Annotated in this window: 52 protein-coding genes and 2 pseudogenes (1 of these 54 running past the window's edge); 30 read left to right on the forward strand and 24 right to left on the reverse strand. The window is 54.5% G+C overall.

Going from position 1 to position 57671, the window contains the following annotated elements; translation table 11 throughout:
• Positions 1–204 precede the first annotated feature (204 nt).
• From uxuA to ACR0AU_RS00315, 4 genes are read right to left on the reverse strand one after another with little or no spacing between them, the layout of a single operon-like run.
• On the reverse strand, positions 205–1386 hold the full coding sequence (uxuA, locus tag ACR0AU_RS00300; protein WP_170733465.1) for a mannonate dehydratase: 1182 nt from the start codon (positions 1384–1386) through the stop codon (positions 205–207).
• Positions 1383–2435: a Gfo/Idh/MocA family protein gene (locus ACR0AU_RS00305; RefSeq protein ID WP_480795130.1), complete on the reverse strand. Its 1053-nt coding sequence runs from the start codon at positions 2433–2435 to the stop codon at positions 1383–1385. Before ACR0AU_RS00305 ends, uxuA begins: the two co-directional genes overlap by 4 nt.
• Complete coding sequence (locus tag ACR0AU_RS00310) at positions 2432–3433, reverse strand: Gfo/Idh/MocA family protein (RefSeq protein WP_170733463.1); 1002 nt, start codon at positions 3431–3433, stop codon at positions 2432–2434. Before ACR0AU_RS00310 ends, ACR0AU_RS00305 begins: the two co-directional genes overlap by 4 nt.
• Entirely contained in the window at positions 3430–4446 is a 1017-nt protein-coding gene (locus ACR0AU_RS00315; RefSeq protein WP_170733462.1) for a Gfo/Idh/MocA family protein, read from the reverse strand. The genes ACR0AU_RS00310 and ACR0AU_RS00315 overlap by 4 nt, the downstream gene beginning before the upstream one ends.
• 123 nt (positions 4447–4569) lie before the next feature.
• Between ACR0AU_RS00315 and uxaC the strand changes: the two genes are divergently transcribed.
• The gene (gene uxaC / locus ACR0AU_RS00320; protein ID WP_480795390.1) at positions 4570–5913 is read left to right on the forward strand and encodes a glucuronate isomerase; all 1344 of its coding nucleotides are present in this window, start codon (positions 4570–4572) and stop codon (positions 5911–5913) included.
• Positions 5914–7110: a mannitol dehydrogenase family protein gene (locus ACR0AU_RS00325; protein ID WP_170733461.1), complete on the forward strand. Its 1197-nt coding sequence runs from the start codon at positions 5914–5916 to the stop codon at positions 7108–7110.
• Here the strand turns inward: ACR0AU_RS00325 and ACR0AU_RS00330 are convergent.
• From ACR0AU_RS00330 to ACR0AU_RS00375, 10 genes and pseudogenes are all read right to left on the reverse strand, one after another.
• Positions 7097–7960, reverse strand: a complete 864-nt coding sequence (locus ACR0AU_RS00330) for a sugar kinase (protein WP_170733460.1) — start codon at positions 7958–7960, stop codon at positions 7097–7099. The genes ACR0AU_RS00325 and ACR0AU_RS00330 overlap by 14 nt on opposite strands.
• Positions 7957–8838 carry a DMT family transporter gene (locus ACR0AU_RS00335; RefSeq protein ID WP_480795131.1) on the reverse strand — a complete coding sequence of 294 codons (882 nt, stop codon included), beginning with the start codon at positions 8836–8838 and terminating at the stop codon, positions 7957–7959. The genes ACR0AU_RS00330 and ACR0AU_RS00335 overlap by 4 nt, the downstream gene beginning before the upstream one ends.
• Before the next feature lie 3 nt (positions 8839–8841).
• Positions 8842–9762 (reverse strand): annotated as a pseudogene (locus ACR0AU_RS00340) (NAD(P)-dependent oxidoreductase); the annotation flags it as partial.
• A 106-nt stretch (positions 9763–9868) separates the two neighbouring features.
• The gene (locus ACR0AU_RS00345) at positions 9869–10873 is read right to left on the reverse strand and encodes a Gfo/Idh/MocA family protein (RefSeq protein ID WP_480795132.1); all 1005 of its coding nucleotides are present in this window, start codon (positions 10871–10873) and stop codon (positions 9869–9871) included.
• Complete coding sequence (locus ACR0AU_RS00350) at positions 10870–12372, reverse strand: UxaA family hydrolase (RefSeq protein ID WP_480795133.1); 1503 nt, start codon at positions 12370–12372, stop codon at positions 10870–10872. Before ACR0AU_RS00350 ends, ACR0AU_RS00345 begins: the two co-directional genes overlap by 4 nt.
• Before the next feature lie 24 nt (positions 12373–12396).
• On the reverse strand, positions 12397–13347 hold the full coding sequence (locus tag ACR0AU_RS00355; RefSeq protein ID WP_480795134.1) for a phytanoyl-CoA dioxygenase family protein: 951 nt from the start codon (positions 13345–13347) through the stop codon (positions 12397–12399).
• 10 nt (positions 13348–13357) lie between these two features.
• Positions 13358–14980 carry a TRAP transporter large permease gene (locus ACR0AU_RS00360; protein WP_170403499.1) on the reverse strand — a complete coding sequence of 541 codons (1623 nt, stop codon included), beginning with the start codon at positions 14978–14980 and terminating at the stop codon, positions 13358–13360.
• Complete coding sequence (locus ACR0AU_RS00365; RefSeq protein ID WP_255612041.1) at positions 14980–15822, reverse strand: TRAP transporter small permease subunit; 843 nt, start codon at positions 15820–15822, stop codon at positions 14980–14982. The genes ACR0AU_RS00360 and ACR0AU_RS00365 overlap by 1 nt, the downstream gene beginning before the upstream one ends.
• 16 nt (positions 15823–15838) lie before the next feature.
• On the reverse strand, positions 15839–17008 hold the full coding sequence (locus ACR0AU_RS00370) for a mandelate racemase/muconate lactonizing enzyme family protein (protein WP_170396173.1): 1170 nt from the start codon (positions 17006–17008) through the stop codon (positions 15839–15841).
• Between the two features lie 79 nt (positions 17009–17087).
• Positions 17088–18101, reverse strand: a complete 1014-nt coding sequence (locus ACR0AU_RS00375; protein ID WP_170396175.1) for a TRAP transporter substrate-binding protein — start codon at positions 18099–18101, stop codon at positions 17088–17090.
• Between the two features lie 197 nt (positions 18102–18298).
• On the opposite strand from ACR0AU_RS00375, the gene ACR0AU_RS00380 reads away from it, so the two are divergent.
• Positions 18299–18949, forward strand: a complete 651-nt coding sequence (locus ACR0AU_RS00380) for a GntR family transcriptional regulator (protein ID WP_170396177.1) — start codon at positions 18299–18301, stop codon at positions 18947–18949.
• Here ACR0AU_RS00380 and denD read toward each other — a convergent pair.
• Entirely contained in the window at positions 18946–19914 is a 969-nt protein-coding gene (denD, locus tag ACR0AU_RS00385) for a D-erythronate dehydrogenase (protein WP_480795135.1), read from the reverse strand. The two genes, ACR0AU_RS00380 and denD, sit on opposite strands and share 4 nt — an antisense overlap.
• Positions 19911–20795 (reverse strand): NAD(P)-dependent oxidoreductase, encoded by an 885-nt coding sequence (locus ACR0AU_RS00390; RefSeq protein WP_170512736.1) that lies wholly within the window; start codon positions 20793–20795, stop codon positions 19911–19913. The genes denD and ACR0AU_RS00390 overlap by 4 nt, the downstream gene beginning before the upstream one ends.
• Before the next feature lie 190 nt (positions 20796–20985).
• Here ACR0AU_RS00390 and ACR0AU_RS00395 point away from each other — a divergent pair, with 190 nt between their 5' ends.
• Genes ACR0AU_RS00395 through ACR0AU_RS00415 form a run of 5 tightly spaced genes read left to right on the forward strand, consistent with a single transcriptional unit; the run spans position 20986 to position 25920 of the window.
• Positions 20986–21744, forward strand: coding sequence for an SDR family oxidoreductase (locus ACR0AU_RS00395; RefSeq protein ID WP_170512738.1), 759 nt, complete (start codon positions 20986–20988; stop codon positions 21742–21744).
• Complete coding sequence (locus tag ACR0AU_RS00400) at positions 21741–23537, forward strand: IlvD/Edd family dehydratase (protein ID WP_480795136.1); 1797 nt, start codon at positions 21741–21743, stop codon at positions 23535–23537. The genes ACR0AU_RS00395 and ACR0AU_RS00400 overlap by 4 nt, the downstream gene beginning before the upstream one ends.
• A gap of 11 nt (positions 23538–23548) precedes the next feature.
• Positions 23549–24397 (forward strand): fumarylacetoacetate hydrolase family protein, encoded by an 849-nt coding sequence (locus ACR0AU_RS00405; protein ID WP_170733451.1) that lies wholly within the window; start codon positions 23549–23551, stop codon positions 24395–24397.
• The gene (locus ACR0AU_RS00410) at positions 24390–25313 is read left to right on the forward strand and encodes a 2-hydroxyacid dehydrogenase (RefSeq protein WP_170733450.1); all 924 of its coding nucleotides are present in this window, start codon (positions 24390–24392) and stop codon (positions 25311–25313) included. The genes ACR0AU_RS00405 and ACR0AU_RS00410 overlap by 8 nt, the downstream gene beginning before the upstream one ends.
• A 16-nt stretch (positions 25314–25329) precedes the next feature.
• Entirely contained in the window at positions 25330–25920 is a 591-nt protein-coding gene (locus ACR0AU_RS00415; protein ID WP_170403474.1) for a LysE family transporter, read from the forward strand.
• A 47-nt stretch (positions 25921–25967) separates the two neighbouring features.
• Here ACR0AU_RS00415 and ACR0AU_RS00420 read toward each other — a convergent pair whose 3' ends face one another.
• Positions 25968–26735 (reverse strand): SDR family oxidoreductase, encoded by a 768-nt coding sequence (locus ACR0AU_RS00420; protein WP_480570454.1) that lies wholly within the window; start codon positions 26733–26735, stop codon positions 25968–25970.
• 69 nt (positions 26736–26804) lie between these two features.
• Between ACR0AU_RS00420 and ACR0AU_RS00425 the strand changes: the two genes are divergently transcribed.
• The 3 genes from ACR0AU_RS00425 (at position 26805) to ACR0AU_RS00435 (ending at position 29609) form a co-directional block, all read left to right on the forward strand.
• A complete protein-coding gene (locus tag ACR0AU_RS00425; protein WP_480589861.1) occupies positions 26805–27863 on the forward strand; it encodes an L-idonate 5-dehydrogenase in 1059 nt (352 codons plus the stop codon).
• Positions 27856–28674: a phytanoyl-CoA dioxygenase family protein gene (locus tag ACR0AU_RS00430; protein ID WP_480589864.1), complete on the forward strand. Its 819-nt coding sequence runs from the start codon at positions 27856–27858 to the stop codon at positions 28672–28674. The genes ACR0AU_RS00425 and ACR0AU_RS00430 overlap by 8 nt, the downstream gene beginning before the upstream one ends.
• A 248-nt stretch (positions 28675–28922) precedes the next feature.
• Positions 28923–29609, forward strand: coding sequence for an IS6 family transposase (locus ACR0AU_RS00435; protein WP_170733448.1), 687 nt, complete (start codon positions 28923–28925; stop codon positions 29607–29609).
• A gap of 126 nt (positions 29610–29735) precedes the next feature.
• Here the strand turns inward: ACR0AU_RS00435 and ACR0AU_RS00440 are convergent, their stop codons facing one another.
• Entirely contained in the window at positions 29736–30515 is a 780-nt protein-coding gene (locus ACR0AU_RS00440; protein ID WP_480795137.1) for an MOSC domain-containing protein, read from the reverse strand.
• 401 nt (positions 30516–30916) lie between these two features.
• Here ACR0AU_RS00440 and ACR0AU_RS00445 point away from each other — a divergent pair, with 401 nt between their 5' ends.
• The 13 genes from ACR0AU_RS00445 (at position 30917) to ACR0AU_RS00505 (ending at position 45184) form a co-directional block, all read left to right on the forward strand.
• On the forward strand, positions 30917–32236 hold the full coding sequence (locus ACR0AU_RS00445) for an extracellular solute-binding protein (protein ID WP_170424759.1): 1320 nt from the start codon (positions 30917–30919) through the stop codon (positions 32234–32236).
• 79 nt (positions 32237–32315) lie between these two features.
• Positions 32316–33263 carry a carbohydrate ABC transporter permease gene (locus ACR0AU_RS00450; protein WP_480570443.1) on the forward strand — a complete coding sequence of 316 codons (948 nt, stop codon included), beginning with the start codon at positions 32316–32318 and terminating at the stop codon, positions 33261–33263.
• Positions 33260–34198, forward strand: a complete 939-nt coding sequence (locus ACR0AU_RS00455; RefSeq protein WP_010442361.1) for a carbohydrate ABC transporter permease — start codon at positions 33260–33262, stop codon at positions 34196–34198. The genes ACR0AU_RS00450 and ACR0AU_RS00455 overlap by 4 nt, the downstream gene beginning before the upstream one ends.
• Entirely contained in the window at positions 34195–34383 is a 189-nt protein-coding gene (locus tag ACR0AU_RS00460; protein WP_170399676.1) for a hypothetical protein, read from the forward strand. The genes ACR0AU_RS00455 and ACR0AU_RS00460 overlap by 4 nt, the downstream gene beginning before the upstream one ends.
• A gap of 2 nt (positions 34384–34385) precedes the next feature.
• A complete protein-coding gene (locus tag ACR0AU_RS00465) occupies positions 34386–35483 on the forward strand; it encodes an ABC transporter ATP-binding protein (protein ID WP_170511808.1) in 1098 nt (365 codons plus the stop codon).
• Positions 35476–36468, forward strand: a complete 993-nt coding sequence (locus tag ACR0AU_RS00470) for an ABC transporter ATP-binding protein (RefSeq protein WP_480795138.1) — start codon at positions 35476–35478, stop codon at positions 36466–36468. The genes ACR0AU_RS00465 and ACR0AU_RS00470 overlap by 8 nt, the downstream gene beginning before the upstream one ends.
• Before the next feature lie 11 nt (positions 36469–36479).
• Positions 36480–38102, forward strand: coding sequence for a dihydroxyacetone kinase subunit DhaK (locus tag ACR0AU_RS00475; protein ID WP_170511813.1), 1623 nt, complete (start codon positions 36480–36482; stop codon positions 38100–38102).
• 7 nt (positions 38103–38109) lie between these two features.
• Positions 38110–39168 (forward strand): LacI family DNA-binding transcriptional regulator, encoded by a 1059-nt coding sequence (locus ACR0AU_RS00480; RefSeq protein ID WP_480438712.1) that lies wholly within the window; start codon positions 38110–38112, stop codon positions 39166–39168.
• A gap of 28 nt (positions 39169–39196) precedes the next feature.
• Positions 39197–40252: a sugar phosphate isomerase/epimerase family protein gene (locus ACR0AU_RS00485; protein WP_170512759.1), complete on the forward strand. Its 1056-nt coding sequence runs from the start codon at positions 39197–39199 to the stop codon at positions 40250–40252.
• Entirely contained in the window at positions 40252–41406 is a 1155-nt protein-coding gene (locus ACR0AU_RS00490) for a Gfo/Idh/MocA family protein (RefSeq protein ID WP_480795139.1), read from the forward strand. Before ACR0AU_RS00485 ends, ACR0AU_RS00490 begins: the two co-directional genes overlap by 1 nt.
• A 76-nt stretch (positions 41407–41482) precedes the next feature.
• Complete coding sequence (gene xylB / locus ACR0AU_RS00495) at positions 41483–42940, forward strand: xylulokinase (RefSeq protein WP_170733446.1); 1458 nt, start codon at positions 41483–41485, stop codon at positions 42938–42940.
• 8 nt (positions 42941–42948) lie between these two features.
• Complete coding sequence (locus ACR0AU_RS00500; protein ID WP_170733445.1) at positions 42949–43896, forward strand: aldose epimerase family protein; 948 nt, start codon at positions 42949–42951, stop codon at positions 43894–43896.
• Complete coding sequence (locus tag ACR0AU_RS00505; protein WP_170733444.1) at positions 43886–45184, forward strand: cytochrome c peroxidase; 1299 nt, start codon at positions 43886–43888, stop codon at positions 45182–45184. Before ACR0AU_RS00500 ends, ACR0AU_RS00505 begins: the two co-directional genes overlap by 11 nt.
• On the opposite strand, the gene ACR0AU_RS00510 is transcribed toward ACR0AU_RS00505, so the two are convergent.
• Positions 45185–46693, reverse strand: coding sequence for a CRTAC1 family protein (locus ACR0AU_RS00510; RefSeq protein WP_480795140.1), 1509 nt, complete (start codon positions 46691–46693; stop codon positions 45185–45187).
• The gene (locus ACR0AU_RS00515; protein WP_170733442.1) at positions 46683–47900 is read right to left on the reverse strand and encodes an ROK family transcriptional regulator; all 1218 of its coding nucleotides are present in this window, start codon (positions 47898–47900) and stop codon (positions 46683–46685) included. Before ACR0AU_RS00515 ends, ACR0AU_RS00510 begins: the two co-directional genes overlap by 11 nt.
• A gap of 151 nt (positions 47901–48051) precedes the next feature.
• On the opposite strand from ACR0AU_RS00515, the gene xylF reads away from it, so the two are divergent.
• The 5 genes and pseudogenes from xylF to ACR0AU_RS00540 all read left to right on the forward strand — a co-directional run.
• On the forward strand, positions 48052–49071 hold the full coding sequence (gene xylF, locus ACR0AU_RS00520; protein ID WP_170512769.1) for a D-xylose ABC transporter substrate-binding protein: 1020 nt from the start codon (positions 48052–48054) through the stop codon (positions 49069–49071).
• A 63-nt stretch (positions 49072–49134) separates the two neighbouring features.
• The gene (locus tag ACR0AU_RS00525) at positions 49135–50433 is read left to right on the forward strand and encodes a sugar ABC transporter permease (RefSeq protein ID WP_170396208.1); all 1299 of its coding nucleotides are present in this window, start codon (positions 49135–49137) and stop codon (positions 50431–50433) included.
• A complete protein-coding gene (locus tag ACR0AU_RS00530; protein WP_170403439.1) occupies positions 50433–51236 on the forward strand; it encodes an ATP-binding cassette domain-containing protein in 804 nt (267 codons plus the stop codon). Before ACR0AU_RS00525 ends, ACR0AU_RS00530 begins: the two co-directional genes overlap by 1 nt.
• A gap of 9 nt (positions 51237–51245) precedes the next feature.
• Positions 51246–52553 (forward strand): xylose isomerase, encoded by a 1308-nt coding sequence (xylA, locus tag ACR0AU_RS00535; protein WP_170733441.1) that lies wholly within the window; start codon positions 51246–51248, stop codon positions 52551–52553.
• Positions 52554–52644: 91 nt separating this feature from the next.
• A pseudogene (locus ACR0AU_RS00540) lies at positions 52645–52995 on the forward strand (DDE-type integrase/transposase/recombinase); the annotation flags it as partial.
• A 123-nt stretch (positions 52996–53118) separates the two neighbouring features.
• Here ACR0AU_RS00540 and ACR0AU_RS00545 read toward each other — a convergent pair.
• The 4 genes from ACR0AU_RS00545 to ACR0AU_RS00560 form a co-directional block, all read right to left on the reverse strand.
• Entirely contained in the window at positions 53119–54141 is a 1023-nt protein-coding gene (locus ACR0AU_RS00545; RefSeq protein ID WP_170396212.1) for an adenylate/guanylate cyclase domain-containing protein, read from the reverse strand.
• A gap of 3 nt (positions 54142–54144) precedes the next feature.
• On the reverse strand, positions 54145–54504 hold the full coding sequence (locus tag ACR0AU_RS00550) for a group I truncated hemoglobin (protein WP_170396214.1): 360 nt from the start codon (positions 54502–54504) through the stop codon (positions 54145–54147).
• Positions 54505–54621: 117 nt separating this feature from the next.
• Positions 54622–55452: a class I SAM-dependent methyltransferase gene (locus ACR0AU_RS00555; RefSeq protein ID WP_480795141.1), complete on the reverse strand. Its 831-nt coding sequence runs from the start codon at positions 55450–55452 to the stop codon at positions 54622–54624.
• A 64-nt stretch (positions 55453–55516) separates the two neighbouring features.
• Positions 55517–56329 carry an alpha/beta fold hydrolase gene (locus tag ACR0AU_RS00560; RefSeq protein WP_480795142.1) on the reverse strand — a complete coding sequence of 271 codons (813 nt, stop codon included), beginning with the start codon at positions 56327–56329 and terminating at the stop codon, positions 55517–55519.
• A gap of 287 nt (positions 56330–56616) precedes the next feature.
• Here ACR0AU_RS00560 and ACR0AU_RS00565 point away from each other — a divergent pair, with 287 nt between their 5' ends.
• Positions 56617–57671: the 5' end (the start) of an ATP-binding protein gene (locus ACR0AU_RS00565; RefSeq protein WP_480438707.1), read on the forward strand. 1177 nt of this gene lie beyond the right edge of the window; only the first 1055 of its 2232 coding nucleotides appear in the window; it begins with the start codon at positions 56617–56619; its stop codon lies off the right edge, out of view.

Below are 57671 nucleotides of genomic sequence, written 5' to 3' on the forward strand. Positions count from 1 at the left end.
CGCCGTTGCCGTATGGCAGGCGTTTCGAAAAATGATGCCTAATCGCATCGGTTTTCGCGGGAGTTTCACGCGTCTTGAACAGACGTCGGGCGAGTCCGGAAGACACCCCGCTGCCCGTTTACGTAACGTAAGTAAACGAAGAATGCGGCGCTCAGGCAAGCAAAGAAGTGTTGCGGGCGAAAAGAAACCGCCTGATCCGACGCGTTAGGAGAACGCCGCCATGATGCCGCGCAGTTCCGCAAGCCCGCGCATACGCCCGATCAACGGATAGCCGGGAGTACTGTGTCCACCCAGATCGCTCAGCAGTTCTTGTCCGTGGTCGGGCCGCATCGGAATTTGCAAGTCGCCACGCCCTTGGGATTTGCGGCGGCGCTGTTCGTTCATCAGTTCGCGAATGGTGCCGACCATGTCGGTGTCGCCCTCCAGATGCGAGGCCTCAAAGAAGTCCGGCTTCTGGCTGTCTGATCCGGCGATGCGTTTGGTATTCCGCAGATGGACAAAGTGAATTCGGTCGCCATGCCTGCGCACGAAGTCCGGCCCATCAAATTCGGGGGAGACTCCCAGCGATCCGGTACACAACGTTGCGCCGTTCGCCAGCAAATCAACCGCATCCAGAACGACGCCGTAGTCATCGGTGCTGGACATGATCCGCGGCAGACCAAGCAACGAGAACGGCGGATCATCCGGATGACAGCACAAGCGTAGTTCTAGTTCTTGGGCGACTGGGGCGACCTCTGACAGGAAGTCGATCAGGTTTGCGCGAAGCCGGTCACGATCGATATGTGCATAGGTCTGCAACAAAGCGCGCACGTCCTGCACGCTCCACTGATCATTCGCGCCAGGCAGCCCTGCAGTGACATTGTGTTGCAACTGGGCCTTGGATTCATCCGACATGCGCAAGAAGCGATCCTTGGCCGTTTGCTGGACGACGCTGGAATAGTCTTCGGACGCGCCCGGTCGCTTGAGAATATGTATGTCGAAAACAGCAAAATCGGTCAGGTCGAACAGCATGGCTGTTCCGCCGTGCGGCTGCGGGGCGCGAAGGGCGGTGCGCGTCCAATCCAGGATTGGCATGAAGTTGTAGCAAACGACTTTGATGCCACGGGCGGACAGGGACCTGAGGCTGGACTTATACGCCTGCAGATGTTCAGCCATGTCTGCGGACTGTGTTTTGATCGCCTCGGAGACGGGCAGGCTTTCGACAACGTCCCAACTGTACCCGGCAGTAGCCAGAACTGCCTGCCGATCGGCGATGCTTGGTTCGTCCCAGGGCTGTCCCGGCGGGATGTGATGCAGCGCGGTGACGATGCCCTGAACCCCGACTTGATGGAGAGCGGCCAGGGCGATCGGATCATCGGGTCCGAACCAACGCCAGCATTGTTTCATGGCAGCCATCCTTCATACAGCGGGTGATCGGACCTGATGGGAAGAGCAACGCGCTGCCCGGTGCGCGCCGCGTGATAAATCGCGGTCACAAGGCCGATGGACGCGGCGCCATCCTTCAGCGTAACGGCCGAATTTGCCTCGGACCGCAGCGCCCTGCCGACTTCGGTAAAGAACCCTTCGAAACCTGTTGGCTCGTCAGTGGCGGCTGCAAGGGCCTCGTCGATAGCGGCTTGATTCACAGGGTCTCGCGCGACGAATGTCCAGGGCGTTTGACCCGGGGCATAGGGTTCGGTGCCAGAGGTGGCGGTCACCTTTTCAAAGACGAACCGCAGGCGGGTTTCGTCCGTGGCGGCGCCCAAGGTGATATTGCTTGTGCACAAAGCACCGGAAGTCATGCCAAAACAGATCGCGGCGCAGTCTTCGGTCTCGATCGGGTTGACCCGCGTTGTCGCCATTGCAGACACCCAGGCGATATCACCCGCAATATGAGTCAGCAGATCATGGTTGTGGATGGCATGGCCCAGCACTGCGCCGCCGCGTTCACCGGCCCATGTTCCTCGCCACGGCACTGCGTAATAGTCAGCCCTTCGGGACCAATGAGTTTCAAGCGCGGCAGTTTGGACCGCTCCGGTCAGGCCTGCGCGTTGCAAGTGGCGCAATTGGGCAAGTGACGGGCCCCACCGGTATTGAAACACCGGAAACACCTGCTTGCCCGCGTTGCGTGTGGCTGCCGTGATCCGATCCACATCTTGCATCGAGGTCGCAAGAGGCTTTTCGCAGACAACGTGTTTTCCTGCGGCCAGTGCCGCAAGCGTGGTTGGTACATGCAGATGCGGCGGCAGGCAGATGTCGATGACATCAATCGCCGGATCATCCAGAGCGTCCTGAATGTTGGTTAGTGCTCGAAAATCCGAGTTCTGCCGTATCTGTTCGATCCGGTCCGTATTCTGGTCGACCACGGCGGCTACGCGGAAGGTGCGGTCAAGCCGTTCCAGAGCGTCCAGATGTTGCGCACCGATACCTGCGCCAAGGATCGCAACGTTGATCATCTGCGTTCCGCCATTTCCTGCGCGTGCAGTGCCAGCTCCATGACCGTAAAGCAGTGGGTCTGTGTCATCGCGGTTTCGGTCCGGCTGCGGATGTCATCGGCCAGGCGCGCGAAGTAGGGAAGGCCGGCGTCGGCTGCGTCGATCTTTTGGCAGGTTTCACCATTGACGAGGATCAGATGGTCTGTCCCTGAGGCGCCACCCACATCGACGTATTTCCGCAACTCGATATATCCTTCGGTTCCGAGGATCGTCAGACGACCATCCCCCCAGTTTGGCAAGGCATCCGGCGTGAACCAGTCAACCCGGATGTACCCGGTACCATTCTCGCTTCTTAGATTGAGTTCTCCGAAATCCTGCAATCCGGGATCTTTGGGGTTTGCGTAGTTCGCCACATAAGCGTTCGTGATTTCTGCGGTTTTCGAACCTGTGTAATGCAAGAACTGATCGATTTGATGCGAGGCGATGTCGGTCAGAATGCCGCCATAGCGGTCACGCTGAAAAAACCAATCCGGCCGGGTTGCCCGGTTCAATCGGTGCGGGCCAAGCCCAACCGTCTGGATCACGCGCCCGATGGCACCGGACTCGACCAACTCGGTCGCCCGGGTGCTGACGGGCGTTTCAAATCGTTCGGAAAAATTCACCGACCAGATTCGACCGGTGTCGGCGGCCGCTCGCTTGATCTGGTCGAGTTGCTCGAACGTCGTGCAGCCCGGCTTGTCGCTCATGACATCCATGCCGTTTTGCATGGCGCGGATCGTCAACGCGGCCCTATCTGCCGGTATTGCCGAAATCAGCGCCAGATCCGCCCCACTGGTTAGGGCGTCTTCCAGTCGGGCCAGCCGCGGAATATCGGGAAACCTTTTGACGTAGCCCGGTAGCGTTTCCGGATCGCCTTGTGTCCAGTAGCCAACGCAGTCCGCGCCGATTTTACGCATGTTTTCCGTCATGCCATAGATATGGCGGTGGTCCAGGCCAAGGGCGACGCAGGTCAGGCTCATGAGATGACTCGTGTTTTCTGGCCGGTTCGATTGGCGATCTGCATCGCGTCTATGACGGCGTTGGTCAAAAGGGCACTGCGTCCGGTGGCCATGGGCAGCGTGCCATCGGCAACAGCCTTGGCGAAATCCTCGATGACCGCCTGATGCCAAGCATGGGTGAACGCCATGGGATCGGCCCCTCCGCCTGTGGCGGACGTTTCGCCAACCGTGGATTTATGATCATCGAAAGTCGTTAAGGTCAGGACACCTGACTCCAGATGCGCTTTGGCGCGTGTGCCTCGGATGGTAATGGACTCAGCGGCCCCGGGATATTCGGCAGTAGTCGCCATCATAGTGCCCACTGCGCCGTTATCCATTTCAAAGATTGTACCTGCCCAATCCTCAGCTTCGAGATCGTGTAACGGAGTTTTTCTCATCATGGCTTGAATGTCCGAGATCGGCCCCAGCAGCCACATCGCAAGGTCAAGCGTGTGGATTGCCTGCGAGATCATGACACCGCCTCCGTCGCGCGCATAAGTGCCGCGACCCGGCTCGTCATAGTAGCTCTGATCGCGCCACCAGGGGACACGGATCTCCACCGTGGCGATCGCGCCCAGCTCACCCTGTTCAATGGCTGATTTCAGCGCCTGCGAGGCGGCGCGGGCGCGGTGCTGAAAGACTATGCCCAGCGGCACACCGGATACCTCGCACTGCTCGACGATGGCCGTCGCGGCGCCCAGCGTTCTCTCGATGGGCTTTTCCATCAGGATCGGTTTCGAAGCGCTCGAAAGAACCCGAACCAACTCTGAGCGCTGATCGGGCGGTGTTGCGATGATCGCAAAGTCGACGTTTGGGTCGTCTGCGATTTCCTCGATCGAGCCGAATGCGCGGGTGCCGTTTCGCCGCGCGAACTCAGCTGCTTTTTCAGAGTTGCGCCCGAGGACGCCGGCAAGACTGAGGCCTTGATCCGATGCTTGAATGGCAGCGACATGCGTGCCCGAAACCATCCCCAAACCAATCAGCGCAATATTCATTCATTCCCCCGGATCACTCGGTCAGTCTGCGGGTTCGAACGGGAAAGATGCAACCATTAAAAACTGTGTTAACAATTGCGGGCAGCAGTATCGGAGGCAGAATTGACTGGCAATTTGAATGGCATGGCTGAAAACCTGTACTTGGGCATCAAGGACCTGCCAATCGTGTCTCCGCATGGTCACTGCGATCCGGGGTGGTTTGCAACCGATGAGCCGTTTCCCAACCCGGCAGAGCTGCTTGTGGTTCCCGACCATTACGTGTTCCGTATGCTCTATTCGCAGGGCGTTCCTTTGTCCGAACTTGGCGTTGGGGAAGAGGGGCGAAAGAAGGATCCCCGCGCCGTTTTTCGCACCTTTGCCGAACACTGGCATCTGTTTCTGGGAACGCCATCCCGGATCTGGATGAGCTACGTGCTGCACGAAACGCTGGGCGTGTCTGAGGCGTTGTCTTCTCGCACGGCTGACCTGATTTATGATGAGATCTCAGAAAAGCTGACGCGTCCCGAATTTCGCCCGAGGGCTTTGTTCGACAGGTTTGGGATCGAGGTTCTGGCCACCACGGATTCCGCTCTTGACGCACTCGTGGAGCATCGGGAGATCCGTACAAGCGGTTGGGGCGGGCGGGTTGTTCCGACGTTCCGCCCAGACGGGGTTTTGGATGGGGCGGACCCGGAGTTCGTACAGAACCTGAATAAGTTGGCCGAGCTGACAGACTGCGATCTGGACAGCTATGATGGCTACCTCAACGCGCTGCGAATGCGGCGGGCTTATTTCATCCAGCTGGGATGTACTGCCACCGACCACGGTATCGAACGCGTGAAGACCGAGTGGCTGGACGACCCGGAAGCGCTGTACCAGCGGCTGAGACGGCGGGAAGGTACCGAACAGGATGCTCGCCGGTTCTATGGGCATATGCTGATCGAAATGGCGCAGATGTCTGTCGATGATGGCCTGACAATGCAGATACATGCTGGCAGCAAGCGCAACACGAACCACGCGGTACTGCGGGACTTCGGACGGGACAAGGGGGCCGACATTCCAATCGCGATGGATTGGGCCACGGGCCTTGAGGCGCTGTTGAACCGGGTCGGTAACTCGGCGGAACTGCGCATCATTCTGTTCACACTGGACGAAAGCACCTATGCCCGCGAACTGGCCCCGATGGCGGGACATTGGCCGTGCCTTCGGATCGGGCCGCCTTGGTGGTTCCACGACAGCCCAGCCGGGATTGCGCGGTATTTCGATCAGGTCGTTGAAACGGCCGGATATTACAATCTGGCCGGATTCAATGACGACACGCGGGCTTTCCTGTCCATTCCTGCACGTCACGAGCTGTGGCGACAGGGTGTGGCGATTCATCTGGCGGAGCAGGTTGCGCGCGGCTATTTCGATCGGGACAGTGCCGAGCATCTGGCGCGATTGCTGGCGGTCGATCTGGCGAAACAGGTTTACAGGTTGCAAAGCTAGATGGGTACAGTTCTTCATTTCGGCCTTGGAAACTTTGCCCGGGCGCATTTGCTGGATTACACGGATCAAGCGGGCGGATGGGACGTTGTCGGCGTCAGCCTGCGTTCATCCTCGGTTCGGGATGGATTGGCCCGACAGGGTTTTGAGTACGATTTGTGCGTACAGGGGCAGGGAGTCCGGCGCATCAAAGCTCTGCGAGACGTTCTGGTCGCGCCCAAGGATCGCGCAGAGATATTCGATGTGATGGCGGATGCCGAGATCATTTCGGCAACCGTAACCGAGAAAGGTTATCACTTGGACGCCGCGGGCAAGCTGAACCTTCAGGACCCGGCGATTGCCGCCGATCTGGCAGGGCAAGGGCCTGCGACGCTGATCGGGTTTTTAGCTTATGGCCTTGCGGAACGGCGCAAGCCAGTAACGGTACTAAGTTGTGACAATCGCATGGAAAACGGCAAGACGCTCGAAACGGCAGTTGCCGATTTTGCGGAAGCAGCCGGTCTGGACGTGAATTGGGACTCTGTTTGCTTTCCCAACGCGATGGTCGACCGGATCACACCGGCTACCACGGACGCCGTTCGCGCAATCAGCGGCGATCCTATGGCTGTTCCGACCGAGGCGTTCTCGGAGTGGGTGATCGAAGACAGTTTCGCCGGTCCACACCCGGATTGGCCGGGAGTGCAACTGGTCGATGACGTAGCCCCGCACGAGATGCGAAAGCTGCGCATGCTAAACGGTGCCCATTCCCTGTTGGCTTATGCCGGGTTGGAGCGGGGCCTGACCTACGTCCACGAAGCGGTTCGAGACCCGGTTTTGCGCCCGCTGGTTTCTGAGTTGATGAAGGATGCGGGCGCAACGCTGCCCGCTGCACTGCAAGCACAGGTTCCGGATTATGCAGAGGCTTTGTTGCGCCGCTTTGAAAACCCCGAGCTGGCGCACCGTCTGGACCAAATCGCAATGGATGGCAGCCAGAAGCTGCCGTATCGGTTTGTTCCCACACTCCGTGAGACCGGCTCTCAGGCGGTGATTGCAGGGATGCGGGCCTGGATCTCTTTTTGCATGTCCGAGATCGCAAAGGGCAGGGCGCTGAACGATCCTTGCGCATTGGAAATTGCCTCGGCTGTCAAGCAGCCGGACCCGGTAGCGCCGCTTTTGGGTCTCGTTGGCGCTGAGGATCTCGCGCCACTTATCCGGGAATGATCGCGCCGCGGAATTGAACAACGGTGGAAGCCAAATTGTGTCCAGCCATCAGGGCGTCGGCCTGTGATTTCCCCATCAGCAAGGCCGCGAGGTACCCACCGTTGAAACTGTCGCCCGCCGCTGTCGTATCCAGCACGTTTTTGGCAGGTTCATAGGTTTGGTCAGTGTTCTGACCGATGGACAAAGGGCCATTCTCTCCGCGTTTCAACGCACCAACACCGTGATGATCGGCAAAGCGTGCAGCCACCTGGTCCGCGCTTTCCCCGAACAATGCCATCTCGTCGTCAATGGACGGCAGGGCAATGTCTGCACGTTGCCAAAGCCGTTGGTTAATCTGCCGAGCGTGTTGGACGCTGTCCCAAAGACGCGGACGAAAGTTGCTGTCATATACCAACCGAACGGAAGAGCCTTCGAGCCAGTCCAGAAGCGCAAGCCTGACTGCATGCGGAAGAATGGCCACGGAAATCCCTGACAAGTACAGCACGTCGTAACCGTTCAGCGGGCTGAAGTCGTGATCGGCAAAAAGCTGACGGGCGGCCGCCTCGCTGCGCCAATAGGTAAAGCTGCGTTCACCGTCCGCAGATGTCGTGATCGCGTATAGTCCCGGAGAGGCGTTCGGAATGATGCGGATGCCGGATGTTCCGATGTCATGACTGGCGATGAAGTCCACGATACGCCTTGAGAACGGGTCGTCGCCTAGACATGTCACATACTCCACCTGCAGGTCAGGCGCGGCACGGTGCATGTAGATGGCCGTGTTCAGCGTATCCCCCGCGACGCCCACCTTTGCGCCGGTTTCCAGCATGGACAATTCGATCATTGCTTCGCCGATGCAGGCAATTCGCGTCATTTCTTTTCTCTTTTCCAGATGATGAGACCGGCAGCCATGATCAGCGCAGCCCCCGCCAACGTGAATGCGTCCGGTACCGTGTCAAAGAACAGATAACCCCAGATTGCCACGTAGATTAGGAACGAATAGGTGAATGGCATCAACTGGTTCGCCGTTCCAAACCGATGCGCGTTCGTCAGCAGCTGATGCCCGCACCAGCCAAACACACCAAGGCCGATCAGTACAATCAGGCTGCACGTGTTTTCTGGCTGGACCCAAAACCAGATGGCGAACGGCAACAGGACCACCGTACCGGTAAGCCCGAGGTAGAATTGCATAGTGTCAACGGCAACAACCCCGGACAGCCTGCGCGTCATAATCGAGTACAAAGCCAAAGCGGTGGCATTGTATACGATCAGCAGCATGGTCGGATGAAAGGCCGAACCAAACGGCCGTACGACAACCAACACCCCCAGAAAGCCCAGGATGATAGCCGCCCAACGCCATGGGCCCACGCTTTCTTTCAATACAAAGACGGACAGAAAGCACACGATGACCGGGCTTGAGAACATGATTGCCGACACAACGGTCAGTGGCAAAAACCGTAGGGCATAAAAATTGAAAACGGTCGCCGAGATCAGCAGCAAGGCCCGGCTTATCACCTGCCATGGATGGTCAGTCTTGAACCGACCGGCCTCTATCCCGCCCTTGGCGATCACGCCCACTGAGATCACGAAGTGCCCCGCATAGCGCATGAACGCCAACTGAAATGCTGGCACTCCGGCCAAAGCCAACCACTTGGCCCCAAGGTCAACCAACGAAAAGAACAGCCACGCCATCAGCATCAGCACAATGCCAAGGCGCGGCAGGTCAGCGGTGGGGTTGGCGGAGACGGCCATCGATCAGGTGTTGAAACGCTTGACGTAGTAGTCAACCATCTGGCTTACCATGTCATCCGCCTGACCGTGGTCGCGGGCGTCATTCAGCGCCGAAAGCGCGCCCTGCGACATCAAGCTGATAACGCCTGCCTCGCGTGCCATACGGTCATAATACCCAAGGTCTTTTGCCGCGTTCTTGATCGCAAAGGCCAGCTGATTTGGGTCGCTCTCAACGCCATAGGCTTTGACGAAATCCATCATTCCGGAATGCAGCGGCCCTGCGGCCATCACATCATACAGCTGCTTGCGGTCAACACCGGTGATGTCAGCCATGGCAAAGGCTTCGGCCATCGCGTTCGCAACGGTCATTCCGAAGAAGTTGTTGATCAGCTTGATCGTGTGTCCGGACCCAACGGGGCCAAGGTAAAAAACGTTTTCGCCCAAATCTTTCAGTGTCGGCTCGGCCTTGTCAAAAGCAGCCTTGTCGCCAGACGTCATAATGTTGAGCTTGCCTTCCAGCGCGTGTGAAGGTGTCCGGCCAAGCGGTGCATCAAGATAGCTTCCGTCGGCTGCGGCAACCTCCTCGGCCAAGGCGCGTGTACTGCCAGGAAGCGAGGTGCCAAAGTCGATGACAATCGCGCCGGACTTCAATCCCGCAATCACTCCATCTGCACCGTGCATTCGGCTCTCGACCTGTTCGGAGGTGCCCATGCACAGCATCACGATGTCGCTGGCCTGAGCCAGTTCTTGGGCGTTTTGCATCTCGCGGGCGCCTCGGTCAATCGCGGCGTCCAGGTACGTGCGGTCGCGGTTTCCCAATACAGCGACCGAATATCCTTGGTCCAACAGTCGGCTCACCATGGCTCCGCCCATTAGTCCCAAGCCGATAAACCCGATTGATGGTTTGCTCATTGGTTTCCCTTTCCGTGAATGTGTCTGGTTTTTATTCTTGTGTTTGTTGCGGGCGGCTTTGCTTTTTTAATGCTCATATTGCCCGGTGGATAATCATTGGTTTTTGGGTGGTCCGGCATTTGGCCGGGCCGCATGTCCATCAGGCCGGCGCCCGCGCTCGAGTCGTTCGCGCCTTTAGCCCCTGTTCAATCCGTGATGTGACCTCGAGCGTTCGGGCTGCATCCTCGACGTCAATCAGTGGAGGAGCGCCATCGATCACGTCAAGGAAGTGATCCAGCTGCACCTCTAGCGGTGCGCGTTGTTGTTCCGGTCGTGTAAGTTGGTCTTTTTGGGCCGCAGTGCCCCAATCCTGTCCGCGCCACAGGGTCATGGAGGGAAAACTCACAGCGCCACTGGTTCCCGTGATCCAGATCATGTCCTGATGGGTCGTGCCGATGTTCGGGTTTTCGCCGGTTCCGGCCTCAAACCCCCAGGGGCTGGGTGCGGTATCGGCAAAGCTGATAGTGCCCGTCGCGCCGTTTTCGAATGCGATCGCGACAGCCCCGCTTTCGATCCTATCCGACCCGCGGATGGGCGCTCCGGGCAGGGCGACGACATCCGAGATTTCTCCGATCACAAAGCGCAGGACATCGATATCATGCACCAGATTGATCATGACTGGGCTGCCATCGGAAGTCCGCCAGTTCTGTTCAAAATAGCTGTCGGGTTTGCGCATGGCCCACAGCAACGAGACATTGATGACTTGTCCGATCGTACCTTGCGCGATCACCTCCTTCAGGTGTTGCAAGATTGTATGATACCGCCGATGGTGGCCTACAAGACTGCGGACATCGGCCTGGCGAACGGCCGTCTTCAGGCGCAGTGCATCACCGACCGACGCGGCAACCGGCTTTTCGATCAGCATGTGCCAACCGCGAGATGCGGCCAGAATGCCATGTTCGGCATGCAGTCGGGTTGGCGTCGCGATAATGACGCCATCTACCGGGTCCTGCACCTCGTCCATACTAGTAAAACGCGGCGCGTCGATCTGGATCGAGCCATCTGGATCGGCCAACCCGACCAACTGGCAACCGGGATGCTCAATCACGGCGCGGACGTGGCGGATACCGATTAATCCGCCGCCGGCTACAAGGATCCGTTTCACATCACCGCTCCGATTTGCCAGGGAACAAATTCGTAGTCACCCAAGCCCTGCGCCTCGGACTTGGTCCGCGCGCCAGAGGCGACTTGGAGCAGCCGTCGGTATATTTCCTGTCCTTTTTCCTCGACGCTGGCGCCTTTGGTCAGAATGTCGCCCGCATCCACGTCCATGTCTTCGGGCATGCGTGCTGCCAATTCAGAGTTGGTAGCGATTTTCAGCGTGGGTGCCGGTTTGGACCCAAATGCAGAGCCGCGTCCCGTGGTGAAGCACACAAGGTTGCACCCAGCCGCGATCTGCCCGGTCACCGAGGCCGGGTCATATCCGGGGCTGTCCATGAAGGTGAAGCCTTTGGCGGTGATGGGTTCGGCGTATTTGAATACACCGGTCAAAGGGGTGGTGCCGCCCTTCGCCGCTGCCCCCAGCGACTTCTCTAGGATGGTCGTCAGACCCCCTTGCTTGTTGCCGGGGCTTGGGTTGTTGTCCATCGAACCGTGATTGCGAGCGGTATAGTCCTGCCACCAATCGATCAGTCCGATCAGTTTTTCCCCAGTTGTGCGACTAAGGGCGCGGCGGGTCAAAAGGTGTTCGGCTCCGTAGATTTCGGGAGTTTCCGCAAGGACACCTGTGCCGCCTTGCGCAACCAACAGGTCGCAGGCATGTCCGAGCGCCGGGTTCGCAGTCACACCGGACCAAGCGTCCGAACCACCGCATTGCAGCGCAACCATCAGTTCGGACGCCGGGGCTTCGCTGCGCCTTGCCTCATTGGCAATGGGCAGCATCTGATTGATCTTGCTGATGCCCAATTCCACGGTCCGGCGCAATCCGGCGACGTTCTGGATGTTCATCGTTTGGAAGGTGGGACTTTGCTTCAGCCCATACGCGTCCAGCAGCCAGTCGATCTGGTTCATCTCGCAGCCCAGACCGACCATCAGAACGGCAGCGTGGTTGGGGTGTTTTGCAAACCCCCACATGACCCGTTGAAGGGCTTCGAAACCGTCGCCGGAATCGGCCATTCCGCAGCCCGTTCCATGGACAAAGGCCACCACGCCGTCGATGTTCGGAAACTCGGCCAGCTTGTCCGGCGTGAAGTGATTGGCGATCATGCGGGCCGCAGTTGCCGAACAGTTCACTGTGGTCAGAACCGCGATGTAATTGCGCGTGCCGACCCGACCGCTGTCCCGGTGGTAGCCCATGAATGTATCGACCGAGGTGGCAGGTTTGGTGGGCCTGTGATCCGTCGCAAACTCGTAGTCCACACTGGTGTTCCGGAACTCGACATTGTGGGTGTGCACATGGTCACCGGGTTCGATCGGTTGGGTGGCGTAACCGATGATCTGGGCGTATTTTCTGACCGGATCGCCGAGCGCAAGATTCCGCGTGGCGACCTTGTGCCCCGAGGGGATGCGCGCATTGGTCGTGACATCCTCGACCATACTGCCGGCCTCCAGGTGCCGAGTTGCAACCACCACGCTATCCGTTCGATCTAAACGTACAAAAGTCATAATCAGCTTTCTTGGCGGCAGCAGCTAGGCGCAGAACGGTGAGTCCGATGTCCACCGGTGAATATCTATATGCGGCTTACCGGACAGTCTTGCTCGTGCCGCCTCCCAATTGGACTTGCAGACGCGCCAATCTCGCAGCTCGGTTTCGGGGCGCGATCTGGACCTCGCGATGAAGCTGGGGAAATGATCTCGACCGGTCGGCTGGCCTGCCGCGCTAAAGCGGATGTCGAACGACCAGCGGAACCGGTCCGTTTTATTGATCAGCGAAGCGTGTGGCGTCAAAGGGTGAAACAGGATGATCCCGCCGGCCTTGACAGGAAGTGGTACGGCGCGGCCTTCATCAATGAACCCGTCAGCAATGCCTGTCTGCGTCCGGGCACAATGCGGCAGGATGGTTTGGTCCTGTGCCTTCGGCAGCACTTGCAGGCAGCCGTTTTCGACGGTTGCATCGTTGACGGCAATCCACACCGTGACCATGTCGGTCTGATCAGCATCCTCCAGCGCAACCGCTCGGTCCTGATGCCAGTCCGTTGCGGTGATGTGCGCGCGCACCTCGTCCTTGGACAGCTTCAGGGCAGGGGGCTTCAGCCGAACGTGCTGGATTGGATTGCTCACCAACTCTGGCCCGATCAGCTGCTCGACGATGTCAAGCATGGGACGGGCCGTCAGCAAGTCGAACACTGCGGGCCCAATATGGAACGGTGTGTCCGCCATGATCCGATCGCCGGGCAGCGAGATGTCCAGCGGCTGGAAATAGTCGCATCCGGCCTGATAGGCGGACAGAAGTTTGTCCCAGAAGGTCATTCCGGACGGCTCATCCTTGACCAGTCCTTTTTTGTACCAACAGTCATAGAGCCGGTTCAGGACATCCGAGTATTCCGCTTGCACCCGACCCAGGACATCGCGGGGAATTACATCCTCAACCACAAGGTATCCATCGGTCTGGAACTTGCCAATCTGATCCTGTGTCAGCATGGGTGCAACCTCACAACAGCAGCGCGATGATGCCCGGCCAAATCAGAAGAACGGAAAGCGCCAGCAACTGGATCCCGATGAATGGCAGGAAGCCGCGGAAGATATCCGTCAGGCTAATATGTGGCGGGGCCACCGACTTCAGGTAGAACGCGGCCGGGCCGAAAGGGGGCGAGAGGAAGCTGACCTGCATGTTCATACAGAACACGACGCCGAACCAGATGGCGACATGACTCGGCTCCAACTGGCCAAAGACTCCGATTTCCTCGATAGGAAGGCGCAGGACGATCGGGAGAAAGACCGGAATGATCAACAGTACGATGCCGACCCAATCCATGAATGCGCCCATGAACAGCAAGATTAGCATCATTACCAGAATGACCAACATGGTCGGCAGCTCCTGGCCGACGATCAGGTCGGCCACGTATTGGGGCCCGCCAGCAATGGTGTAGGCACCCGCCAGCGCGGCGGCCCCGATCGTAACCCAGATGATGGTGCCTGTGGATTTTAACGTCCGCATCAAGCTGTCCCAAACCAGCTCGAACGATCCTTCGCCCCGCAGGATGGCGATGATCAGAACGGCGAAGGCGCCCATGCCTGCAGCCTCAGTGATCCCTGTGATCCCGCCATAGATCGAACCGAGCACGACGCCGATTACGACCAGCGGCGCGACGAGACCCTTGCCCATTTCCCAACCGATTTTTGCGCGTTGTCTGCCAAAGACGAAGAAAATCAGCAGAAGGGCGACGATCGTGATGCCGGCAAACCAGGGCAGGTAGTCAGCCGTTCCCAGCCTCGCGGGCTCACCCTGGCTGGCAGCGTTCGAGCCTGAGAGCTCGAAAAACGCGGCCCGGATAAACAGAACGGTGGAAAATCCGGCGACAACGATGCTCATGAAGGCACCAAACAGTTTGCGTTTCTCGGCTGGTTCGGGGTCGTTCGGGTCCGGTTCCGGCAGCGGAGCGTGATGAGGATTCAACCGCGTGCGGATGATGATGTACAGGATGATCATCGAGGCCAGCATGAAGCCGGGAATGAAAGACGCGGTGAACAGCGACTTGATCGAGGTTTCGGTGATCAGCCCATAGATGATCAGAACGATCGAGGGAGGGATCATGGTGCCCAGCGACCCAGAGGCGCAGATGACGCCGATCGCGAGATTCTGATCGTAGCCCAGGCGCAGCATCTGGGGCAGGGCGATAAGGCCCAGCAGGACAACCTCACCGCCGATGATGCCGGACATGGCTGCCATGATCACCGCCATGATCGAAGTCACGATCGCGATGCCGCCGCGTGTTCTGGACAGCCAGACATTCAGCGACGAATACATGTCGCGCGCGATCCCGGACCGCTCTAGCAGCGACGCCATGAAGATAAACAATGGCACGGATATGAGCACGTAGTCCGTTAAGAGCCCGTATATCTTCTGCGCCAGGATATAGAGCGGCCCAGTCCCTGGCCGACCGGTGAGAATCCCGTCGCCGAATGAAAACGGGTTTAAAAGCAGTGTCGGTTCGAACTTGAGCACAAGAACCAGAACCGCAAGCGAAGCCGAGGCCAGACCCAAGGGCATCCCGATCGCCAGAAGCACAATCAGGGCGACCATCAGGATGAGTGAGATTGTTCCAATGTCCATCAGTCTTGTCCCACCGCCCGTTTGATCATTTCAATTTCGTCTTCGTCCGGTTCATCTGTGTGGATTTCCGGTTCTTTGTTCCAATCCGCGACCAAGTTTAAAATTGCTTGCATTGCGACGAGCGTAATCACTATCAGCACCATCGGCTGCAACGTCGCCGGGATCGGAGGATTGAAGGCAGAGCCATAAAGCTCCCATTTGTAGAGCTTATTGACGAACACCTGTTTGTAGCTGCCGTAGACAAGAAAGAAGGCAAATAGCACGATCAGTATAGTCGAAACCGTATCAAAAACGCGCTGAAGCCAACGTGGAACTGCGTCGTACATCAGGAATATTCGAATGTGACTGCGTTGCTGCATGGCGTAGTAGCCAGACATTAAAAACACAAAGCTGGCGAACCAGAGTGTCATTTCGTTCGCCCACTCGGTCGGCTTCTCCAGGATATAACGCATGAAGACTTCGTAGAGCATGACGACAGTCATGATTGCGATCATCATCATCGTCACTCGACCTATGAACAGGGCGAAACGGTCCATAACCGTCGAGCCTTCGAACTCCATCGTCGCCGGGCGCACGGTCTTGGTACCAATCACTGCAAGAAACGGTAGAAGGACGAGCGCGGCCATGTCGATGATGTCGACATACCCCCCGAATACGCCAGACAATTCGGGCGTAACGTCGCTGCGCAGATATATTTCAGTTACCTGACTTTTGAGGGATTCAGAGGTGTAAGGCAGCCAGTCCAATAGGAATGCGGGAAGATGCCAAACAAGCCAGCTGGCTGTTGCGACGAAGGCCAACGGTATGAGCCATTCAATTAGTCCGCCTGAGTTCTTGTGCATCGCGTAACCCTCGTCCCTATCCTTCGATCCTGTAGTGATCGATAAAGTCTCGGTCCGGCTCGACACCCAATCCGGGGCCAGTCGGGATCGTGACACGGCCGTTGTTGGCCTTGACCTGATTTTGAATTTCCAGCGGTTCGGTCAGCAGATCGTCCCGAAACTTGTTGTCCGTTGTGTCGAACTCCAGCATCGGCTCCCATGGATGCAAGCCGCCTGGAATTGCGGGCATGGCCGCTAGTAAATGCAGATTAGTTGCGACGGCGATGGCGCTACCCCAGACGTGATTTACGACCGGAGTGAAATGTGCGTGGCATAGAGACAGTACCCTGAGATACTCTGAAACACCGCCCAAAGCACAAACCTCTGGCTGCGCGATATCGATGCCACGGTTTTCAAGAAGATTGCGCCATGCCCAGCGATTGAATACCGCCTCTCCGCCCGAGATGTTTACTTTAAGCGAAGTGCGCAGTTCGCGGTATCCGTCAATGTCTTCTGGCGCGACCGGTTCTTCGAACCAATATGCGTCCAGTTCTTCCAGCGCCCGACCGACAAAGAACGCGTCTGAAGTCGTATAGGCATGGTTTGCATCGACCATAAAAGGAAAGTCGTCACCAACTCCGCGTCTAACTGCTTCGCACAGTTTCACATCAGGCTTCGGGCCAAAGCCCGTTTTCATTTTGGTGGCGGTAAATCCCATTGACTTGATCTTAGCGGCTTCATCCTCAAAACGGCTTGCAAGACTAGAAATCGGTTCATCCCGGAGCATCATGCCGTAGCCGTAGCAAGGAACGCTTGCGCGATGAGCCCCGCCGACAAGCTTATGGAGGGGGAGGCCAGAGATTTTGCCGGTGATGTCCCAAAGTGCGATGTCCACCCCGGACAAAGCCTGTATTGGCATTCCGCTTTGGCCATGGTCTCGCAAAAGATTGTACACCTTGTGCCAGATCACGTCTTTGTCCAAAGGGTCCATGCCAAGGACCATTGGTTGGATTACCTTTTCCACGATGGATTTGTTCGCAATGGCTACGTTTCCGGGACCAAAGCACTCCCCCCAACCGGTTACCCCTTCATCTGTCTGAATCTCGACCAGATGGGTTGTACGCTTGTCATAATACTGTTGCGAGTAGCCCAGAACTTCCGGCATGTCGTACTGCAGTACATGACTTATTATTCTGGTGATTTTCATGAAGTTCTGGATCCCGGCGCCGATCCGGAGAGGCCGCAAGTGCGGCCTTTCCGTGTGTCGTAGTTCGATCGAAGCCTGATTATTGCATTGCGCCCAGGTCACGCAGGAAGTTGATGTGGCTTTCCAAAAGTGCCTGTGCTTCAGGTGTCGTTGCGAACTCAGTCCAACCGACCTGAACGGCCGCGCGATACGCTGCCAGGTCTTCAGGCGACCATTCGTACAACTGAACGCCTTTTGCCTTCAGGTCTTTTGCAGTCTGAGCGTTCTGCACCTCATTGATTGTGGCATTGTGCAATGCCAGGCTATCCATTGCGACTTCCATGATCTTCTTGTGATGCGCGGGCATCGCTTCCCAGACGTCTTTGCGACAAGCTAGGTGATCTGCAGGCATCGAGTGGAAACCGGGATAGTTTGTGTGGCCTGCGATCTCGTACAGACCGAGGCCCACGTTGTTCGTCAGGTTCGCAGCATCCGCACCATCAATGATACCGGTTTCCAAAGCCGTGAAGATTTCGTTGAAGTCCATCACGATCGGAGAAGCACCAAGTTCCGCGAACACCTTGGTTGCAAGGCCTGGAGGCGAGCGGAACTTCCAATCCTTGAAGTCTTCCACTTTTGCAATCGGCTTGGTCGAAGACAGCGACTCTGGCCCGGGAATCCACCATCCGATGAATTCCATGTCGTAGCCGTTGTATAGATCATTTACAGCTTCTCTTCCGCCGCCATGAAGAAGCCAAGCCATTTGCTGATATGGGTTCTGATATCCGCCGAGCAGGTCGCCCGCAAACTGGAAGGCCGGGTTTTTACCGGTCTGATAGCCGCCGCCCGTCATGTCGCAATCCAGAATTCCGGTAGCTGCGGCATCGAAGGTTTCAACTGATTTGACCACCGAAGAGGAATAGAACATTTCAACTTCGATTTCGCCGTTCGACATTTCCTGAATGTCTTCAACGAATTTTGCAGCCATCTGGCCTGACAGAGTTTCGGGCGAAAAATGGGTTTGAATTCTAAGCTTCGTTGTTTCAGCCATCGCGAAACCGGCTGCCATTGTCGTGGCTACGGCCGCCAGGGCCGCTGTCTTGACTATTTTCATATTGTCCTCCCAGACGTTGAGCGTGCGCGGTGTGGAAGATCTTGCCGCCTCCTTTGCTGTCGCGCAGGTAAACGTTAAGCCGACGAATCGAATGCAACAAGAAAAAATTGAAATTTCTAAAAATTTCGAGATTCTTGCGATAATTCGAAAATAAGGTTAGGACGCTACTTGGACAAAACTTGAAGGTGCGTACTGGAATGAACGACGAAATAGATATTTATCAAGATCTTAAGATGCGCCTGATCTCTAATGGATTCGAGCATGGAGCGAAGGTGCGGGCTGAAGAACTTCGTAAAGTGTATGGCTGTTCTGCGAGCGCCGTTCGTGAAGTCCTTTTTCGTTTGGCCGCTGTTGGTTTGGTGGACTTTCAGGAACAAAAAGGTTTCCGCGTGCCAATGCGTTCGCCGCAGAAGCTTATCGAATTGACGCACGTCCGTGTTCTGTTGGAGGCCGAAGGCACCGCGATGTCGATCCGTAATGGCGGGGTGGATTGGGAAGCAAGATTGACGGCCGCACATCACAAACTCAGCCATATCGAAAAACGCATTCACGCCACAGACGACCCGAGCGGCCTTATCGAGATATGGTTTGCCTCGGAAAAGGAGTTTCACCAAACACTTATTTCTGCCTGTGGCTCGGAAACTTTAAAACAAATGCATAGCCGAGTTTACGCGCAATTCAGACAGCAGTTGATGGTGGCAGACCGGAACTTTGAATTCATTTCTCAGAACATAAGACACCATGCCGATATACTTGAAGCAGCATTGTCAGGGGATGAGCAGTTAACACGAGAGAAAATTCACGACCACCTGGAACGCCACCTAACTGGAAAGACGATGGGCGACTAAAGCCGAAAATCGTCTTCCAAATACACCTGAATGATTTCGTCGAAGCTTGATTCCGCCTCGAACCCCAACTCCAGAGCGCGATCTGTTTGAAAGTCTCGCGGCCAATTCTTGACTATTCGTTCGATTGTCTCGTCGGGTTCTTGCCTGATTAGGCCAACCGCTTCTTGGCCGGCCACGTTGCGCAGAGCTTCGATTTGTTCGGCGACGGTGCAACTTACGCCAGGCATGTTCAATGCGCGTCTGTCATTCAAAAGCTGCGTGTCCATTGTTGCTGCGTGGGTCAAAAAAGTCGCAGCGGCGCGGGGGCTGGCGTGCCAGTGACGAACAGTTTCGGCAACTGGCAAGATAGCCTCACCCCCATTCAATGGCTCTCGGATTATACCCGAAAAGAAGGACGAAGCGGCAGCGTTGGCTTTGCCCGGGCGCACACACAAAGTGGGCAAGCGCAAGGAAATACCGTCGATATATCCTTTCCTGCTGAAATCCGTGATCATCAATTCAGCCGCCGCTTTCTGCGCTCCGTAACTTGTCAAAGGTGCCGAGAGGAATTCATCGCTTATCTTTTCGGGGAATGGTGACCCGAAAACTGCTATGGACGAGGCAAAAACAAGGCGAGGTGTGTACTCGCTTTCTGAAGCTTCGTGTTCATCCTTAAGTGCGTTCAGCAGTGCCCACGTTGCCATAAGGTTTACATCCCAACCCAACGCAAAGTCTGTTTCAGCTTGGCCTGAAACGATAGCTGCAAGATGAAAAATGACGTCTGGCCGCTGCGTAGCAAAAGACTTAGCTATGCCTGACGCAGTCAAGTTCCCCACAATTTGATTACCTGCCGCACTGTCGGGCGGGAACGAGAGATCGAACAGTGAGACTTGGGCATCCGCTCCAAAAGTTTCTTGGGTCGACACGCGATGGGCCAGTTTCTGGCCCAGCATTCCTCCGCCGCCTATAATCAGGATCCGCGTCACAGCATTCCGTTCCGTTTTTTGAGTTCTAGATACAAAGCTGAATGATCCAGTTCGGCCCCATCCATTTCGTCTATCAGATATACGAAACGGTCGCGCACAGATCGGGTGCTAGGTAGCTCAACGCCAAGGCTTCCCGCTTCCTCCAGCGTGTTGTCCAAATCCTTTAGTTGAAACTTAGACAAACCCCCGGGTGTAAAATTTCCATCAGACATGCGTTCGCCATGTTGTTGCAAGATAATACTATCCGCAAAGCCCCCCTTTAGTGCGGCCCTTAACGCGGTGGGGTCCGCACCGCCTTGCTGAGCCAGTAGAGTCGCCTCGGCGACTGCCGATATTGTTACAGCGACAATTGTTTGATTGGCCAATTTGCACAATTGACCAGAACCACTTGGGCCAACATGCACAGGCCGGCCCATTGCTGTCAGAACTGGTCGCACGCGCTCCATAACGTCCTGATCGCCACCGACCATGATCGCAAGGGTGCCAGCTTCGGCACCTTTGGTGCCACCGGAAACCGGGGCGTCCAGATGCAGCACCCCCATCGAGGAAAGCTGCGCGGATTGCTCTCTTGCGTGTTCGGGTTTGGCGCTCGACATATCAATCCAGATCATCCCCGGTTTGAGTTGCTCGCGGAAAGCCTCGTCAGCAAGTAGCGCGCCGGTCGCGTATCCATCCGAGAGCATGGTTATTATTACGTCTGCACCCGAAACCGCCAGCGGGGCAGTTTCCACCAATGTCGCGCCTTCTGCTGTCAACGGTTTTGCCTTTTTCAAGCTGCGGTTCCATACAGTGAGCGGAAACTCGGCGCGCAAAATATTCCGCGCCATAGGAGCTCCCATCAGGCCGGTTCCCAACAGAGCCACTTTGAACTGCTTGCTCATCATCTACTGTCCTTCCGAAGGTGCGCCACGCATGGTTATGGCCAAACCAAAATCTCTGTCATACGCTAACGGCTCTGGGCCCACATGCCAGAAGTCGTTGCATATCCGCCAAGGTTTCTTTGCTTCTCGGTTGATCTGTGGGACGACGTAACACTTGTCCAGTCGCCACTTTTGAGGTCGGAATATTTATATGTCAGAAAGACTTAAGGGAAAAAGCGTCCTGGTCACAGCCGCCGCACAGGGGATCGGACTCGCAAGCGCAATTGCAATGGCAAGAGAGGGTGCAAAGGTCTATGCGACGGATATTAACCCTGAACAACTAAATTTGATTCGCGGTCAGAATCTCGAAAATCTCGAAATATTCGAGATGGACGTGACGAATAATGACAGCATTCATCATGGGGTCGCGCGAGCGAAGCCGGACGTTTTGTTCAACTGCGCAGGGTTCGTGCATCACGGAACTATTCTGGATGCAACCGATGAAGAGTGGGATTTCGCCATGGACCTTAATGTGCGCTCAATGGTGCGCACGATAAAGGCTGTATTGCCGGGAATGCTAGAGCGTGGCGGAGGCTCGATAATCAATATGTCTTCCGCACTGGGTTCCATAATCGGTGCACCAAATCGTTTTGTGTATGGAACGACAAAAGCCGCTGTTGTCGGGCTGACGAAATCGGTAGCCGTGGACTTCATAACAAAAGGAATCCGGTGCAATTGCATTTGTCCGGGAACAGTCGACAGTCCCAGTTGGCGTGACCGCGTAGATGCGTTGGGCGAGCAACTGGGCAGCAGAGAAGAGGCCCTTGCACAATTTGTGGCGCGTCAGCCTATGGGGCGTGTAGCGAAAGCAGAAGAGATTGCTGCATTGGTCGTCTATCTGGCGAGCGATGAAAGTGCATTCACCACAGGACACACGCACATAATTGACGGGGGTTGGTCAGGCCAATGACAAAAGTATCAAAAAACGATTTGCGATCTCGCAGGTGGTTCATGAATTCTGAGAACCTTGAGATGACGGCATTGTATCTGGAAAGATACCTGAATTACGGATTGACCCGTGAGGAACTGCAATCAGGCAAACCGATCATTGGCATTGCTCAGACCGGCAGTGATTTGAGCCCCTGTAATCGGCATCATATCGAATTGTCCAAACGTGTTCGCGATGGAATCATCGCCGCCGGGGGAACGTGCATCGAAATACCGGTCCACCCGATACAAGAGACAGGTAAACGGCCAACGGCGTCACTCGACCGCAACCTGGCTTATCTGTCCTTGGTTGAGAGTCTATTCGGGTATCCGATTGATGGCGTTGTTCTGAACATTGGTTGCGACAAGACCACGCCCGCGCTTCTTATGGCCGCTGCGACCGTCAACATCCCAGCGATTGCCCTGTCGGTCGGCCCCATGCTCAACGGTTGGTGGAAAGGTGAACGCGCCGGATCGGGAACGGTTATTTGGAAAGCGCGCGAAGACCTTGCGGCTGACGAAATTGACACCGATGAGTTCATGGAAATCGCAGCCGCCGCAGCACCTTCGGTGGGTTATTGCAATACGATGGGAACAGCAACGACCATGAATTCGCTTGCTGAGGCCTTGGGTATGCAATTGCCCGGATCAGCAGCCATTCCAGCCCCGTATAGAGAGCGCGGTCAAATCAGTTATGAAACGGGTAAACGCATTGTGGACATGGTCTGGGAGGATCTACGCCCGAGCGATGTGATGACACGTCAGGCTTTTGAGAATGCGATTGTTATCAACTCTGCGATTGGCGGATCGACGAACGCGCCGATCCACCTGAATGCAATCGCCCGGCATCTTGGTGTTCCGTTGACCAACGATGACTGGCAGAAACTTGGCCACGACGTTCCACTGTTGGTTAACATGCAGCCAGCGGGTAAGTATCTGGGCGAAGACTACCAACAGGCCGGAGGTGTACCCGCCGTTGTCGGAGAGCTTCTTGATGCTGGATTGCTGCCGCATCCCGATGCGATAACGGTGAACGGCAAGACAATGGGCGACAATTGCTCGGCACGCCGGTCTCAGAATAGCGACGTAATCAAGCCCGTCAGTAACCCGGTTAAGCAACAGGCGGGGTTCATCAATCTCTCGGGCAACCTGTTCGAGAGTGCGATTATGAAGACGTCTGTGATCTCACAGGCATTTCGAGAGACCTACCTGTCGAACCCGGATGATCCGGATGCATTTGAGGGCAGGGCGGTTGTGTTTGATGGGCCTGAGGACTTTCACCATCGGATTGATGATCCTGCAGAAAACATCGACGCAAACTGTATTCTGATTATGCGCGGAGCGGGACCAAAAGGATACCCTGGTGCTGCAGAGGTCGTGAACATGCGGCCGCCCTCATATTTGTTGAAACAGGGCATCGAAGCCCTTCCTTGCATCGGTGATGGACGGCAATCCGGTACATCAGGAAGTCCGTCTATCCTGAATGCCTCACCCGAAGCTGCAGAGGGTGGTGGATTGGCTTTGGTGCGAAATGGTGACCGACTGCGCATCGATCTTGGCAAAGGCACAGCAGATATGCTGGTTTCGCTCGAAGAACTGCATCAACGCGCCCGCGATCTGGAGGCAAAGGGTGGTTATTCAACCCCGCCCAACCAATCCCCGTGGCAGGAATTATTCCGCGAAAAAGTAGATCGGTTGGATCGCGGTATGACGCTCAAGGGTGCAGAAAACTACCGCGATATCGCGCGAGGCTTCATGCCACGCGATAACCACTAAAAGGAACAGAAATGAAACTTGTTCGTTACGGAGCCAAGGGCTCGGAAAAGCCAGCCCTGGTCGACTCTGAGGGTCAATTGCGGGATCTGTCCGCTCATATCAATGATATCACGGGGGATATGTTGGATGACGGAACGCTTGATAACCTGCGGTCATTGGATCCGAACAACCTGCCAATTGTAAAGGGTGACCCTCGTATCGCTCCGTGTGTCGGTGACATCGGCAAATTTCTTTGCATCGGTTTGAACTACTCGGACCATGCTGCAGAAACCGGCGCAGATATTCCCGAGCATCCGATACTTTTTTTCAAGGCGAACTCGGCTGTCATTGGTGCTTATGACGATGTTGTTATGCCGCGGGGGTCTACACATACCGACTGGGAATGCGAACTGGGGGTCGTCATTGGTAAGACAGCCAAATATGTTTCCAAGGCCGACGCACTCGAATATGTTGCGGGCTATTGCATTGTAAACGACGTGTCGGAAAGGCATTTTCAAACGCAACTGACAGGTCAATGGACCAAAGGAAAATCCTGCGACACTTTTGGCCCTACCGGCCCGTGGCTAGTGACCCGGGATGAGGTGCCGGATCCTCAGTGTCTTGGTATGTCTCTGGATGTAAACGGTCAGCGCATGCAAACCGGGAATACCGCCACGATGATCTTTTCCGTTGCCGAGATCATTGAGCATCTAAGCCAACTTTTTACACTGCACCCCGGTGACGTCATTTCAACTGGAACACCGCCTGGTGTTGGAATGGGAATCAAACCGGAACCAGTTTATCTGAAAAATGGCGACGTCATGGAGCTTCGTATCGATGGGCTTGGTGTTCAGCGGCAAAAGGTCGGCCAAGATGACTGACTTGTTGCAAATCGGAGGGATCACTGAACGGATGCGAGGACGCCTGTCTTCAGTGTTCAATATTCATCAATTGGACGATTTCAACGCGGAAAGTATTACGCATATCGTAACGAACGGGCATGATGGCGTTCCGCATGACCTAATGATTTCACTCAGTAATCTGAAGATGATCAGCGTCTATGGAGTCGGCTACGACGCCGTCGACGCTAATGCTGCGGCTGAGCGTGGGATTGTTGTGACGCACACGCCCAATGTGTTGAACAAAGAAGTCGCAACCACCGCCGTTCTGCTGTTGCTGTCATGTTATCGAGAGCTCATACGTGACGATGATTACGTCCGGTCCGGGCGATGGGAAGTTGAAGGTAATGCCCCTTTGACGCGATCAGCGGACAATCAAAAAATAGGCATTCTTGGTCTTGGTCGCATTGGTCAGGCGATTGTTGATAAGTTGGAGCCGTGGGCACCCGAAATCTCATATCACACCCGCAATCAAAAGGATGTCCCGTACCGATATTTCGACAATTTGGTTGAAATGGCAGAGCATGTGAACGTTCTCATATGCATCACGCCTGGCGGCCCGTCGACCAATAGGCTGGTCAACGCTGAGGTGTTGCGCGCGTTGGGGGCAGGCGGCACTCTGATAAACGTTAGTCGAGGTTCGGTTGTCGACGAAACTGCCTTAATTACTGCATTGCAAAATGGTGAGCTCGGGTGGGCAGGGCTTGATGTCTTCGAGGACGAACCGCGCGTTCCAAAAGCATTGCGCGAGTTGTCCAATGTCGTTCTGCTCCCTCACGCTGGTAGCGCGACTTTTGAGACGCGTGCAGCAATGGGTGACCTGACTGTCGACAATCTGCTGCAACACCATAAGGACGGATCGGTGATCACAGCTGTGCCGGAATGCAGAGATCTGTAATAGGCCAATCTGAAAAGTGTTTGAGTTTGCTGTCGCGGTTTTCTTTCTGCTGATTACGCCGGGACCGGGTGTTCTAACAACTGCGGGTATCGGATCAGCATTTGGTTTTCGAGCTGGACTAGCCTTTGTGGCTGGTCTGATGCTGGGCGGGTTCATCAACATGATGTTAGTTGTCTCTGGAGTCGCTGCGGTTGCTTTGGCTGTACCGGTGCTTAGAACTTTGTTGCTATTCGCCTCTGTCGGGTATCTGGTATTTCTCGCCTGGCGTATTGCCAGCGCCGGCTCAAAGGTCGGATTTTCTCCTGCGGTTTCGCCGCTTGGTTTTGCGAACGGTCTGACACTTCAGTTCATCAATCCCAAGGCTTACGTGGTCGGCACAGCATTGTTTTCAGGGTTTGCCTTTTTGCCCGATGCGCCCGTTTGGGAGGTCGTCATAAAAATCGTAGTATTCAATATGATTTGGGTTCCAGTGCACATGATCTGGCTGGGTGCTGGCGCAAAGCTGGGTAGCCTTGATTTAAGCGAGAGATCGCATCAAAGGATCAATATTGCGATGGCCGCTTCATTAATGGTGGTTGTGGTGATTGCCTTGGGGTCGGCGCTATGAACGATATCTAAGTCGGTCTTACTTAGCAGGCGATTGGAAGCTGCAGATCAAAGTGACGCCGTTATTCCACCATCGACATAGAGAGTATGACCATTGACGAAACTGGATGCAGGGGAAGCAAGGAAAATGGCGGCGCCGACAAGTTCTTCTACATTGCCCCAGCGACCGGCCGGGGTACGTTTCTCAAGCCATGAGCTAAACTCTGGGTCGGCAACCAAGGCGGCGTTCAAAGGTGTATCGAAATATCCAGGCGCAATGGCATTGCAGTTTAGACCATACTTAGCCCAATCAGTTGCCATTCCTTTTGTAAGATTGGTCACGGCGCCTTTTGTCGCCGTGTAAGGCGCAATACCCGGTCTTGCTAATGCGGATTGAACCGACGCAATGTTAATGATCTTACCAGACTTTCTTTCAATCATGTGCCGTGCCACAGCCTGACCGACGTGAAAGACGGACGCTACATTTGTCTGTAGCAGGCGCTCGAAGGCATCAGCGGGGAAATCCTGTAACTCCGTCCTGTGTTGCATTCCGGCGTTGTTTATCAGGATGTCTATTGGGCCGACTTTTTCTTCAAAGTCGTCCACAGCAGATCGGACACCTTCATGATCGGTTGCATCGAACGAAAGTTCGCGTACCGAGGCGCCTGTTTCGCTCAGCTCGGATGCTGCTGCCGCTAGTTTAGTGGCATCGCGACCGTTCAAAACGACCTCCGCACCGGCAGCAGCCAAACCACGAGCCAACGCAAATCCAATGCCTTGGCTAGAGCCTGTTACGAGCGCGCGTGTTCCCTCTAGGCTAAACATTTCAAGCGTCATGCAAAAATCCCTTGGTTGTCAGCACCGACTATCCGTATCTTTTGGCAATCTGTATAGGGAGTCCGTGCAATGTCTTCGGCCAGTGTTGCTGTTGTTATCCATGCCGCAAAAGATCTGAGGTTGGAAAACCGGGATGTGCACGACGTGGGGCCAGACGAAGTCTTGATTGCCATGCGCGCGGGAGGGATTTGCGGCTCTGACCTGCATTATTATAACCACGGTGGTTTCGGCGCGATCAAGTTGCGTCAACCGATGGTGCTTGGACACGAAATCGCCGGGGAAATAGTGAGAGTTGGGTCAAGTGTGCAGGGGTTGCATTTAGGTCAACTGGTTGCAGTATCTCCATCCCGACCTTGCCAATCCTGCCTTTATTGTCTGAACGGGCAGCAAAACCACTGTCTTGATATGAAGTTCTATGGCAGTGCGATGCCGTTCCCGCATATCCAAGGCGCTTTTCAAAGCAAACTCGTAGCGAAAGCCAGTCAATGCGTTCCGGCAGATGGGTTAAGTCCTGCGCAGGCCGCTATGGCCGAACCTTTGGCGGTCTGTTTGCACGCGATTAAACAAGCCGGGAGCCTCTTAGGTAAAACGGTACTTATCACGGGATGCGGTCCAATCGGCTGCCTCACGATCTTGGCGGCGCGTCGTTCTGGGGCGGCCAGAATAGTGGCGACGGATATCTCGGACCAGACCCTCGCTCTGGCGCGTGAATGCGGGGCAGACGATGTCATCAACACCTACACCGATCCGCAAAAACTGGAGCAGTTTGAAAACGACAAGGGTCAGGTTGATGTACAACTTGAGTGTTCCGGGGCTCAATCGGCTCTGGCTTCTGGCGTCGCATGCTTGCGACCGGGTGGAAAATTGGTTCAGCTTGGTCTGGGCGGAGATATGACTGTGCCGATGCAGGCGTTGACTGCAAAAGAGATAGTGCTTCGCGGGTCTTTCCGTTTCCATTCCGAGTTCTCAGTCGCGGTCGAGATGATGCGAAGCGGACTAATAAACGTCGACCAGTTGGTGACGCATTCCTTCGAGGTTGGCGAGGCCATCACTGCTTTCGAGGTCGCGTCCGATCGAACCCAATCAATGAAGGTGCAGTTAACTTTTCCGGATAATGACAATGGATAAACGAACGCGTGATATTGCAAAGACTTATGAAAGAGACGGTTTCGTAGCTCCGCTGGATATCCTGACAGCTTCTGAGGTCCAAACGCTGCGCGATGATTTTGAGAAAGCTGAGCGCATTCTCAGAGACGACCCAGATAAACTCAAGCTTCTATATTCTTATCCGGACAGGCTGATACCATCATTCGATGCACTACTTCGCCATCCGAAGCTGATTGAGGCTGCTTCAACGGTGTTAGGGCCGGACCTCATGGTTTGGAGCGGTGCACTTTTCGTAAAAGAAGCGCGATCATCGAAGATAGTCTCGTGGCACCAAGACTTGACCTATTGGGGATTGGATGATGCTGAAGAGGTTACCTGTTGGGTTGCGATTTCAGAAGCGTCTGAGCAAAGCGGGTGTATGAAGTTTGTTCCTGGCAGCCACAAAAGCCGTATCGTGCCTCACGTGGACACCTTCAGCGAAAACAATCTTTTGTCACGCGGGCAGGAAATCGCAGTCGATGTGAACGAAAAAGATGCAGTTGCTGCCGAATTGCGTGCAGGGCAGGCATCCATGCATCACGGGCATCTCTTTCACGCATCAGGGCCCAATAACACAGACGATAGACGCATTGGTGCGGCGTTGCGTTTCATAAAGCCTTCAATGAAACAGCAGAATGGCGTGAAAACTTTGGTTGCGCTTGTCGCAGGGCGAGATGATTTTGGGCATTTTTTACTTGCGTCCTCCCCTCAGGGCTTTTTGCATGAGAACGATTTCGTTTTGTGTCAAAGGGATGCAGACCGCAAGAAACAAATACTCTTCGCCGGAGTGTAATGGTTCCCTTCGCAAGTTCAGAACCATTGTTATTTCGCCCCGATAGCCGACCTGAAGCGCGAAAACTGGTGGACTTACAAGTGTTATCATCGTCGCTCAGCTTTTCTTCCATCGGGCAAAAAACTGAAGAGGTCGTCTACGGCAAGCTCGAAATTAGACTATTCATCGCTAGCTCATAAGGCATTCTGTTTGGTCTTGTCAGAAGAACTTTGCTTAAGCGGGGTAGGGGTGTTGCATAGCTTTTGCCCATGACCAGACCTGCCTCTTTCAAATATTTCAAAACCAGCCCCGAGATCATCCTCCTGACCGTGATGCTGTACATCCGTTTCCCGCTCTTGCTTCGGAATGTCGAAGATTTGTTGCACGAGCGAGGCATCGACGTGAGTCACGAAACTGTCCGATATGGATGGAACAGGTTCGGTCCGATCTTCGCCTCTGAGATCAGACAAAAGCGGGTGCAACAACTGCGTGCATTCTCGAAATGGAAGTGGCAGGTGGACGAGGTTTTCGTGAAGGTGAATGGCAAGAAACATTACCTCTGGCGGGCCGTAGATCATGAGGGCGAAGTGCTGGAAGCAGTTGTCATCAAACGTCGAAACAAAGCTGCAGCATTGAAATTCCTCAAGAAATTGATGAAGCGATGCGGTAAAGCGGAAACCGTCGTCACGGATCGCTTCGCCGGATACAGAGTCGCGGTCAGAGAGCTGGGCACGCTCGAAAAACAACCGACGGGTAGGTGGCTCAACAACCGCGTCGAGAATTCGCACCTGCCGTATCAACGACGCGAGCGCGCGATGCAGGGTTTAAGGCGCATTCGAAGTTTAAAGAAATTCGCTTCTGAGCATTCCTCCGTATACAACCACTTTAATCAGGAAAGATCCCTCACCAGCCGAGCCTCCTTCAAGCTGACGCGAACCGCCGCTCTTGACGAGTAGCGTCAACTTTGTTCCGGATAGGTTCACGGTTTCCGCGGCAAATTGAGACTGGTTAAAATTCGTCTGACAGCACTTGCATCCAAATCAATGGGTCCAGAGTCTAGCTGAGATTGGTTCATATTTGTTCTACTGCGTTATCTTTCCATGTTGGCCCACGTTTAGGGTTCCCTTCTCCTGCACCTCTGCGTACACGCCCATATCCATGTGGCCCAAGTGTTTCCGAATAAGGAACGGGATTTTCAGGTCTCGTTCGGCTGTTTGAGGGTTAACTTCGGTAGCGGCACATCTTTTTGTTCGCGAAATTATCTTTAGTTTCACATCGCCAAAGGCCAAGGTTGAGCCGACAGAGTCCAACTCGGAAAATGGAGGTGGTCCGTCCAATTCAATATTCGCACGAAACCTTGCCGGGTGTATTTCCACATTGAGCTCTCTACTAAGTGCATCAACAGACGTTAGGTTGAGAACGGAAATTGCGTTCATCATTTTTGGCGACACGACCGAAACGTCTGTGAATCGATGCGGATGGGAAGAGACAAACACTGGCGGTTCGGGGTCTCTTAAGTCGAGTGTGTTATTGAGGAAACTCGCCGCGTCCAATTGCCCGTTTGGCTCACTCATATCGAAGTGGAGAGTTTTCCTTCCGTGCTTAATTTCCAGCAATTGAGTTTGAGCGTCGAATTTGGTTTGCAGTCCAGCCAGTCTTGCTTCGTTCAAAAGCACAACAAAGCGGTCTTTTCTCAATGGTTTTGGATCTCGAGGGTCGAAACCGGAGTTGTAGCGGGCAAAGCCGAATAGGCGGTCACCAGGAATGCCGTCACCCGCTCGCAGGTTTATGGTGCTTAGTGGTTCCGGGCTCAAACCTTTGATTGGGTAGCGGTTCATCCGGACAATGGTGAGTTTACTCATAATTGGGGTCCTGGCTTGTCGAGATATCCGTGTGGTGAGGCTGGCTAGCGCCCTCCTAGCGATCCTACATTGGAATCTTGGTTGAACGGCAAGAATTGGGCTTCGGCATAATCATGGATAAGCTCGGGTTGGAAATGCAATACCGTCGGTGCCTTGATTTGAAGAATCAGTGCGTTTGATTTCGAATTCCTTCTTCCTTTGCGCTTGATGAACCTGAGTGATCGAGAAGAAGAAATATATAGTAAAAGCATATTATTACTGGGAGATATCGATGTGTCGGCGGTGATTTTGAGGTACGAACCTCAAAATTTTCTGGACTTGAGGTGCGTACCTCAAATAGCCTTATAGACATGCCGCGATTCGCACATCCTCGAATGACGGCGCAAAAAAGGGAGGAATGGATGACTTACTCAAAACTGGCCTCGGCCAGCGCAATAGTCCTTGCCGCTACTACTCTTTCTACAAGGGCATATGCCGAAGACCTGACACTGTGTTGGGCAGCATGGGACCCGGCCAACGCTCTAGTTGAGCTTTCAAAAGAATTCGAAGCTGAGTCCGGCCATACTATGAACTTCGAGTTTGTGCCGTGGCCAAATTTTGCGGACCGGATGCTGAATGAGCTGAACTCTGGGGGTAAGCTCTGTGACCTGTTGATCGGAGATAGTCAGTGGATCGGCGGGGGCGCTGAAAATGGTCATTATGTAAAACTGAATGATTTCTTCGATGCTGAGAGCATCAGCATGGACGATTTCGCGCCGGCAACGGTTTACGCCTATTCGACATGGCCCAAAGGTACTCCGAACTACTACGCATTGCCCGCAATGGGGGATGCAAACGGCTGGTTCTATCGCAAGGACTGGTTCGAGAATCCGGACATCCAAGCTGCGTACAAGGAAGCAACAGGGCAAGATTTGCGTGAACCTCAGTCTCAGAAAGAATTGCTGCAAATCGCGCAGTTTTTCCAGGGTCGTGAGATCGATGGAAAGACGGTCTACGGTGCGGCGATCTTTACAGAGCGTGGGTCCGAAGGGATCACCATGGGTGTGACCGGAGCGCTCTATCCGTGGGGCTTCAAATATGAAAACACACCAGGATCCTACGATATGGAGGGTGCCGTAAACTCGCCCGAAGCAGTCGAAGCGCTAGAGTTTTACAAAGAATTCTACAAAACAGCGACACCCCCAGGATACACAAACTCCTACATGGGAGAGAGCTTGGACGCCTTTAAGTCCGGTCAGGTCGCCATGGCTATGAACTGGTTCGCGTTCTTCCCGGGTCTCTATGCCGATCCCAATACCGGTGGTGACAAGATCGACTTCTTCGTGAACCCACCACAAAATCAGGCAGGCTCGACACTGGGCGGACAAGGTATCTCTGTTGTCAGCTACTCTGACAAACAGGACGCCGCGCTTGAGTACATTAAGTGGTTCGCGCAGCCAGAAGTTCAGGCCAAATGGTGGGAACTAGGCGGCTACTCAGCACATAATTCGGTGCTGGAAGATCCTGGTTTCGTAGACAGCCAACCGTTCGCCGGTGACTTCCTCGAAGCAATGGCCGGGGTGCAGGATTTCTGGCAAGAGCCTGCCTACGCGGAACTGCTGCTGGCAATGCAGAAGCGCATCCACGACTACGTGGTTGCCGACCAAGGCACAGCTCAAGAAGCGCTTGATCTTCTGATCGAAGATTGGACGGAAGTCTTCGAAGACGAAGGCAAGCTTTAGTCCGGACACAGGCAGGAGCGGGTGCAAACCCGCTCTACCTTCACCCGTGAGTCCTAAACCAACAAGAACTGGCAAAGAGATGTCTGACAGGACCGTAGATCGCGTTGCGCAGGCAACGCCCGAGCGAGTTGCGCGAAAAATTCGGGGGTTATCCGACCGCGCGATCGCCTGGGTATTCATCTCCCCAACGATATTTCTACTGCTGGCGATCAATATCTTCCCTTTGATCTGGACCATCCAACTGAGCTTTACCAACTACAAGGCCAACCGGATCGGCCGTGAAGTCAAAGATGTCGGGCTCAGGAATTACGAGCGTATCCTGACGGACTCGGACACCTGGCTGAACATGCAGGCGACGGCGCATTTCCTGTTCTGGACGATCTTTTTTCAGGTGCTGATCGGATTTACTCTGGCGTGGTTGATCAACAAGAAATTCAAGGGCAACGATCTTTGGACCACGATTATCGTGCTGCCAATGATGCTGTCCCCGGCGGTTGTCGGGAACTTCTGGAAGTTCCTGTATCAACCTCAAATCGGACTGTTTAACTACATCGTGTCCTGGTTTACCGGCAAGGACCCGTCGAGCTTTGAAATGCTGGGATCCGTGACGTTGGCTCCGTGGGCAATCGTGATTGTCGACACCTGGATGTGGACCCCCTTCGTGATGCTTATCTGTCTGGCCGGGCTGCGCAGTATTCCCGATTACATCTACGAGGCAGCTGAGATCGACAGGGCCAGCAAGCTGCGCCAGTTCTTTACGATTACCATCCCGATGGTCCTGCCATTCCTCATGTTGGCGGTGCTGTTTAGAGGGATCGAGAACTTCAAGATGTTCGACCTGGTGGTACAGCTAACCGGCGGTGGGCCGGGGTCTGTTACGGAACTCACTTCGATCAACCTGAAACGCGAAGCCTTTGAGAAATGGCGCACGGGCTATGCCTCGGCCTATGCGATTATCCTTTTCGTCACCGTGTTCGGCCTTGCGTCGATCTACGTCAAAGCTCTGAACAAGGTGAAACAGAGATGAGCAGTTTTTCCGTCACCGAACCTTCGAACCGTTCAAAGTGGATCGCCGGGTTTCTAGTTATCACCTATGCGCTGATCACGATGATCCCGCTGGTTTGGATTTTGCTAACTGGCTTCAAGTCTCCAGCCGACGCGATCAGCTATCCGCCCAAGGTTGTCTTTGACCCAACGCTTGAAGGCTATGTTAATCTCTTCACCACTCGCACACGGCAGACGCAGGAGTTCCTGGAAGCAAACCCGCCACAGAACTGGGCCGATGAGATCGTCCGCCAATACGACATGGTGATTGTCGGGCCATCCAAGTTTGGCGAGCGTTTTATGAATTCGGTGATCATCGGGTTTGGATCGACGTTCCTAAGCATCTTCCTTGGCACCTTGGCTGCTTATGCATTCAGCCGTTTCAAGGTGCCGCTCAAGGATGACCTTCTGTTCTTCATCCTCAGTACGAGAATGATGCCCCCGGTTGCCGTTGCGATCCCAATCTTCCTGATGTTCAGAAACCTCGGTCTAAGCGACACGCATTTGGGGATGATCCTTCTCTATACGGGTGTGAACATCTCGTTGGCTGTTTGGCTGCTGAAAGGGTTCATCGACGAAATCCCGCGAGAGTACGAGGAAGCGGCACTAATAGACGGCTACACCCGGTTTCAGGCGTTTTACAAAGTTGTACTGCCGCAGGCTGCGACGGGTATCGCTTCGACAGCGATCTTCTGCCTTATCTTTGCATGGAACGAGTATGCGTTTGCCGTGTTGCTGACATCCGCGAATGCGCAGACCGCGCCGCCCTTTATTCCCACCATCATCGGGATCGGTGGGCTGGATTGGCCTGCAGTTGCGGCTGGTGCCACGATATTCCTGATTCCGGTCATGATTTTCACCATCCTGATGCGCAAACACCTGCTGCGCGGGATCACATTCGGAGCGGTGCGCAAATGAGCGAGTTTCTATCAGGATTAATGCGTTTTCGCCGAGGCCCATGGGAGATGGTCGCGACCATCCTCATCGCGGTCGGCGTATTTATGCTGATGCAACCGTTCGTCCTTTGGGCGTTCACTTATTCCTTCATCGTTACGCTGATCGGAACTGTCATGTTCATCATCGTCAGCCATTTTCCGGAGTAGAAATGGCCCAGATCGTTGTCAAAAACGTAAAGAAGATGTTCGGCGATTTCACCGCTGTGCGGGAAAGCTCGTTCACGATTGAAGATGGTGAATTCTTCATGCTGCTTGGTCCATCGGGCTGCGGCAAAACAACGACGCTGAGGATGATCGCAGGCTTGGAGCTTCCAACATCGGGTGAGATCTATCTCGACGGCGAAGAAATCAGCCAGCGACCCCCATCAGAGCGAGACATTGCATTCGTGTTCCAGATGTTTGCGCTGTATCCCCACATGAACGTGCGCAAAAATATCAGCTATCCGTTGATATCGCAGGGGATGCCGCGCTCGGCTGTTAAAGCCAAAGTGGAAGAAGTTTCCGAAATTCTGGGGATAACAGACATTCTGGACAACCCTGTCGGCGGGCTTTCTGGTGGGGACAGACAGCGCGTCGCGCTTGGACGCGCGATTGTGCGTGAACCCAAAGCATTCATGATGGACGAGCCTCTAGGCGCATTGGATGCTGAGTTTCGCGAGCATATGGCTGAGGAACTGCGTGCACTTCATGATCGCATGGGTGCGACCACGGTGTATGTCACGCACGATCAGCTGGAAGCCATGCAGATGGGCGACAAGATCGTCGTGATGAACAACGCCGAAATAGAGCAATTTGGCACGCCTCAGGAAATCTACGACAAGCCCTCGACAATGTTCGTCGCAGACTTCATTGGGTCTCCGTCAATGAATTTTTTGCCGTTTCGGGGCAAGGTCGCACCCGGCTCTGAGTTGGTCCGGTTGAACGGGCACGATGAGGCTGTTCCCAAACTGATGGAAGGGGCCGAGGGAGATCTGGTGTTTGGTGTTCGTCCCGAGCACGTGTTTCTGTCCGACACAAGCGACTATAGGGCCAAAGTTCTGGCGGCAGAATACCTTGGGACAACTCAAATCGTAACGCTACAGAGTCCGAATGGAGAGCTGAAAGCCCGTATTGATGCGCGCGAGACGGTAAATCCCGGCGAAACTGTGGGTCTGGAGTTTAGGTCTCCGACCATCACGCTGTTCAAAGAGTCCACGGGCAAAGCTCTCAGGTCGGTTCTGAACGATGAGGTATTGGGTCATGGCTGAAGTCGTTCTGGAAAGCATCTCAAAGTCCTTCGGCAGCCTGAAGGCAGTCGATGATATCTCGGTTACGATCCCCGACGGCGCTTTTGTCGTGCTGCTGGGCCCGACTGGCGCCGGAAAGACGACTACACTAAGGTTGATTTCCGGGCTTGAAAAACTCGATTCCGGCTCAATTCACATAGCTGGTCGGGATGTGGGGTTTGAAACGCCCGCTCAACGTGATGTTGCGATGGTTTTCCAGCAGTACTCACTTTACCCGCATATGACGGTGCGCGAAAACCTGTCTTTTCCGCTACGATCTCCGATCCTTAAGACACCAGAAGACGAAATCACAAAGAAAGTGAATGAAGTCGCAGACATACTGCAAATCCCGCATAAGCTGGACAACAAAGCTACCGAACTGTCCGGCGGCGAAATGCAACGGGTGTCGATTGGGCGAGCGCTGGTGCGCGATCCACAGATTTTTTTGATGGACGAGCCGCTTAGTTCGTTAGATGCAAAGCTGCGTGCGGACTTGCGAGTTGAGTTGAAGAGAATTCAGGCGGATTTGGGGTCCACGCTTCTGTACGTGACCCACGACCAGGTTGAAGCGATGACCATGGCAACGCATATCGGCGTGCTGGAAGAGGGCAGGTTGGTTCAGTACGGCACGCCTCGGGACATCTATGAAAACCCGCGCAGCGTCTATGTCGCCAGCCGTTTGGGATTGCCGCGGATCAATATTCTGCCATCTCACTTGTTTGGCGGGAACCATAAAGGCCCTCAGATTGGCTTACGTCCCGAGCATATCGTGGAAGGCGAGGGCAGTGATGCTCGTGTCATCCGGGCCGAACATCTGGGTGACCAAACGCGATTGCATCTAGATTTGAACGGCCACTCGGTCGTGACCTTGATCGATGTTCATCAGGATTACCCCGCTGGGCAAACGATAAAAATAAGCCCGCACAACCCATTGTATTTTGACGCCTCTGGCGCACGCGTGACTTAAGGAGCAAAAGCATGGCCCAGTTCCTCAACACCAAAGAAACCCTTGTAACAGAGGCGATTGACGGTCTTTTGGCCGCTTCTGGCGGCGCATTGACCCGATTGGACGGCTACCCGCATATCAAGGTGGTTTACCGCTCTGATTGGGACAAATCCAAGGTGGCATTGGTGTCTGGTGGCGGGTCTGGTCACGAACCTGCTCATGCTGGGTTTGTCGGGGCTGGCATGCTGACTGCGGCTGTGTGTGGAGAGGTGTTTGCATCGCCTTCAGTTGAGGCGGTTCTTGCGGGCATTCTGGCCGTGACCGGTGAGGCGGGGTGTTTGCTAATTGTGAAAAATTACACTGGTGATCGGTTGAACTTTGGGCTTGCGGCGGAACGCGCCCGCGCCTTGGGGCGCAAGGTTGAGATGGTGGTAGTCGATGATGACATCGCCTTGCCGGATCTGCCGCAGCCGCGTGGTGTGGCCGGGACCTTGTTCGTACACAAAATTGCAGGCGCGCTTGCGGAAGATGGCGCTGACCTGGACACAGTGACCAAGGCTGCAAAAAGCGTCATCGGTAAAGTGGTCAGTATCGGGATGAGCCTCGATACCTGCACCGTTCCGGGATCTCCGAAAGAGGACAGGATTGCACCGGGCAAAGCCGAGTTGGGCTTGGGAATCCATGGCGAACCGGGTGTTGAGCAGGTGGATTTTGCCAACGCGGTCACGGCTATGTCCACCGTCGTAGGAAAGTTAAAACAACGGATTAGCTCGGGGGAATGTGTTGCGTTGGTTAACAACCTCGGGTCTACAACCCCACTGGAAATGTCCGTGTTGACGCACGCGTTATCCGAAACAGGGATGGCGCGTCACATTATCGGTCCTTCGCCAATGATGACATCTCTGGACATGCACGGATTCTCTGTTTCTGTCTTGCCCGTGAGCGAAGGCGAACTGTCGGCGCTTGAAGCTCCGGTCGCTCTCGTGGCATGGCCAGGCGTCAATTCTATTGATCCAATTCAAGTCGCGCCTTTGCCTGATGGCTTGACACCGATTGATCCTATTCCATCCAACAATCCCGCGACGAAGGAAACGATCACGCGATTGTCCGAATTGATGATAAATGCTGAGAAGGACCTGAATGAGTTAGATGCCAAGTCCGGCGATGGAGATACCGGCAGCACATTGGCAACTGCGGCCAGGGCTCTGCAGGGTAGTCTGGACCGAATGCCACTTGCGGATCTGACGCAACTTTTTCCGGCTTTGGGCAACGAACTCAGCCAAACAATGGGTGGTTCTTCAGGGGTCATTCTTGCCATCTTTTTCAATGCAGCAGGAGACGCCTGCGCCAGTGGCGCATCGATCCCGAAGTCTTTGGCGGAAGGTTTGAACCGCGTCAGCCAGGTTGGGGGCGCGAAGGTCGGCGACAGGACAATGATCGATGCGTTGGCACCTGCTTTGGACGCTCTGCCTTTGGGATTGGTCCAAGCTGCACATGCAGCGCGCGAAGGCGCGGACAGCACTGCAAATATTCACCGTGCCAAGGCCGGTCGGGCCGCTTATGTTCCCGAGGAAAACCTGATGGGAAACAACGACCCTGGCGCTGAAGCCGTCGCCTTGCTGTTCGAGGGGTTGGCGCAGGAGATTAAAGGCTGAACGACACGTGAAAGAGCAAAAACACAAACTAGAATTGGTGAACAAACCAACTGTGAATGACATTGCGCGTGTTGCGGGTGTCAGTCTGGCAACCGTTGATCGTGTCCTGAACAGACGGCCGGGCGTTCGTGCAGTGACTGTACAAAAGGTTCAACAGGCAATTAATGAGCTTGGCTATGTCCGCGACACCGCTGCAGCCAACCTTGCGAGAAAGCGTGTCTATAACTTCTTGTTTGTGCTGCCCGATAGCGACAACGAGTTTGTCGAAGCGCTTAGCAAGCAAATCGTAGAACAGTCGCGCGATCAGTTCATCGAGCGGACGCGTATGAAAATCCAACGTGTCGCTCCATTTGATCCCCAGGAAATTGTCGAAATCCTAGACGCCTTGGACATTCGGGAAGCCGATGGCGTCGCTGTCTTCGGTCCGGAAACACCGTCAGTACGTGATGCAGTGAAACGGGTCCGGGACAAAGGCGTTCCAGTCGTCGCGTTGGTGTCTGACCTGCCCAGCTCGGAGCGCGACCACTTCGTCGGAGTTGACAACGTATCGGCTGGTCGGACTGCGGCACAGTTGATGGGGCGCTTTGTGCATCGCAAGGGAAAGTTGTTGGTCTTGACAGGCTCGCGCTTGGCACGGGATCATTTGGAACGACGGCAGGGTTTCGATCTGGTGATTGCCGAAGATTTTCCGCATCTCGAAGTTGTGGCGTCGGTCGAAGGTCGCGATGACCCTGAGCTGATTTACAAGATGATGCCCGAGATTTTTGAGACCTATCCAGATCTTGTCGGTATCTATTCTTCCGCTGCTGGCAACGCCGGTTTGATCCAGTTTCTGTCCGACAGCAAAATCAGCAAAGATCTGGTGATCATAGCCCATGAACTCACGCCGCTCAGCCGTGACGCACTGAGCCGTGGAACATTTGATGCGTTAATCTCGCAGGATTCAGGTCACTTGGTCCGATCCGCGGTCCGTCTGTTGCGCGCAACATCAGACAAGGTTCCGTTCAACAAGGCACAAGAACGTATTCGCATCGATATCTATCTGAAGGAAAATTTACCGCCATAGAGGCATCGGTTTTTGGGGAGGAGACATTATGGAAACGATTAAAGGCCCGGCGTTGTTTCTGGCACAGTTCGCCGGAGATGAAGCGCCTTTCAACTCGTGGGACACCATTACCAAATGGGCGGCGGATTGTGGGTACAGAGGCGTTCAGGTGCCCAGTTGGGACGGCCGGTTGTTTGATCTTGAAACCGCTGCCTCAAGCACGGATTACTGCGATGAATTCAAGGGCAAGGCCAAAGAGAACGGCGTGGAAGTGACGGAGTTGTCCACGCATCTTCAGGGCCAACTTGTTGCCGTGCATCCCGCATACGACGCAGCATTCGACGGCTTCGCCGCCGAAAGCGTCAGGGGAAACCCAAAAGCCCGGCAGGAGTGGGCCGTTGATCAGGTTAAGAAGGCGCTGTCAGCTTCCAAAAATTTAGGGATATCAGCGCACGCGACATTCTCTGGCGCGCTCGCATGGCCTTATGTTTACCCTTGGCCGCAACGTCCTGCTGGCCTTATCGAAACAGCATTTGATGAGCTTGCCAGCCGTTGGGTCCCGATCCTGGATCACGCAGAAGATTGTGGAGTCGATGTTTGTTATGAAATCCATCCAGGCGAGGATCTGCATGATGGCGTGACCTATGAGATGTTCCTCGAACGGGCGGGCAATCATGCTCGGGCTTGTATGCTATACGACCCGTCGCATTACGTTCTGCAGTGTCTCGACTACCTGGATAATATCGACATCTACAAAGACCGAATCCGGATGTTCCATGTCAAAGACGCCGAGTTCAACCCGACCGGTCGGCAGGGCGTCTATTCTGGTTATCAAAGCTGGGTTAACCGGGCAGGGCGTTTCCGCTCGCTTGGTGATGGTCAGGTCGACTTTGGGGCCGTTTTTTCGAAAATGGCTGCAAACGATTTTGACGGCTGGGCCGTGGTCGAGTGGGAGTGCTGCTTGAAACACCCAGAAGACGGAGCGCGCGAAGGCGCGCAATTCGTTTCTGACCACATTATCCGTGTCACAGAGAAAGCATTCGACGACTTTGCGGATGGCGGCACCGATATGGCGGCCAATCGAAAAATGCTGGGGATAGACTAATGGTAACTGGACGCAGTGAAGTAAAATCAGGCCGCATTCGCTTTGGCATGGTTGGTGGCGGCACTGATGCTTTCATAGGAGGTGTGCATCGAATTGCGGCGCGCTTGGATGACAAGTTCGAGTTGGTCGCAGGTGCCTTGTCTTCAACGCCAGAAAAATCTCGAGAAAGCGGAGAAGCGTTGGGGCTCGAACGGGTCTATGACGACTTTAAGCAGATGGCGATCAGAGAAGCGCGTTTGAAATCGGGGATCGAAGCAGTCTCGATCGTCACGCCTAATCACGTTCATTACGCCGCAGCGCGAGAGTTCTTGAAACGCGGTATTCACGTGATTTGCGACAAGCCCCTCACTTCGACCCTTGCGGATGCCAAGAAGCTCGTGAAGGCGGCGGAGAGTTCAGGCGCGCTGTTCATTCTAACCCATAACTACACCGGTTATCCAATGGTCAGGCAGGCGCGTGAGATGGTCGCCAACGGCGAGATTGGCAATATCCGCGTGGTTCAGGTTGAATATCCGCAGGACTGGTTGACCGAGCAGCAAGACTTTAAGCAAGCCGAATGGCGAACCGATCCTGAGCGTTCCGGAGCAGGGGGATCGACGGGTGACATCGGAACCCACGCCTACAATATCGCCTGCTTTGTGACAGGCTTGAAGGCGGAAAGCCTTGCGGCTGACTTGCAGGCCTTTGTGCCGGGGCGTAGGGTCGACGATAACGCACATGTCCTGCTGCGGTTCGACGGTGGCGCGCGCGGGATGCTGTGGTCGTCCCAAGTTGCCCCCGGCAATGAAAACGCACTGCGATTGCGTGTCTATGGTGAAAAAGGTGGGATCGAGTGGGCGCAGGAAGATCCAAACTATCTTTGGTTTACGCCCTATGGTGAGCCGAAACGACTGATCACCCGAAATGGGGCCGGAGCCGGGGACGCCGCCAACCGTCTGAGCAGGGTGCCTCCGGGCCATCCGGAAGGGTATCTGGAAGGTTTTGCAAATGTCTATAGTGAAGCTGCGGACGCCATAACAGCGTTTCGAAGTGGCAATTCAGCTGATCCATCGGTGATCTATCCCACTGTTCAGGATGGATTGAATGGTGTCAGGTTCGTTGCAGCTTGCGTGCAAAGCTCTGAAAGAAATGCGGCTTGGGTAAAGTTGGAGTAGCGCGACAGTCGTCTTGACACTGCGTCTTCCATAATTAATTTTACTAACTAAAATAAAACTCAAAGGATGGCGCCGAATGTATCTTGGATTGGATTTGGGAACGTCGGGTCTCAGAGGCATTCTGATCGATGAATCCGGTCTCGTCGTCAGCGACGCAGAAGCTGGCATTTCTACATCGACGCCAAAACCCGGCTGGTCCGAGCAGAATCCGTCAGATTGGATTAGCGCGTGCTTAGAAGTTGTCGCGAATCTCCGTGCGGACAACGAACCGGCATTCGCAAAACTTCGCGGCATTGGTCTGAGCGGACACATGCATGGTGCCACTTTGTTGGATGCCAGTGGAAGGGTTCTTAGGCCCTGCATTCTATGGAATGATACACGCTCGGCGGACGAGGCAAGTACACTCGACCAGATTCCACAGATGCGCACCATATCAGGAAACATCGTTTTTCCTGGCTTCACGGCCCCGAAACTGGAATGGGTGCGATCGCACGAGCCCGAGGTGTTCTCAAAAACAGCCAAGGTTCTATTGCCTAAAGACTATCTGCGGTTTTGGCTGACGGGTGATTACATATCGGACATGTCAGACAGTGCCGGCACATCATGGTTGGACGTAGACAATCGGCAGTGGTCGGAAACGGCTTTGGGTTTGGGGCACATGCATGCCTCACAGATGCCGCGTCTTGTCGAGGGGAACGAACCGGCTGGTGAGTTGAAAACTGAGCTGCGGCGGGCGTGGGGGCTTTCCAATCCTGTCGTTGTGGCAGGTGGCGCAGGCGACAATGCGGCCGCCGCCTGTGGCATCGGGAGCATTCGGGACGGCGCGGGTTTTGTATCTTTGGGAACGTCCGGAGTTCTTCTTGTTGCTCGGGATGCATATGCTCCGGCACCTGAAACTGCTGTACACTGCTTTTGCCACGCTGTTCCCGAAATGTGGATACAAATGGGGGTCATACTCTCGGCAACAAACAGTATGAATTGGTTGTCTCGCAATCTAAGTCAATCTGTGGAAAAACTGGCGTCGATGGTACCCGGCAGTATAACCGGACCCTCTTCGATTGCGTTCCTACCGTACCTTTCAGGCGAGCGAACGCCGCATAACAACAGCCGGATCCGAGCAGCTTTCTTAGGCATAGATGTCGCGTCGGGCCCCGCTGAACTGACACAATCTGTGATGGAAGGCGTCGCCTTTGCGATGCGGGACTGTCTTGAAGCCTTAAAAAGCACAGGAACCGTACCGACCAACTTGATGGCTGTTGGAGGAGGCGCACGATCCAGGTTCTGGTTGGAAACAATGGCGACCGTATTGCAAGTGCCGTTGGGCTTGCCAAAAGGCAGTGATTGCGGAGCGGCGATGGGCGCAGCGCGCCTCGCTATCTGCGCGGCCAACAACGCAAACCTCGGGGACATCATGACACCGCCCAAAATTCAGGAAGTTATCGATCCACGTAACGATCTGGCCGAACACTATGAAAGGGAATATGGGCGATATCGACAGTATTACATGGCACTGGCGCCCTTGGCGGCAGGATGACGCCTGCAATGGAATATTCTTCTCGGGTCGAGACGGTTATGCTGACCGATGGCGATATGCGGGCATCGGTACTGAACTACGGGGCAATCACTCAAAGTTGGTGGTTCAAGGATATACCGCTTATTTTGGGGTTTGATGATCCAATCAAGTACTTACTCGATACAAGTTATGTGGGCGCAGTTGTAGGTCGTGTTGCGAACCGGATCGGCGGCGCGCGGTTCGAGTTGGCAGGCACACGTTTTGGGCTTAGCGCCAATGAGGGTAAGAATACTCTGCATGGCGGGGCTGAGGGGCTTTCCAAACAATTCTGGAACCTTAGACAGACCGCACCGAACGAAGTGGTATTGCACTACCTTTCACACGACGGGGAAAGCGGTTTTCCTGCGAATGTCCGGTTCGAGGTCAGCGTCACGCTGCGGTACCCACGGTTGACCTATATATTAAAAGGTTATCCTGACCGTCCTACGCCGATCAGCCTAACGCAGCATAACTATTATTCGTTGGGCAGCTCAAAAGGTGTCGACGCACACAAGCTGGAACTGGCCTCTGTCCGCTACTTGGAACTAGACGAACAAGGAGTTCCGTCCGGTGCGGTGTGTTCGACCAAGAACGGCGAACTTGATTTCTCTGCGCCCAGATCGATCGGGCATGTTCCAAAGGCCATCGACCACTATTTCTGCTTTGACCTGAATCGCGATCCAACTGGTCCGATCGCGAAGTTCACCGCACCGTCTGGTCTTTCTCTGACTGCTTATTCTGACCAACCCGGAGTACAGGTCTATTCGGGTGCCCAATTGGCGAAGCCGCTAAGCGGTTCGGCTGGTTTGTGCATCGAACCCTCCGGATATCCGAATGCGCCCAACATACCCTCGTTTCCTTCGATCATATGCACCTACGAGAAACCGTACAGGCAGGTGCTCACGCTCGAGATTTCGGAAGATGGCAATGAGAGCTAGGTTAGTCATTTCCACCATTGGCTTTTTGATTGCCGGCAATGGCGCCAACGCTCAGGAGCTTGGGCCACCTCCAACTTTCCTAGAACCTGATTTCGACCGCGTTGAACTAGGACAGTTGCTATTTTACGACCCGATTTTGTCCGGCAACAAGAACATCAGTTGCGCGACCTGCCATCACCCGAGGTTTGGCACTTCGGACGGCCTTTCGTTAGGAATCGGGGAAGGCGGGATTGGCCTGGCTGCTGAACGCAGGCTGGATCCCCAGAATACGCCGGAGCAACGCATCCCCCGTAATTCACCGGCGCTTTGGAATCTTGGTGCGACAGAGTTTACGACGTTTTTTCATGATGGGCGCCTTGAGGCCGATCCAACACAACCCAACGGGATTAGAACACCTTTGGGGACACATATGCGGTCCGGTTTCCAATCGGCATTAGCGGCGCAGGCGATGTTCCCGGTTCTTTCACCAGACGAAATGGCCGGTCATTACTCGGAAAATGACGTCAGCAAGGCAGTTCGACTCGGGCTTTTGACACAGCAAGGCGGCGCGTGGGATCTGATTGCAGCACGTGTTGCCGCTATCCCAGAATACAAGCAGCGGTTTGAAGCCATTACGCCGGGTGGTGAGATATCTTTCACGGCCATAGCAAATGTGATCGCAGATTTCATCGCGTTCGAATGGCGCGCAGATAACAGTCCTTTTGATCGCGCGATGCGAGGCGAGGCCACACTATCCGAAGACGCCGAACTTGGCATGAACCTGTTTTATGGAGAGGCGGGGTGTAGCGCATGCCACGTGGGATGGTTCCAAACAGATCACAAGTTTCATTCGATCGCCCTTCCGCAAATCGGGCCCGGAAAGGCCGCTCGATTTGAGAACCATGTCAGAGATGATGGTCGTCTTCGCGTCACGGGTAACTCCGAGGACGCGTTTGCCTTTCGTACGCCATCGCTCCGCAATGTGACGCTAACCGCTCCTTACGGGCACAATGGAGCATTTGCACGGCTGGAGGATATCGTACGCCACCATCTGGACTCGGTTTCTTCTTTGCGAAGCTACACTACTGAAATGGCTTATTTGCCAGATTTTCCGGGTTCTGAAGACGAAACTCCGCTGCTGGATCAGCAACATCTAGATGCCATAGCCAAAAGCAACGGTTTACCGAAGGTTGTTCTAACGGATAATGAGATCGACGCGTTATTGAGCTTTCTGGCAAGCCTTGAAGACCCTGCACAGAGGTTGGGCGTTCCCGCCTATGTTCCAAGCGGTCTGCCGGTAGATCAATAGTCACCTATGCATTTCAACGATCTGGTTCGGTACGACCTCCTGCCACGCACCGACTTCTCCGTCCGGCCATATTACCCGTAACTGTACTTGAGTTTCAGCCCCCAAGCCGAAATGATGATAGCCAGCCGTGCCTCCTACATGTCCGCCGCCAATAGTTATTTCGCGGGTCTGTAAGCCCCATCTGGTTTGAACCTCGACAAATCCGCCTACCGCTGCCCAATTGAATTTGTCCTGAGTAACTTCTACCAACAGCCAATTGCCACCTGCTGAAATATTCTGGTTGACCTCAAGTTTTGATCCACGGTTTACGACCACCAGATCGAGCCGCCCATCGTTGTTCAGATCCGCAAGCGCTGCGCCGCGAGACTTCGCTATCGACGCAACACCAGCCTCTGCCGAAGCTTCGATAAACTGACCTTCCGAATCCTGAACCAAAAGGTTGTTCGGGTCGTTCAGTGCTGCATCGGGCATTTGCTCGACATTGCCTTTGGCGACGAAGATGTCGTCTCTGCCGTCATTGTTGACGTCTCCAAACTGCGCGTGCCAACCGGTCGACGGCCTTCCGTCATTGCCGACATGCGGCCTGTGGGCAGTCGTGCCTTTTTCATAAGTTGCATCGCGCCACGTCGGGCCGCCGGTATCGGGGTCAAAAATTTGGAGTTTTTGGTCACCCATCGAAGTCAAGTAAACCTCAGGAAAGCCGTCTCCGGTCAGATCGCGAGAGGCAATTCCCATGCCCCAGATCGAATAGGGCAGCCATCCGTCTTCGGGCGAATACAATCGGGGCTCTGGCTCCATGGCCCATAGTTGCTCTTGCCCACCACGAACATAATAGTGGCGGTCGTTGCTGATACGGAGGTCAGCACGTCCGGTTCGCGCCCAGTCTGAAAACAAAATGGAAAGCGAGCAATATCCCGGTTTCAGATGCTGGGGTTGGCCATAACTGTTCCCGTTCGGGCGATAGAGCAGGGTTGGCCCGCAGGATTCAAACGGACCTTCTGGATCGAAGCGATCCACGTAAGTTCCAAACGCCAGAGTCGGCATAGACTGGCCTTCTTCCCAAGTGGCTGAAAACCCTGTGGTCCAGTGATCTTCGGATTGGAACTCGATGTTATCGAAGGGACGGAACTGACAATCCGACTGCCCTTGAAGCAGCACATCTTCACCAACGCGCAAAATGGCCAGGTCAGTCAAGCCGTCGCCGTTAATGTCTAATGGGTAAGCACCGGTTACTCCCGTCAAGAACAGTGGATCCGGCGTTTCAATCCGAAAAGAAATCTCGCCCTGAGAGGTGTTTTTGAACAGCTGAGATCGATTGGATCCGCCCGCGACGAACAATTCGGGAAACGTGTCGCCGTCACAGTCGAAAACTGCTACGCCACCACCCACAAAATGCTCCCAACCGCCGTCGTAGATATGTGCAGGTACATCTATTACTTTGAATTGCGGTTGAGTGCCCGCTTCGGCAGCCGTGGCAAGAAAGAGTAATGCCGCAAGTTCAGGACGCATTCGCCGCAAGCTCCTTCACCTTCAGGATCGAGACTTGTTCGATCCCATAGGCGGCCGCACCTTTGGCCCACATCAGATCACCCCAGTGATGCACTTTGATTTCAGGCAAGGGTGCGTCGACATTCACAACACCATTTCGAATGCGCGTCATAACTTCGGCTGAGCAAAGGTGTTCAAAACTCATTTGCGCGCCCGATACAATAATGCACTGGGGATCGAACAGATTAATCAGATTGGATACTCCAAGCCCGAACATCTGTCCTGCACGCGCTAGAACCGAGGCGGCTCTATCATCACCGGAATTGGCGCGAGCGTGGATATCCGAGACCGTTTGCATATTATCGGCGTGACCTGTGACAGTCATTTCCCGGATCAGGGCGTAGTCCCCCACATAGGCTTCCAGACACCCTCGTTGTCCACATTGGCATAATGCGCCATCGAGTTGCACCTTAGTATGCCCAAATTCGGCCCCGCACCCTCTTTCCCCGCGATAAAGTCGGCCGTCCAGAACGATGCCAAGCCCAACACCATGTTCGATCGTGACGACAAGGAAATTCTTCAACCCGTTGCCTAGCCCAGAAAGCTGTTCAGCCTTTGCGACAAGGTTCGCGTCGTTTTCCACGAATGCAGGGCAGGGCAGTTCTTTCGCAAGTAAAGGGCTGAAGTCAATGTTTCTTTCAGTTACCGAGGATGACCAGTGGACAAAGTTCCTTGCCGCATCAATCTGCCCGGCCAATCCGATTGAAACGCCAGCCAAGTGTCCGATTGAAAGACCGACCCGTTGGCACGTATCTTCAAGGGCTTCGCGAATAGTCGATATAAGGTTCGTCGGCGACATTCGGGCGTCTTCAAGCGGGACGTTGTGCGACGTCACCTCGTTGCCTTCAAAATCCACCAAAATGACCGAGATCACCTGACGAGCAATCTTCAGGCCCGCAACAAGGATGGATTGGCCATCCAATTGCAGCAAAACTCTGGGCCGACCTCTTTTTCCAGACTTTGACTGAGCTTCGCCTTCGGTTTCCTTGATCAGCCCTGCCGAGATCAGATCAGCCGTCGCTGAAGTGATCGTGGCAGGGCTGGTCTCCAAGGCGGATGCGATATCAATCCGCGATACGGATCCATTGCTTCTGATCTGTTCCAACACCCGCAGGCGGGTCGCGTTTCGTTGGTCCAAAGAAACTACAGACGCTTTGCTTTTCAGCATCTTGCCCTCGCGAATCTTATCTTTGGTTCAATCTATTTGAATTTTGATGTGTCTTATAGACTAAATATTTTACCGACTGAAATAAATGTGTTATTTAAAATTGTGAGAGCCGCGAATCGAGTTGAGATGGCTCTGCATATGGGAGGAAATCATGAAAAAAATTCTCAGCTTCTCAGCTGTAGCCACGCTGCTGGCCTCGACTGCGTTCGCAGAGCCGGTAGTCGGCGTAAGCTGGTCCAACTTTCAGGAAGAGCGCTGGAAGACAGACGAAGCCGCGATCAAATCGGCGTTAGAAGCCGGCGGTGCCGAGTATATCTCGGCCGATGCGCAATCATCCTCGGCCAAACAGCTTTCGGATATCGAAAGCCTAATTGCGCAAGGCGTGGACGCGCTTATCATCCTAGCGCAGGACGCGCAGGCCATTGGTCCCGCGGTTCAGGCCGCGGCGGACGAAGGTATTCCTGTGATAGCCTATGACCGTCTGATCGAGGACGACCGAGCATTTTATCTGACCTTCGACAACGTGGAAGTCGGCAGAATGCAGGCTCGGGCTGTCTTTGAGGCCATGCCCAAAGGCAACTACGTGATGATCAAAGGCTCTCCTACTGATCCGAACGCAGATTTCCTGCGCGGGGGTCAGCAAGAGATCATCGGAGCAGCCGTCGACAGCGGTGACATCGTGATCGTTGGTGAAGCCTACACAGATGGTTGGTTGCCCGCGAACGCGCAGCGGAACATGGAACAAATCCTGACCGCGAACGAGAACAACGTGGATGCAGTCGTTGCGTCGAATGACGGTACTGCAGGCGGTGTTGTTGCGGCCCTAACAGCACAGGGTATGGAAGGCATTCCGGTGTCAGGTCAGGATGGCGACCACGCGGCATTGAATCGTGTCGCACTGGGAACGCAGACGGTTTCGGTTTGGAAGGATGCTCGCGAACTTGGAAAGGCGGCTGGTGAAATTGCTGTCGCATTGAGCGGTGGGACAAGCCCTGCTGATGTCGAAGGCGCAGTTAGCTGGACATCACCGGGTGGGACCGAGATGAACTCGGTTTTCCTAGCGCCTGTTCCAATCACTAAGGACAACTTGTCCGTGGTTGTTGATGCCGGATGGATCCCGCTGGAAGATCTTTGCCAAGGCGTTGAAAACGGACCTGCCCCTTGTAACTAAACCACTCAGCCCTGGGCCCTTTTGTCCGGGCCTGGGGCAAATGCTGAATATGAAAGATCGGAAATGACCGAAACTTCGTCTCAGCCGGTACCTGAAAAAGCGAAACCCAGCCTGTTCCAGCAACTGGAACTGGATATGCGGCTTTTGGGAATGATCGGCGCGTTTGTCATCCTGTGCATCGGGTTCAACATCTTCACAGATGGAAGGTTCCTGACGCCGCGCAATCTATTCAACCTGTCCATCCAGACAGTTTCGGTCGCCATCATGGCATGTGGGATGGTGTTCATTATCGTCACGCGGCACATCGACTTGTCGGTAGGAGCGCTGCTGGCAACTACCTCGGCTGTGATGGCAATGACGCAAACTGAGCTTTTGCCGCAAGTCCTTGGGATGGGTTTGAACAATCCAGCAACCTGGGCGATCACCATTGTTGTCGGGCTGTTTGTCGGCACGCTGATTGGTGCGTTTCATGGCTGGATGGTCGGATACCTGACGATACCAGCCTTCATCGTCACGCTTGGTGGATTTCTGGTTTGGAGAAACGTGGCGTGGTATTTGACTAGCGGTCAGACGATCGGTCCTCTGGATAGTACATTCCTGATGTTTGGCGGGACCAACGGGACATTGGGAACGACGACAAGCTGGCTGTTCGGCTTGTTTGCTACCGCAATCGCGATCTGGGCTTTGTGGAGCAGTCGTCGCGCAAAGGCGGCACATGGATTCCCCGTCAAACCTGTCTGGGCCGAAGCCACTCTGGCCGGGATAATCGCAATCGCCATCCTTGGGTACGTTTACATCGTAAACAGTTACGCCATACCAACGCGGCGGCTGCAACGTATGTTCGAAGCGCGCGGAGAGACAATGCCAGAGGGGCTGGTCGTCGGATACGGCATACCGATTTCTGTACTCATCCTAATCATCGTGGCTGTCACGCTGACAATTGTGGCGCGAAAAACCCGGTTTGGTCGGTACATCTTTGCCACTGGCGGCAACCCGGATGCGGCAGAGCTTTCGGGTATCAACACTCGACTGCTAACCGTGAAAATCTTTGCTTTGATGGGTTTCTTGTGCGCCGTGTCCGCGGTGGTCGCCTCGGCCCGCTTGGCGAACCATTCGAACGACATTGGTACGCTCGACGAACTTCGGGTCATAGCAGCTGCAGTGATCGGAGGAACCGCATTGTCGGGCGGCATCGGCACTATCTATGGCGCGATCCTGGGTGCATTGATCATGCAGGCGCTGCAATCGGGCATGGCAATGGTTGGCGTTGACGCGCCGTTTCAGAACATCGTCGTCGGCAGCGTCCTCGTGTTGGCCGTCTATATCGACATCGTTTACCGCAAGCGACTGGGGGCAAAGTGATGCAAGCTCAGGATACGCAGAAAAAACCTTCTGGCACTGGGCGCGGTTCAGGCGCGCCGCCATTGGTCGAGATGCGCGACATCTCGATTTCCTTCGGTGGGATCAAGGCCGTCGACCATGTGTCGGTCGATCTCTATCCGGGTGAAGTCGTTGGCCTGCTTGGCCACAACGGGGCCGGAAAGTCCACGTTGATCAAGGTATTGTCCGGCGCCTATCAGATGGACCACGGCGAGATTCTGATCGATGGCAAGCCGGTCGAGATTGGCAATCCTCGTGACGCCCGGGCGAACAATATCGAAACGATATATCAGACGCTCGCCTTGGCCGACAATCTGGACGCGACATCAAACCTGTTCCTGGGGCGCGAGATGACGACGCCTTTTGGCTTGGTCAACGACGCAGCCATGGAGGCCGAGTGCCGAAAGATCATGGCGCAGCTCAACCCAAACTTTCAAAAGTTCAATGACCCGGTCTCCGCCTTATCGGGTGGGCAAAGACAATCAGTGGCGATTGCTCGGGCCGTCTATTTCAATGCCCGCATTCTGATCATGGATGAACCCACTGCGGCGCTTGGGCCGCATGAAACCCAGATGGTGGCGGATCTGATCCACCAGCTGAAGGCGCAAGGAATTGGGATATTTCTGATCGATCACGATGTGCACGCCGTCATGGAACTGTGCGACCGCGCCTCGGTCATGAAGAACGGAAAACTGGTTGGGACGGTCGATATCTCAGACGTAACTGATGACGATCTTTTGTCGATGATCATTCTCGGCAAACAGCCAGCACAAAAAGCAGAGTAGGGGGCAGAAATGCCAAGTGGATTTTTTGAAGGGATCGAGAAGGTCCAGTTTGAAGGCGTGGACAGCAAGAACCCGTTGGCCTTTCGTCACTACGACCCGGATGAAATAATCATGGGCAAGCGTATGGAGGACCATCTGCGGTTTGCAGTGGCCTGGTGGCATTCATTCGCGTGGGAGGGCGGAGACCCCTTTGGTGGACCTACGTTCGAACGCCCATGGTATCCTCAGGACGATATGGGCCGGGCCCGACAGAAGGCAGATATTGCATTCGAATTGTTTGCGCTTTTGGGGCAGCCATTCTTTTGCTGGCACGACGCTGACATCCGGCCCGAACAGGGAAATTTTGCCGATAACCTGCGCACATTGGAAGATATCACCGATTATATCGGTGAAAAGATGCAGGTGTCTGGTACCAAGCTGCTTTGGGGCACGGCCAATATGTTCAGCCATCGTCGCTGGATGTCTGGCGCCAGTACCAATCCTGATCCCGACGTTTTTGCATTCGCTGCAGCGACCGTGAAATCCTGCATGGATGCAACTCACAAGCTCGGCGGCGAAAACTATGTTCTGTGGGGTGGTCGTGAGGGCTACGAAACCCTTCTGAACACGGATTTGAAAACCGAGTTGGACCACATGGGCCGTTTCTTGAACATGGTCGTTGAATACAAACACAAGATTGGGTTCAAAGGAACTATTCTCGTTGAGCCCAAGCCTCAGGAGCCGTCCAAACACCAATACGACTACGACGCCGCGACTTGTATTGGATTTCTCAGGAAGTACGGGTTGGAGGACGAGGTCAAGTTGAACCTGGAGCAGGGGCATGCGATCCTGGCCGGACACAGTTTCGAGCATGAAATTGCGGTTGCCGCTGCCGAAGGGATGCTTGGCTCGATCGACATGAACCGAAACGATTACCAATCCGGGTGGGATACGGACCAGTTCCCGAATAACACGCCAGAGGTTGCTTTGGCATATTACTACATCCTGAAAGCTGGTGGCTTTACAACTGGGGGCACAAATTTTGACGCCAAAATTCGTCGGCAATCGCTTGATGCAAAAGATCTTGTTGCAGCCCATGTCGGCGGAATGGACATTTGTGCACGGGGCTTGAAAGCTGCGGCTGCTATGGTTGAAGACGGTGGCTTGGAGGACGCGCTGACGGAACGATATTCCGGTTGGAACACTCCGGAAGCAGTTTCTATGTTGGGTAGCAGTCTGGAAGAGATTTCTGCCCGGGTTCTACAGGAAAATACCAACCCGAAACCACAATCTGGGCGTCAGGAGATTCTGGAGAATTATGTGAACAGGTTTGTGTGACCAAGGAAAACTGCAATCTGGGAACTGTCAAAAGAATCTTGTCAGAAGAACTTTGCTTGGGCGGGGTAGGGGTGTTGCGTAGCTTTTACCCATGACCAGACCTGCATCTTTCAAATACTATAATAACCGGTTCTGAGATCATCCGCTTGACCGTGATGCTGTACATCCGATTCCCGCTCTCGCTTCGGAATGCCGTAGATCTGTTGCACGAGCGAGGCATCGACGTGAGTCACGAAACCGACTGCTACTGTTGGAACAGGTTCGGTCCAATGTTTGCCTTTGATATCCGAAGAATGCGGGTGCAACAACTGCGCGCACTCTCGATATGGAAGTGGCACGCCGACGAGATTTTGTGAAGGTGAATGGTAAGAGACACTGCCTCTGGCGGGTTGTTGATCACGAAGGCGAGGTGCTGGAATCCGTTGTCACCAAACGCCCAAACGAGTAGCCGCTTATTTTGGGATCAAGATCAGTGGTTTTGGGACTGGGTAAACAGCCTACTGTATTCACTGCAGTGATCAGTCACCATTTAGTGCGAACAAAGGATTACAGCGGGCATTGACGCTCAGCTATCGTCGGACAAGCGCCAGATGTCTTGCTCTCCAAACCCACGGATTGTTCGCGCGCCGACATTCTCAAGGTCAAACTGATCTTTGAGGACCTGCGCGACTTCGTCCTGGACTGAAATCTGCATCGGGTCAGAGAATTCCTGAAGTCTGGAGGCCAGATTCACAGCCGGACCAAAGATATCGTACACATACTTCTGGATGCCAACGACCGACCCGACTACCGATCCCGTGGCCAGTCCAATTCTGCACCGCCACTGATGCGGATGGCTCAGGTTTCGGCGGGTCAAATAGCGTACGAAACGAATGGCTGTGTTTGCGATTGCCTTGGCGTGATCCGGAGTCGGATCGGGCAGACCAGCAACGGTGATATATGCGTCTCCGATCGTCTTGATCCGTTCGCAACCGAATTGCTCACCAATGCGATCAAACGCGCTGTAAATATCGTTCAGTTCAGTGACGGTGACGCTTGGGTCCTGCGAGGCGACCATATCCGTGAACCCAACGAAATCGAGCATCAGGACGGAGACGGGATCATAGAGTTGTGGCGTAACCACACCGAAAGTCTTGTACTCTTCGTAGACCGACCGGGGCATCAGATTTAGCAGCAGTTTTTCAACCTGCTCCTTTTCCCGCTTCAACTCGCGCGTGTTCCGTTCCACCATCATCGAATAGGAGTCGATCATGGACTCCAGCTCTTTGATACGGGTGATGTTCTGACATACCAGAACCAGCACATCGTCGTGCGCGACCGTGAAATCGAGTGCGATCACCAGTGTGCGGCGTTTCTTTTTGAAGGTGATTTCTGATGTATGTCGCCCGGTGCCGGACAGGCTTGTTTGCACTGTGTCGATATCCAGATCAGGAAAGAGCTGCTGCAATTGGTCTGAAGGGCCATCGGCACTGAACCACTCGTCAAACGTATCATTGCGGAACCCAAACTTCAGCGATTGACGGTCCAGTAGGGCAACGCCCACACCAATCGCGCGAAGGAGCTGTTCATTGATGGCTTCGATGGTCATGATTTATCCAACAATCAAGGGACGACGTTTACTGAATTCCGCGACAACGATATCGATATCCTCGGCATCCACGCCGTGTCTTTGCAAAGCGTCACGGAGCACGACCTCCAATTCGTCGAAATGGTCATCGGTAATTTCGAGATGAGAGTGTAACTGGCGCAGTTGATTGTCGGTGTAGGAGGCCGGACCACCAAGGAGCGACGCTATGAACTTGGTCTGATGGTCGACCATGCGGCTCATATCCACGTTGTCGAAGAAGGGTCCAACCTCGTCATTGTCCAGCAGGATGTCATAGAACGAGAACACGATCTTGCTGATCTGTGAAAACCCACCGTATTTTTCATAAAGTGTGCGCTCGGCCATAACAAAATCCCCCTTAAACAAACTAATACCAAGAAAATGTTGGATCGACTACACCGGGTGATCTTCATCGTTCTTTGACGGTTGGGTCAAAGAACGATGAGCCAGTGATTCACGATCTCAGCCGCGCTGCATGACAATTTCAGCGTACTCGGATGAGATGCAAAGTGTGTCATTGCCTGAGATATCGAACTTTTCGATCAGGGCCATGATATCGCGCTGCAGCGCCTCTTGTCCCGATGCGTCCAGTGCATCGAAGGCCTTTTGCATCGGGCCATAGAACGTCCGAAAATACTCTAGGAAGTGTTCGGCTGAACGGTAGCGGAACATGAAGTTCTTGCGTCGGAACGAAACGATGGTGCTGTGCGATCCGAAGGCTTCTTCAATCCAGTCCCGGCTGCCCCACAAAGCCGGAGAGCTTACGCCAGCAGGTGGAGGCACATGTTTACCGATCGTTTTGAACAGAAGGCCGATGAAGCTGTCCGGCGTCCAGTTGGCCAGACCAATCTTGCCGCTGCGTTTGACGACCCGTTGCAGCTCTGCTGCTGATTGTTGTTGGTTCGGTGTGAACATCACGCCGAACGTCGAAACCACCGCGTCGCAGGATTGATCATCGAAAGGCAGGTTTTCGGCGTCGGCAACCTTGTAGGTCACGAACAGACCTTCCGCTTTGGCGCGCTGGCTGCTGGCGTCCAGCAGGGCTTCTACATAGTCGGTTGATGTAACATCACAAAAGCGCCGGGCGAAGGCCAGGGTGGCGTTGCCATTCCCGGCGGCGACATCCAGCACCTTGGAACCAGGCATCATATCCATGGTTTCAGCCAGTTCTTCACCCGTAATTTGAAGGGTGACACCCACTTTACTGTAGTCGCCGGAGCCCCAGGCGACGTTTTGCTTTGCTTTGATTGCCGCAAAGTCTGTGGTGGCGTTGATCGATGTTTGAATACCCATGATATTGCTCCTTTTTGATGTGGTAGTGGTTTGATGAAGGCCGCATTGCTAAATGCGGCCCCGGTCAGGCAGCTTGACGTTCTGGCCAGCTGACAGTTTCAAGGGGCCGCTCCACATTGGCCACGTGTTCGAAAATCCTTGAGTTGATCCATTCGGGCTGGAAGACCGGCGCCATATGGCCCAGCTCGGGCAGCAACGCGATCCGCGCATTGGGCAAAGCCTTCGCGATCTCAACCGAGACGTGCTGCGCAATCTCAGGTGACTCCAAACCAGTCATTACCAACGTCGGTATATCAAGCTTGGACAGGTCCTTCAGTTGCCAGGTTTCAGCAAAACCTTTTGCAAAATCAGACATGACTGATGGGATCATCCCAATGAACCGGTCTCGGGCCTGCGCGGGCAGCGAGTTCCAAAGCCCCTTCTCGTTCCAGAAATCCAAAAAGTGATGCATACCAGCAGCGGCATCGCCATCCGCTGCTGCGGCGCTCACCACACCCGCGAGAAGCTGGATTTGCCCGAACAGTTTCTTGCTGACATCATTGCCAGCCTGCAGAAAATGAAAGACTGCAGGCTCATATACCGTCAGGCTTTTGACAAGATCAGGACGCATCAACGCGACCTTGATGGCGACGCCTCCGCCGTTGGAATGCCCAACCAGATGCACGGGGCGTCCCAGCGCTTCGATTTCGCGGATTACCGGTATGGCAGAAAACGCCGCACCGTTTTGAGAGTTATCTCCAGTCAACGGGCTACGACCGTACCCGGGAAGATCAACAGCGTGAACACTAAAGCGACCTTCCAGATCCGCCGCCAGTTGGTTCCATTGCCCACTATTGGACGCCGAAGAATGCAACGCAAAAATAGGTGCGTTAATCATTTCAGTAGTTCTAAAAGAAATAGTCATCGTTCTTACCCAATCGCACTTAAGATGGGCATTAACTGACCTTTCTATGTTTCATTGTGATGTCTGGAAGCGGTGCCAAGTGTTTCAGTTGTTGCTCTGTGAAGCAGGTCACACAACTTGCTATCCGGCTCAAAAACAAACAGGTTTATCGGCCGGTACTTGGCTGAGTTGGCACCTATTGAAACAATTGAAACACACGATGCTAATTTTGAAATGGCATTGAAACAATGGTATCCTAAAAATTCAGGATGACGATGGGCATGGCGAACGAATTTGAAGAAATCGAGAAGGCGAGGGACCTTCTTCGTGATGCGATCGAATCTCTCAAAGAAGGGTTCGCCCTCTATGATGATGATCGCCGCCTTGTCCTGTTCAATCAACGATATGCCGAGATGAACAAGGGGGTTGCCGACCTGCTGCAACCCGGACTGGACTGGGAAATCCTGATGCGTGAGACGGCGCGCCGGGGAATTTACGCCGAGGCCATCGGCAATGAACAGCAGTGGGTTTCGGACCGGTTGGCTAATGGGGTCGAGTTCATCCAAGACTTTGAGCTGATGGAAACGGATGGGCGTACCTATCTGGTTTCTGTTCATCCCACCAAGTTCGGCGGATTTGTCGTCACGCGTGAGGATATCACCGAACGCAAACAAGCCGAGGTCGAAGAGCGCGACGGCGATCTATTGATCCGAAAGGTGTTGGATGCCAGTTCGGCAATCGTAACCATGGCGCGGATTGGTGATGGTCAGATCTTGTATCGCACGCCTGCTGCGCTGCAGATGTTCGGACCTTCCAAATCTGCAAAACAGCATTATCAAAAGCCGGAAGAACGCGCGGATTTTGTAACCCAGCTTTTGGCCGATGGTCGTGTCGATGACTACAAGCTCGACTTGATTAATGCGGCTGGCAAAACCTTCCCTGCGTCGATTTCGTCTCAATTGATCGATTACAAAGGCGAAGAAGTCATCGTGACCAGCGTGATCGATCTAACCGTCCAGAAAGAGGCTGATGCCTTGATCCGTCAGGTCATGGAGGCTTATCCAGCAGCCATCAACATGACGCATGCCGACACCGGCGAGGTGCTGTTTGCTACGCCCGAGATAAAGGCGCTGTTTGGTGAAGCAGAAAGTTCGAAATCCTACTATGCGGACCCGAATGAGCGCGAACGGTACCTGAAAGACCTCCGGCAAGCGGGGGCGCTTAAGGATCGGCGTATGGAGTTCGTCGATGCAAGCGGGCGAAAGTTCTGGGGGGCGGATTCTTCACGGCTGATCGAGTTCAATGGTGAAGAAGTAATCGTTTCCAATACCCGCGA

Source organism: Ruegeria sp. CG1 (assembly GCF_056537265.1).

Coding starts and splice junctions, on each gene's coding strand:
- uxuA (WP_170733465.1), bottom strand. CDS start 1,386: ATGAAACAATGCTGGCGTTGGTTCGGACCCGATGATCCGATCGCCCTG.
- ACR0AU_RS00305 (WP_480795130.1), bottom strand. CDS start 2,435: ATGATCAACGTTGCGATCCTTGGCGCAGGTATCGGTGCGCAACATCTG.
- ACR0AU_RS00310 (WP_170733463.1), bottom strand. CDS start 3,433: ATGAGCCTGACCTGCGTCGCCCTTGGCCTGGACCACCGCCATATCTAT.
- ACR0AU_RS00315 (WP_170733462.1), bottom strand. CDS start 4,446: ATGAATATTGCGCTGATTGGTTTGGGGATGGTTTCGGGCACGCATGTC.
- uxaC (WP_480795390.1), top strand. CDS start 4,570: ATGGCTGAAAACCTGTACTTGGGCATCAAGGACCTGCCAATCGTGTCT.
- ACR0AU_RS00325 (WP_170733461.1), top strand. CDS start 5,914: ATGGGTACAGTTCTTCATTTCGGCCTTGGAAACTTTGCCCGGGCGCAT.
- ACR0AU_RS00330 (WP_170733460.1), bottom strand. CDS start 7,960: ATGACGCGAATTGCCTGCATCGGCGAAGCAATGATCGAATTGTCCATG.
- ACR0AU_RS00335 (WP_480795131.1), bottom strand. CDS start 8,838: ATGGCCGTCTCCGCCAACCCCACCGCTGACCTGCCGCGCCTTGGCATT.
- ACR0AU_RS00350 (WP_480795133.1), bottom strand. CDS start 12,372: ATGACTTTTGTACGTTTAGATCGAACGGATAGCGTGGTGGTTGCAACT.
- ACR0AU_RS00355 (WP_480795134.1), bottom strand. CDS start 13,347: ATGCTGACACAGGATCAGATTGGCAAGTTCCAGACCGATGGATACCTT.
- ACR0AU_RS00360 (WP_170403499.1), bottom strand. CDS start 14,980: ATGGACATTGGAACAATCTCACTCATCCTGATGGTCGCCCTGATTGTG.
- ACR0AU_RS00365 (WP_255612041.1), bottom strand. CDS start 15,822: ATGCACAAGAACTCAGGCGGACTAATTGAATGGCTCATACCGTTGGCC.
- ACR0AU_RS00370 (WP_170396173.1), bottom strand. CDS start 17,008: ATGAAAATCACCAGAATAATAAGTCATGTACTGCAGTACGACATGCCG.
- ACR0AU_RS00375 (WP_170396175.1), bottom strand. CDS start 18,101: ATGAAAATAGTCAAGACAGCGGCCCTGGCGGCCGTAGCCACGACAATG.
- ACR0AU_RS00380 (WP_170396177.1), top strand. CDS start 18,299: ATGAACGACGAAATAGATATTTATCAAGATCTTAAGATGCGCCTGATC.
- ACR0AU_RS00390 (WP_170512736.1), bottom strand. CDS start 20,795: ATGAGCAAGCAGTTCAAAGTGGCTCTGTTGGGAACCGGCCTGATGGGA.
- ACR0AU_RS00395 (WP_170512738.1), top strand. CDS start 20,986: ATGTCAGAAAGACTTAAGGGAAAAAGCGTCCTGGTCACAGCCGCCGCA.
- ACR0AU_RS00400 (WP_480795136.1), top strand. CDS start 21,741: ATGACAAAAGTATCAAAAAACGATTTGCGATCTCGCAGGTGGTTCATG.
- ACR0AU_RS00405 (WP_170733451.1), top strand. CDS start 23,549: ATGAAACTTGTTCGTTACGGAGCCAAGGGCTCGGAAAAGCCAGCCCTG.
- ACR0AU_RS00410 (WP_170733450.1), top strand. CDS start 24,390: ATGACTGACTTGTTGCAAATCGGAGGGATCACTGAACGGATGCGAGGA.
- ACR0AU_RS00420 (WP_480570454.1), bottom strand. CDS start 26,735: ATGACGCTTGAAATGTTTAGCCTAGAGGGAACACGCGCGCTCGTAACA.
- ACR0AU_RS00425 (WP_480589861.1), top strand. CDS start 26,805: ATGTCTTCGGCCAGTGTTGCTGTTGTTATCCATGCCGCAAAAGATCTG.
- ACR0AU_RS00430 (WP_480589864.1), top strand. CDS start 27,856: ATGGATAAACGAACGCGTGATATTGCAAAGACTTATGAAAGAGACGGT.
- ACR0AU_RS00435 (WP_170733448.1), top strand. CDS start 28,923: ATGACCAGACCTGCCTCTTTCAAATATTTCAAAACCAGCCCCGAGATC.
- ACR0AU_RS00440 (WP_480795137.1), bottom strand. CDS start 30,515: ATGAGTAAACTCACCATTGTCCGGATGAACCGCTACCCAATCAAAGGT.
- ACR0AU_RS00445 (WP_170424759.1), top strand. CDS start 30,917: ATGACTTACTCAAAACTGGCCTCGGCCAGCGCAATAGTCCTTGCCGCT.
- ACR0AU_RS00450 (WP_480570443.1), top strand. CDS start 32,316: ATGTCTGACAGGACCGTAGATCGCGTTGCGCAGGCAACGCCCGAGCGA.
- ACR0AU_RS00455 (WP_010442361.1), top strand. CDS start 33,260: ATGAGCAGTTTTTCCGTCACCGAACCTTCGAACCGTTCAAAGTGGATC.
- ACR0AU_RS00460 (WP_170399676.1), top strand. CDS start 34,195: ATGAGCGAGTTTCTATCAGGATTAATGCGTTTTCGCCGAGGCCCATGG.
- ACR0AU_RS00465 (WP_170511808.1), top strand. CDS start 34,386: ATGGCCCAGATCGTTGTCAAAAACGTAAAGAAGATGTTCGGCGATTTC.
- ACR0AU_RS00470 (WP_480795138.1), top strand. CDS start 35,476: ATGGCTGAAGTCGTTCTGGAAAGCATCTCAAAGTCCTTCGGCAGCCTG.
- ACR0AU_RS00475 (WP_170511813.1), top strand. CDS start 36,480: ATGGCCCAGTTCCTCAACACCAAAGAAACCCTTGTAACAGAGGCGATT.
- ACR0AU_RS00485 (WP_170512759.1), top strand. CDS start 39,197: ATGGAAACGATTAAAGGCCCGGCGTTGTTTCTGGCACAGTTCGCCGGA.
- ACR0AU_RS00490 (WP_480795139.1), top strand. CDS start 40,252: ATGGTAACTGGACGCAGTGAAGTAAAATCAGGCCGCATTCGCTTTGGC.
- xylB (WP_170733446.1), top strand. CDS start 41,483: ATGTATCTTGGATTGGATTTGGGAACGTCGGGTCTCAGAGGCATTCTG.
- ACR0AU_RS00500 (WP_170733445.1), top strand. CDS start 42,949: ATGGAATATTCTTCTCGGGTCGAGACGGTTATGCTGACCGATGGCGAT.
- ACR0AU_RS00505 (WP_170733444.1), top strand. CDS start 43,886: ATGAGAGCTAGGTTAGTCATTTCCACCATTGGCTTTTTGATTGCCGGC.
- ACR0AU_RS00510 (WP_480795140.1), bottom strand. CDS start 46,693: ATGCGTCCTGAACTTGCGGCATTACTCTTTCTTGCCACGGCTGCCGAA.
- ACR0AU_RS00515 (WP_170733442.1), bottom strand. CDS start 47,900: ATGCTGAAAAGCAAAGCGTCTGTAGTTTCTTTGGACCAACGAAACGCG.
- xylF (WP_170512769.1), top strand. CDS start 48,052: ATGAAAAAAATTCTCAGCTTCTCAGCTGTAGCCACGCTGCTGGCCTCG.
- ACR0AU_RS00525 (WP_170396208.1), top strand. CDS start 49,135: ATGACCGAAACTTCGTCTCAGCCGGTACCTGAAAAAGCGAAACCCAGC.
- ACR0AU_RS00530 (WP_170403439.1), top strand. CDS start 50,433: ATGCAAGCTCAGGATACGCAGAAAAAACCTTCTGGCACTGGGCGCGGT.
- xylA (WP_170733441.1), top strand. CDS start 51,246: ATGCCAAGTGGATTTTTTGAAGGGATCGAGAAGGTCCAGTTTGAAGGC.
- ACR0AU_RS00545 (WP_170396212.1), bottom strand. CDS start 54,141: ATGACCATCGAAGCCATCAATGAACAGCTCCTTCGCGCGATTGGTGTG.
- ACR0AU_RS00550 (WP_170396214.1), bottom strand. CDS start 54,504: ATGGCCGAGCGCACACTTTATGAAAAATACGGTGGGTTTTCACAGATC.
- ACR0AU_RS00555 (WP_480795141.1), bottom strand. CDS start 55,452: ATGGGTATTCAAACATCGATCAACGCCACCACAGACTTTGCGGCAATC.
- ACR0AU_RS00560 (WP_480795142.1), bottom strand. CDS start 56,329: ATGATTAACGCACCTATTTTTGCGTTGCATTCTTCGGCGTCCAATAGT.